Genomic DNA, 57,671 nt, shown 5'->3' with positions numbered 1-57,671 from the left:
CCAGGTCGAGGATTTCGTGCCGATCAAGCTGGCGCTCGACGTGACGGCCAGCGCGCCGATCCTGGTGCCGGGCCAGCCCTTCGAGGTGACGGCGCAGGGCCGCTTCCTCTACGGCCCGCCGGCCGCCGGGCTGGAGGGCACCGCCGAGGTGGCGCTGAAGACCGACCCGATGCCCTATCCGGCCTTCAAGGACTATCGCTTCGGGCGCGTGCAGGACAACCCGACCGAGCGGCTCGACCCGCTGGAGTTCCCGACCACCGACGAGCAGGGCGTCTCGCACATCGCGGTGACGCTGCCGGAGGTGCCGGACACCAGCAAGCCGCTGCGCGCCGACATCCGCGTCACCCTGTCGGAGCCGGGCGGGCGCCCGGTCCACAAGTCGGTCAGCGTGCCGGTGCGGCCCAAGACCCATGCGCTGGGCCTGCGCCCGCGCTTCTCCGACGGCCGCATCGGCGAGGGGGCGGAGGCCGCTTTCGACCTCGTCGCCGTAGCGCCGGACGGCAGCGCCGTCGCCAAGCCCGGCATCAGGTGGGAACTGGTGGAGGAGCGGGTCTCCTTCGTCTGGTTCCGCCGTGACGGACGCTACAGCTACAACGCCACGGTGCGTGACATCCCGCTGGCATCCGGCAGCGTCGATGTCGGCGCCGACAAGCCGGCGCTGGTGGCGCTGGGCAAGCGCGACTTCGGCCGCTACCGGCTGGAGGTGACCGACAAGGCGGCGGGCGTCGCCAGCTCCTACCGCTTCTATTCCGGCTGGGCCAGCGGCGACGAGACCGCCGACATCCCGGACAAGCTGGAGGTCTCCACCGACAAGCAGTCCTACAAGCCCGGTGACACCGCCCGCATCCGCGTGGCACCGCCCTTCGCCGGCGAGCTGCTGGTGACGGTGGCGACCGACCGCATCTTCGACGTGCGCACCATTTCGGTTCCGGCCGAAGGGGCGACGGTGGAAATCCCGGTCGATGCCGCCTGGGGGCCGGGCGCCTATGTCACCGCCACTGCCTATCGTCCCCCAGTCAAGGGGCGGGAGCGCCAACCGGTGCGCGCCATGGGCGTCGCCTGGGTCGGCGTCGATCCGTCGGTGCGCAGCCTGAACGTCACGCTCGACGCGCCGCAGGTGATGCGCCCGCGCAGCCGGCTGGAGGTCGGGGTGAAGGTCGCCGCCGCCGATGGCGGGAAGATCGAGGACACCTATGTCACGCTGGCCGCGGTGGACGAGGGCATCCTGCGCCTGACCGACTTCGCCAGCCCGCAGCCGGAGAAGCATTATTTCGGCAAGCGCCGGCTGGGGCTGGACATCCGCGACGATTACGGCCGGCTGATCGACCCGCTCGACGGCCCCTATGGCGCCATGCGCCAGGGCGGCGATTCCAGCGGCGCCGGTCTGCCGGTTGTGCCCTTCACCGTCGTCTCGCTGTTCCATGGGCCGGTGAAGGTGGGGGCCGACGGCACCGCCCGCATCGGCTTCGACGTGCCCGACTTCAACGGCGAGCTTCGGCTGATGGCGGTGGCCTACAGCCGTGGCCGCGTCGGCTCCGCCGCCGGCCCGGTGACGGTGCGCGACCCGCTGGTGGCCGACGCCATCCTGCCGCGCTTCCTCGCCCCCGGCGACGACAGCCGCGTCACCCTGTCGCTCCACAATGTCGAGGCGGCGGCCGGCACCTATGAGGTCGCCGTGACCGCCCAGGACGCGGTGGCGGTTGAGGGCGGAAACCTCTCCGTCCCGCTGGCGAAAGGCGAGCGCAAGACGCTGATCGTGCCGCTGAAGGGCATTGCCGCCGGCATCGGCCATGTCGCCGTGGCGGTGAAGGGGCCGGAAAATCTGGCGCTGAACCACGAGTACGGCATCACCGTCCGCCCGGCCCGCGCGGTGGAGACCCAGTTCGTCACCCGTCAGATCGCACCGGGCGAGAGCATCCGCTTCGACGGGGCCGATCTCGCGACCTACCTGCCGGGTACGACCAGCTGGTCGGCCAGCTTCACCACGGCACCGCCCTTCGACGTCGGCGGCATCCTGCGGGCACTCGACCGCTATCCCTATGGTTGCCTTGAGCAGACGGTCAGCCGCGCCCTGCCGCTGCTGGTGGTGCGCGACGTGGAACTGGCGCTCGGCAAGGACCGCAAGCCGGACGACGGGCTGGAAGCGCGGGTCCAGCAGGCGATCTCCCGCACGCTGGACAAGCAGCGCTTCGACGGCGCCTTCGGTCTGTGGGGCGCCCAGGACGAGGCCGACGGCTGGCTGACCGCCTATGCCGCCGAGTTCCTGGTCCGCGCCAAGCAGAAGGGCGAGGCGGTTCCCGACAAGCCGCTGACCGACGCCCTGAACTGGCTGCGCCAGCGCGCCATCGCCAGCGCGTCGGAGCCGGCTGATCTGGCGGTGCGCGCCTATGCCCTGCACACGCTGGCGCTGGCCGGGGTGTCGCTGCCGGGACCGGCGCGCTACCTGCACGACACCGCGCTGAAAAAGCTGCCGACGCCGCTCGCCAAGGGGCAGCTGGGGGCGGCGCTGGCCCGTATGGGCGACCAGGAGCGGGCGGCCAGCGCCTTCGACAGTGCGGTCGGTCATCTGGCGCGCGAGGAGTGGCATGTCGATTACGGTTCCACCGTCCGCGATGCCGCGGCGCTGGTGGCGCTGATGACCGAGGTCAACATGGCGGGCAACCGCCTTCCGGCCCTGATCGACCGGCTGCCCGCCTCGGCCACCGCTGCCAACCGCACCAACACGCAGGAAAAGGCATGGTCGGTCCTGGCCGCCGACGCGCTGCTGCGCGGTGCGCCGGCCAAGGTGGAAGTGACGCTGGGCGGTACGCGGCGAGACGGATCGCGGGTCGACTTGACCCCGACGCTGGCCCAGCTGAAGGCCGGCATCCCGGTCGCCAATTCCGGCAAGGCGGCGGTGTGGCAGGCGGTATCGCTGTCCGGCGTGCCGGTGGCGCCGCAGCCGGCGGCGCGCGAAGGGCTGCGCATCAAGCGCAACTTCTTCACCCGCAAGGGCGAGGTGCTGAACCTCGACACCATCAAGCAGAATGACGTGTTCGTCGTCGTGCTGGAGGGCGAGGCCAACACCAAGCTGTTCCACCAGGGCATGGTGACCCACGCGCTGCCCGCCGGCTGGGAGATCGAGAACGCCAAGCTGGGCGGCGGCACGCCGGAGGAGATGACGTGGCTGGGCGAGCTGACCTACACCCGCACGACCGAGGCGCGCGACGACCGCTATGTCGCCGCGGTGGACCTGACGGAGGACCAGCAGAGCTTCAAGCTGGCCTTCATCGTCCGCGCCATCACCCCCGGCACCTATGAACTGCCCGGTGCGACGGTCGAGGACATGTACAAGCCGCGCTTCTTCGCCCGCCAGACCACCGGGCGGATCACGGTCCATCCGGCGGAGTGACGATTGGCGTGGGCTTGGGTGCGTAACGTTTGGATGAGGCGGGCGGGGCTGGCGGCGGCAGTCGTCGCCACCCTGCTGGGAACGGCGCTGCTGCTCGACCGGCTGTTCCCGCCGCCGCTGGACCGGCTGGCCGACCTGTCGGTGACGGTCACCGACCGCAAGGGCCAGCCGCTGCGCGTCTTCACCAACGCCGTCGGCGCATGGCGGCTGCCGGCGACGGTGGAGGATGTCTCCCCCCTCTTCGTCGAGCTTCTGCTGGCCTATGAGGACCGGCGCTTCGAGAGCCATGCCGGCGTCGATCCGCTGGCGGTGCTGCGGGCGGCGGCGCAGAATCTGGGGGCGGGGCGGGTGGTCTCCGGCGCCTCCACCATCACCATGCAGGTCGCCCGTCTTCTGGAGCCACGCCCGCGCACCCTTTCCGCCAAGCTGATCGAGGCGGCGCGGGCGGCGCAGCTGGAATGGCGGTTCAGCAAGCGCGAGATCCTCGGCATGTATCTGACGCTCGCCCCCTATGGCGGCAACATCGAGGGGATTCGCGCGGCCTCCCTCATGCTGTTGGGCAAGTCGCCGGTGGAGTTGGATGCGGCGGAGGCTGCGCTGCTGGTTTCGCTGCCGCAATCGCCCTCGCGGCTGCGGCCGGACCGCTATCCGGAGCGGGCGCAGGCGGCACGCGACAAGGTTCTCGACCGTGTGGCGGAGGTGAGCGCGCTGTCGCCCAAGGCGGTCGCGGAGGCGAAGTCGCTGCCGGTGCCGTCGGCGCGCCTGTCCTTGCCGGCATCCGCCCCGCATCTGGCCGACCGGCTGCGCAGCGCCGATCCCGGCCGGGCGGAGATCGCCACCACCATCGACGGCACCCTGCAACAGGCGGTCGAGGCCCTTGGCCGCCGGGCGGCGGAGACGCTGAATCCGCAGGCCGGGCTGGCGGTGCTGGTGGTGGACAACCGTGACCGCTCGGTGCTGGCCTATCTCGGCAGCCCCAATGCGCTGGACGAGACGCGGCAGGGGCCCATCGACATGGTGCGGGCGGTGCGCTCGCCCGGATCGGCGCTGAAGCCCTTCATCTACGGGCTGGGCTTCGACGACGGCATCATCCACCCGCTCACCCAGATCGCCGACGTGTCCACCCGCTTCGGCGACTGGGCGCCGCGCAACTTCGACCGCAGCTTCACCGGCGACCTGACGGTGATGGAGGCGCTGCAACGCTCGCTGAACGTGCCGGCTGTTCTGGTGCTCGACCGGGTGGGGCCGCTGCGGTTCGCCGACGCATTGCGACGGGCCGGTACAAGGCTGGTGCTGCCCCATGGCACGGCGCTGCCGGGCCTGCCGGTGGCCTTGGGCGGGGCGTCGATCAGCCTGTGGGACATGACGGCGCTCTACAGCGGGCTGGCCCGTGACGGGGTGGTTGCGCCGTTGCGCATGACCAGGGACGACGACGATCGGGCGGAGTACCGGTTGCTGTCGGCCACGGCAGCTCAGCAGGTTCGGGCGATCCTGGAGGGCTCGCCGCCGCCGCCGGGCGTGGTGCAGGCGCAGGAACTGCGCGGCAGCGGGCCGGTGGCACTCAAGACCGGCACCAGCTATGGCTTCCGCGACGCCTGGGCCTTCGGCGTGACCGGGCGCTATACGGTCGGCGTGTGGGTTGGCCGTCCGGACGGTACGCCCAGTCCCGACCACTACGGCCGCAACACCGCGGCACCGCTGCTGTTCGAGGTCTTCGACCGGCTTCCGGCCGACCGTGGACGGCCCGCGGGCCCGGTGCGCAACGAATCGCCGCCGGAGTTGCTGCGCCGCCTGCGGCCCGGCGATGTCGAGATTGCCGGGCCGCGCCAGACCGACCGGCTGCGCCTGACCTTTCCGGTCAGCGACATGGTGCTGGAGGCGCTGGGGCCGGACGGAAAGGGAGAGCCGATGACGCTGACCGCCACCGGCGGGCGGAGGCCGCTGTCCTGGCTGATCGATGGTCGCCGCATCGCCCAATCGCCCATCGCGCGCGAGGTGGTGTGGAGGCCGGACGGTCCTGGGCCGGTTCGCGTCACAGTGCTCGACGCGGACGGCCGCAGCGACAGCGCGACCGTCGAGATCCGCTGAAAAACGAAAGTCTTAGGATGCGCGGCGCAGGCCAAACGGGGCATCGTCGCGCTGGCTCCATACCCGCGTGCGAACCCGCATCTGCTTCTGGCAATCCACCGAGCAATAGAGCGGTGCCGGCCCCCGGGTCGACGGACGGACGAACGGACGGCCGCAGCAGGCGCAGTGCAGCTGGCGGGTCGCGGTGTGCGGGGTGTTGGCCGTGCGGGCGGAGGCGGACATGGTCGCGACGGTGGTGGGTTGTTTCGGGTGAGCGCGAATATAGGCGCGCTGTGTTGCAGTTCCATGCTCGGGAAAACTCTTAGAACCGAATGGGTAGGTGGGCTGTCCGGCGGTCGACGGCGATTGACCGCATCCGCCCGAGGGCCTATCTGAAAAGACTTGGTAACGAGCGGGAGCATTGCGGTGCCGTTCTGCGTCGCCGACTGGCTGCGGAAGCTGACGAGGATCGCGGGAGCAGTGGCCCTGGCGATGTTCTGTCTGCTGCTGTGGCAGGGGGCCGCCGTCGCTGCATGCCCACAGCACGGCTCCGGCGCTTCTTCCGCGGCCATGGCGCAGCACCATGTGCAATCGGTTGCGAAAACCGACGATGCCCGCTCCGCTCCTCACCACCCGGAAGGGTCTGTCCGGCAGGGATCCCGTCCGCATGGTGTGCTGCAGCCCTGCTGCGGCGGCATGGCATGCGCCTTCATGGCCGTGGCGCCACCCGTGGACTGGCTGATGGCTCCGGTGGAACTGGCTAGGTCGATGCCGGGCTGGCCCGCCGGACCGCTGCGCGAGGGGCAGGGGGTACGTCCTGACCTGCCGCCACCGCGGCTGGGATGAGGCGTTCGCGCCGTCCGCGCCCGTTCGGGGCGTGACGGTGTCTTCGGCACTTTCCCCCAATTCGAATTTCCGGTGTCCGCAATGACTCTCGCGCTTTCGCGCCGCCGTCTGCTGTCGACGGCGATGGCCGGCGGCTGTGCCGCCCTGCTGCCCGCCTTTCCCCGCTCCGTCCTGGCCGCCGCGCCGGCCAAGGATCGACCCATCCGCCTGACCATCGAGCGCCGCACGCTCGATGTGAACGGCAAGGCGGCGAGCGTGTTCGGCATCCGTCAGCCCGACGGAACGCATGGACTCGTCCTCGACCCTGGACGGCGCTTTCTGGTCGATCTCGCCAACCGGGCGGGGGAAGAGGCGGTGATCCACTGGCATGGCCAGACGCCGCCCCATGCCCAGGACGGCGTGGCCGACATCAACCGCCCGACCATCCGCGACGGCGGTTCCGCCAGCTACGATTTTGCGCCGCGGACGGGGACGCACTGGATGCACTCCCATCACGGGTTGCAGGAGCAGCTGCTGATGGCCGCTCCGCTGGTGGTCCGAGGCCCCGACGACGTCCGTGCCGACGAGCAGGAGGTGACCGTCCTGCTGCACGACTTCACCTTCCGCGATCCGGCCGAGGTTTTGGCCTCGCTGACAGGATCGGCCGGCGGGACGGGGCATGGCGGCCACGGCCAGATGGGACATGGCTCCCACGGCTCCATGGGGCACGGCGCCATGAACCACGGCGGCATGGCGATGGACTTGAACGATGTCGAGTATGACGCCTATCTCGCCAACGACCGCACGCTTGCCGACCCCGAGGTGGTCCGGGTGGAGCGGGGCGGTCGGGTGCGGCTGCGGGTGATCAACGGCGCCACCTCCACCGCCTTCCATCTCGATCTGGGGCGCCTGACAGGTGAGGTGGTCGCGGCGGACGGCAATCCGGTGCATCCGGTCATCGGCAACCGGTTCGGGATCAGCATGGGGCAGCGGCTCGACATCCGGCTGACCCTGCCCGCGGATGGCGGAGCCTTCCCGATCCTTGCCCTGCGTGAAGGAGCGATGCAGCGGACCGGCATCGTGCTCGCGACGCCCGGCGCCATTGTGCAGCGGGTGGCGGAGCAGGGAGAGGCCGCGACCGAAGCGCTCGACCTGTCGCTGGAGCGGCGGCTCGTCGCCGAACAGTCGCTCGGCACCCGCGCGGCGGATCGGACGGCGCGGGTGCGGCTGACCGGATCGATGACGCCCTATGTCTGGAGCCTGGACGACAGGACCTTCGGCACGCACGCGCCGCTGACGGTGCGTCAGGGCCAACGGGTGGAACTGACCTTCGAGAACCCGTCGATGATGGCGCACCCCATGCACCTGCACGGCCATCATTTCCAGGTGGTGGCGATCGATGGCCGCCCGGTGGTGGGGGCGGTGCGCGACACCGTGCTGGTGCCGACGATGGGCAGCGTGACGGTGGCCTTCGATGCCGACAATCCCGGCCGCTGGCCGCTCCACTGCCACAACCTGCTGCACATGGCGACGGGGATGATGACGGAGGTGGTGGTCGAGGGGGTGGGATGATTCTTGCCGCGTTAGACCCCCACCTATCCTCCCCCGCCCAGCGGGGGAGGGTTGGGGTTGGGGTCTAACGCGGCACGGAAATGCGTCTCCCCCTCAATAATGCGGCGGCGGGCGGTCGTCCTGCGGCGAAGCTATCGCGTATTCCGCCGCCTCCACCCGGTCTCGCATGCGCTTCAACTGTGCGGTCAGACGGTCGATGGTCTGGCCCTGGGCGAAGATGACTTCCGACATCTCCTCGGCCATGCGCTCATGGTGGGCGAGACGGCTTTCGAGATCGGCCAGACGTTCTTCGATAAGACGCTGTTCGAGGGCGGGATCCATGGGGCACCGGTCAGACGGGAAGGAACGGGGAGGGGCCGCAAGATGGACCATTCCCCGCTCCGGGTCGAGGGTGCCTTTCCGCTCACGCCATCGCCGTGGTGCCGGCCAGCCAGCCGGACAGTCCGGTCAGCAGCAGGACGGTCAGGCTCGCCAGCCGCAGGGTCATCGGCGCCATCGCCAGCCCGCCCATCAGCTTGGCATTGCGCAGCAGCAACAGCATCGGGATCAGGATGAAGGGCAGGGTCAGGGCCAGAACCACCTGACTCAGCACCAGCAACTCGTCGACCGCGCCATCGCCGGCGCTGCCCAGAACCGCCAGCGCCGGGATCAGCGAGGCGCCGCGGGTGATCAGGGCACGGGTGACGGGGCGCAGGCGCAGGTTCAGGAAGCCCTCGGTCACCATCTGCCCGGCCATGGTGCCGGTGGTGGTGGAGCTTTGGCCGGCGGCCAGCAGCGCGATGGCGAAGACCAGCGCGGCGGCCCCGCCGATGCTGCTGCCCAGCAGGGCATGGGCATCCTCGATTCCGGGAGTGCTGCCGGTGGTGACGCCCTGGAAGGCGACCGCGGCGACTGCCAGGATGGAGCCGTTGACCAGACCGGCCAGCGCCAGCGCGGTCGACAGGTCGATGGTCAGCCAGCGGGCGGCCTGCCGGCGCTCCTCCTCCGTCTTCACCTCGGCCAGCCGCGAGCGGACCAGACCGGAGTGCAGGAACAGGTTGTGCGGCATGACGGTGGCGCCGATGATGCCCAGCGACAGGTACAGCATCTCCGGATCGCGGGCCAACTCGATGGTCGGAACCAGCCCGGCCAGCAGGGCACCGGGATCGGGGCGGGTGATCACCAATTCCCAGGCGAAGCAGACGACGACCACGCTCATCAGCGCGCCCACGACCAGTTCGGGCGCTCGGCCCCGCGCACCCGGCAGCGCCAGGATGCCGAAGGTCAGCACGGCGGAGATCACCACGCCGGCCATGATCGGGATGCCGAACAGCAGCTTCAGCGCGATGGCGCTGCCCAGCAGTTCGGCCAGATCGGTGGCGATCATCGCCAGTTCCGACACCGCCCACACCCCCATCGCCACCGGGCGGGGAAAGCGGTCGCGGATCAGCCGGGCCAGATCCTTTCCGGTCGCCAGCGTCAGCCGGACAATCAGCCCCTGCAGGAAGATGCCGGCCAGGCTGGCGATCAGCACCGCCGACAGCAGCGCGAAGCCGAAGCTGGACCCTGCCGCGATGTCCGTCGCCCAGTTGCCCGGATCCATATAGCCGACCGCCACCACGAATCCGGGGCCGAGCATGGTCCAGAACCGGCGCCCCGGTGCAGGAATGCGGGTGGGAATACCGGTGTCGATGGTGGGGGATGCGGTCTTCACGCCGGTTGCTCCTGAACGGTCCTCGGCGGCCAGAGACTTGACCGCCGATGCAAGAATGACCGACCGGTTTGATAGTGTCCAATCGATGCTACGCAACATCGCAATAGGGAATATCTATCGATATGGAGGCTCTGCCGGAGCAGGTCCAGTTCAGAACAGCGGGATAGCCACTTCGTTCGCGGTGCGGCAGTGCCATGCGGACGAATTTTGCCGGGAACCGATCGCACCTTTCAGCGTCGGCGGGGACCGAAGCGCTTGCGGGGAGCGCCGCGGAAGCCGGCGGCGGGCGGCGGCTCGCGGCGGCGGGCGCGGGAGGCCAGCGTTTCCGACAGACGTTGGCCGATGGCGTCGCGGGCGCTGCGCACCCGGTCGCGGTCGGGCAAGGAGTCGGGAAACTTGCGCGACGCCCAGAAATAGAGGTCGCAGGTCCGGGAGGCCGCTTCCAGCACATCGGCGGTCAGCCCGTCGAGCCGGGCCGGGATCAGGCGCGCGAGCGGCAGGACCTCCCCCGTCTCCACCGCGTCGAGAATGGCGGCGAAGACCTTGGCGTCTTCCGGCTCCTCCAGATCGGCGGGGGCGAGCAGCAGCTCCAGCTTGGCGGCCAGGGCCAGCCGCCGGGCATCCAGCATCGGCGCGGCGCGGCGCAGGGCGGACAGGTCGGCCAGCCGGAAGGGAGACCCGGCGGTGGCCGCGGTGCCGAAGCACTCCACCAGCAGGCGCGTCTCATCGCTGTCGATGTGGGAGGCCAGTCGGGCAAGCATGGCGCGGGTCGGGCGGACCGGCAGGGGCGCGTCGGCGCCCAGACGGCGGTCGGTCGCCTCCAGCAGGCGTTTCAGCGTAGCGGGCGTGCCGCGGGCGATGACGCCGAAATGCCCCTCCTCGAACTGGCCGAAGCGGCCAGCGCGGCCGGCGATCTGCTTGACCTCCGTCGCGGTCAGCGGGCGGACACTGCTGCCATCGTACTTCTCCAGCGCGGTGAACAGCACGCGGCGGCAGGGCAGATTGAGACCCATGCCGATGGCATCGGTCGCCACCACCACGTCAGCCTCCCCGGACAGGAAGCGCGCCGCCTCGCGCCGCCGCACCGCCGGGGCCAGCGCGCCATAGATGGCGGCGACCGACAGGCCCTGGGCCAGCAGCGTGTCGCGGACGCTGTGCACCTCGCGGCGGGAGAAGGCGATCAGGGCGTCGCCGCGCTCCACCTCCGCCCAGTCCAGCCGGCGGTCGAGCATCGACAGCGGGGTCTTGCGGTCCAGTTCCACCACCTCCAGCGCTTCGCCGAGATGGGCGGCGGCACGCTCCACCAGCGGGCGAACTTCGGGCGCGCCGAGGATGTAGACGGTTTCAGCCGGTACACCCATCAGCGCGGCGGTCCAGGCCCAGCCGCGCGCCGGATCGGCCAGCATCTGGATCTCGTCGATCACCGCCACTTCCACCGGCCGGTCGGGATCCATCACCTCGATGGTGGAGGCGGTGTGGCGGGCGCCGGGGGTGCGGATCTCCTCCTCCCCGGTGATGAGCGTGGTGGGGGTGCCTTCGGCGTTCAGCCGCTCCATCACCTCCAGCGCCAGCAGGCGCAGCGGGGCGAGGTAGACGCCGTCGCGCGCCTCGCGCAGGGCCGTGATGGCGCGGTGGGTCTTGCCGGAGTTGGTCGGGCCGATCACCAGCACCAGCCGGCGGTTCATGCCGCGTGCCACCGGAAACAGCCGCTCGAAGCGGGAGAAGTCGAAATGGCGGTCGACATAGGCCCGGCCGCGCGCCTCCGCCCGGTCGCGGCGCCACTGGTCGTACTCGCGGTCCCAGCGGTCTAGCAACTCGCCGGCATCGGTGCGGTTGCGGGCGGCCTTGCCCAACCGCTCGGCGAGGCTGGCGAAGCCCCAATCGGGATCGTCGCCAGCCCGCTCGGCCAAGTCGCGCAGCCGGGTCGCCACATGGGACAGCGCATCGTCGAGTGAAGCGCGCAATGCGGGGTCATGGTCGAGCCGCGCCGCCAGTTCGGCATCCGACAGGTCCGACAATTCCAGTGCGTCGAAGGTCCTGGACACCTGCAGCCGGATCGCGGGCGACAGGCCGGGCCAGGGCAACTCGTCGCTGCGCACGGCGCGGACGCGGGTCCGCTCCTCGCAGGACAGCAACGCGGTGTGGCTACCGGCAAGCGCCCGCCTTCCTTGCGCCAGCAGCGCGTCGCGGCGATGGGCGCGGTCGATGCGGCCGGTGATCTCCAGCAGGATGGCCTCGCGCCGCTCTGCAGGCACCAGCAGGTCGCGCTTTCCCTTGGGCAGCGGCAGGCCCAGCGGCACCAGTCCGCGCGCCTCGGCATCGGGCATCCGCAGCACGCCGGCGGCCCCCAGAGTCGTCACCTCCGGATGGGCGACGGCGAGGTCGTGGACCAGATGCGGGTCGGCCGCAGTCGTGTTGGCATCGTCTGTCATGGAACCTGTCCGGAAGCGATGTGGTGCAGCACGATGCCGCTGGTGGTCGCCACGTTTAGGGAATCGAAGCTGCCGGCCATCGGGATCCGCACGCTGCGGGCGCGGGCCAGCAGGGCCGGCGGCAGGCCCGGTCCCTCCGAGCCGAACAGCAGGGCGGCGCGGCGCGGTGGCGTCAGGGCGGCCAGCGTCTCGGCACCGGCGGGGCTCAGCGCCACCGCTTCGAACCCAAACCTGTCGAGCAAGGCGAGCGGATCCTCGTCGGTGGCGAGTTTCGCCGTCGGCACCAGCAGCGTCGCCCCCACCGAAACACGGATCGCCTTGCGGTAGAGCGGATCGCAGCAGCCGGAATCGAGAATCACCGCGTCGGCACCGAAGGCGGCGGCATTGCGGAAGATGCCCCCCATATTGTCGTGATTGCCGATACCGAACAGCATCACCACCCGTGCAACCGGGCCGCAGGCCCTCAGCAGGTCGGCCGCGCCGGGCGTCTCGATCCTCTCTCCCACCGCCAGGATGCCGCGGTGCAGGGGAAAGCCGGCGATGCGGTCGAGCACGGGCTGCGTGGCCGTGTAGACGGGCGTGCCGGCGGGCAGGGCGGCCAGCATCGGTTCCAGCGCCTCCGCCCGTTTCTCTGCGATCAGCAGCGAGCGGGCAAGGGTGCGGGTGGACTGGAGGAGGCTGCGCACCACCACCGCCCCTTCGGCGATGAACAACCCGTCACGGCCGACCAGATCGCGCTCCCGCACGTCGCGGTAGGGCTCGATGCGCGGATCCTCGGGATCGGTGATGGGGATGATGGTGGGCAAGGGGACGCTCGGCATCTGGGGTGTGCGCCTAATTAGTGCATATGCGCGCGGCTTTCCAATGCCGTGGCGCCGCCCCATGGGCATACCCCCTTGCCGAACCGGAAGGCTCCGCTCATGTTGCGATGCAGCATAAGCGAGCGGGGACGTGCAGACCATGACCATCATTCGCAAGCTGTGGAACCGCGTTTGCGGCAAGCCCGCAACCGTCCAGCCGGCCAAACCAACGGATCCGCTGGAACTCGCGGGGCCAGGGCCGATGTTCGCCCTGCCGCCGCCGAAGCCGACGCTGGTGCTGGCGTTGCAGGGCGGCGGGGCGCATGGGGCCTTCACCTGGGGCGTGCTCGACCGGTTGCTGGAGGAGGATATCCGGCTGGTCGGCGTCAGCGGCGCCAGTGCCGGGGCGATGAACGCCGCGATGCTGGTGCAGGGCTGGGCGCGGGGCGGCCCGAATGGCGCAAGGGAGGGCGCGCGTGCGGAACTGGCGAATTTCTGGGAGCGGGTGAGCGCCGCCGGACGGCTGGGGCCGATCCGGCCGAGCGTGACCGACCGGCTGCTCGGCCGCTGGAACGTCGACAACGCGCCGGGGTCCCATCTGGTGGAGTGGGCGAAGCGCTGGATCACGCCCTATCAGACGCAGTCGGCGGATTTCCATCCCCTGCGCGGCCTGCTGACCGAGATGGTGGAGCCGGAGCTGATCCGGCGGAGCGGGCTGCGGCTGTTCGTCAGCGCCACCAACGTGCGGAGCGGCGCCCTGCGGCTGTTCGACGAGACGGAGGTCGGCGTCGATCATCTGCTGGCGTCGGCCTGCCTGCCGCACCTGTTCCGCGCGGTGCGGATCGACGGGCAGGATTACTGGGACGGCGGCTATCTCGCCAACCCGCCGCTGTCGCCGCTGGTGGAGGCCTGTCCCGGTGCCGATCTGCTGGTGGTGGCGATCAACCCCTTCACCTGCGCCACCACTCCGGAGGATCCGGCCGGCATCGCCGCCCGCCTGAACCAGATCACCTTCAACGCTGCCCTGCTGCAGGAACTGCGCTGCCTGTCCGCGCGCACCGACGCCCCGCGCCTGCACCTGATCGGCGCCGACGAGCATCTCCAGGATCTGGGTCTCTATTCAAAGCTGATGACCGACTGGAGCTTCCTCAACTGGCTGCGCGACGCCGGGCGGGAGGCGGCGGGGCGATGGGTTGATCAGAATCTGCGCTCTGTCGGCACGGAAAGCTCCGCCCGGTCGCCGGCGCTGGTGTAATTCTGGCGTCGCATGGATATTTGCTGAGCCTTTACCTGCCCGTCATCCCCGCCTTCGCGGGGATGACGGCTGATCGAGGGGGAGCGTATCGCCTGACCCTCACTCCGCCGGATGCTGTTGGGTGTCGGGATCGGTGTGGGCGAACCAGCGCTTCATCCGGCGCGACAGGGCGTCCAGATAGGTCAGCGCCACCGGCACCACCAGCAGCGTCAGGATGGTGGAGGACAAGAGGCCGCCGATCACCGCGTGGGCCATTGGGGCGCGTTGCTGCGCTCCCTCGCCGATGCCGAGCGCCAGCGGGATCATGCCGAAGATCATGGCGGCGGTGGTCATAACGATGGGGCGCAGGCGGATGATGCCGGCCTCCACCAGGGCGTCGTGCAGGCCGGCGCCCCGCTTGCGCGCCTGGTTGGCGAAATCGACCAGCAGGATGGCGTTCTTGGTCACCAGACCCATCAGCATGATGAAGCCGATGGCGCTGAAGATGTTCAGCGTCGATCCCGCCGCCAGAAGCCCCAGGAACACGCCGACCAGCGACAGCGGCAGCGAGGCCATGATGGCGAGCGGTTGCAGAAAGCTGCCGAACTGCGAGGCCAGGATCAGGTAGATCAGGATGACGGCGAGCGCCAATGCCTGCACCGCGTAGCTGCTGGTCTCCGCGATATCCTTGGTGGATCCGCCGAACACGATGCGGTAGCCGGGCGGCAGCTCGATCTTCGCCAATTCCGCCTGCAGCTCCCGCCCGGCATCGCCGGCGGCGCGCCCCTGGACGTTGGCCTGGACATTCACCTCGCGCTGCAGGTCGCGCCGGTTGATCTGCGAGGCGCCGAGCGTCGTCACCACCTCCGCCACCTGGGACAGAGGAATCATGCGCGGCGTGCCGTTGGCGTCCTTCCCGCCGGCAAAATGGATGCGGTCGAGGTCGGCGCGGCCGGCGCGGTCGCCTTCGGGCAGGCGGACCAGCACGTCGTAGCTCTCGCCGTCCGGCGCCTTCCAGCTCGACGCCGTGTCGCCCGCGAACAGCGGGCGCAGGGTGTCGGCCATCTTGGCGGTGCCGATGCCGAGGTCGCTGGCGATGTCGCGCTTCAGCCGGATGGCCAGCGTCGGCTTGGCGGCCTTCAGCGTGCTGTCGACGTCGACGAAGCCGGGGATGGCGCGCATGGCGCCGACGACCTTCTGCGACAGCCGGTCCAGTTCCGCGATGTCGCGGCCCTGCACCGAGACCTGGATCTGCTTCTGCACGCCGCCGACGCCGGGGATGGCGATGCCGATGGTGACGCCGGGAATCGCCAACAGCCGCTCGCGCAGCAGCGGAGCGAGATCGTTCGGGGACCGCTTGCGCTGGTCGATGGGGGTGTAGCGCAGATAGATGCTGCCGCGGTTGTGGCCGATCGACACGCCGGTGTTGACGGTGCTGTAGGTGTAGGCGATCTCCGGAAACTCGCGGATCGCCGCCTCCACCTGCTTGGTCTTGGCGGTGGTGGTGGCGAGCGAGGAGCCGACGGGGGTCTCAACCTCGACGATCTGCTCGCCCAGGTCGGCGGCCGGCACGAATTCCACGCCGATGCGCGGCACCAGCAGGAAGCTGCCGAAGAAGGTCGCCAGTGCCACGACCATCACCAGCCAGCGGTGGCGCAGGCCCCAGCGCAGAACCGCGCCGTAACCGTGCGAGACGGCATTGAACCCGCGCTCGAACCGCTCCGCGAAGCGGCCGAAGATGGATCGGCCATGCTTGCCGTGTGCCGCCGGGTCGTACCACACGCTGGACAGCATCGGATCGAGCGTGAAGGACACGAACAGCGAGATCAGCACCGCCGCCGAGACGGTGATGCCGAATTGCAGGAAGAAGCGGCCGATGATGCCGCCCATGAAGGCGACCGGCAGGAACACCGCGACGATGGTCAGCGTGGTCGCCAGCACCGCCAGCCCGATCTCCGCCGTTCCGTCGAGCGCGGCCTGCCGGTGGCCCTGGCCGCGGGCGAGGTGGCGCATGATGTTCTCGCGCACCACGATGGCGTCGTCGATCAGGATGCCGATGGCGAGCGACAGCGCCATCAGCGTCATCATGTTCAGGGTGAAGCCCATCGCCGCCAGCATGCCGAAGGTGCCCAGCACGGCGACCGGCAGGGTCAGCGCGGTGATGACCGTGCTGCGCCAGGACCCCAGGAAGATCATGACGATCAGGATCGTCAGGATGCCGCCCTCGACCAGGGTCTTCTGCACGTTGCTCAGCGAGTTGGTGATCCCGCGGGAGCTGTCGCGCACCACCGCCAGCGTCACGTCGGGCGGCAGCGAGCCGTTGGTCCGCAGATCCTGGATCGCCGCATGCAGGCCGCGCGCGACCTCTACCGTGTTGGCGCCCTGGACCTTCACCACATCGACCGCCAGCGCCGGGGCGCCGTTCAGCATGGCGGCGGAGTCCTGCTCCTGCTGTCCGTCGATCACCTCGGCGACCTGACCGAGGCGAACGGGGCTCTCGCCGCGACGGGCGACGATCAGATCCAGCAGGTCGCGCGGGTTGCGCACGCGCCCTTCCACCTGGACCACTCGTTCCCGCCCCTGGCCGGTGACGGTGCCGGCGGGCACGTCCTGGTTCTCGCCGGTGACGGTCGCGATCACCTCGTCGACGCCGACAGTCAGGGCTTCCAGTTTTTCCGGCTTCAGGCGCACCAGGATCTGGCGCTTCACACCGCCGGCGATGGTTGCCTTGCCGACGCCACGGACATTCTGCAGCCGCTTCAGGATGATCTGGTCGGTCAGCGTGGTCAGGTCGCGCAAGGAGCGCAGGTCCGACGTCACCGCGATGGACAGGATGGGCTGGTCGTCGGGATTGAAGCGGGTGATCTGCGGATCCTTCACCTCGTCGCGGAAGCTGGCGCGGATGGCCGAGACCTTTTCGCGCACATCCTGCAGCGCCTGGACCGAGGAGGTCTTCAGGTCGAACTCCGCGATCACCACCGACTGACCCTCGTAGGAGCGCGAGGTCAGCGTCTTGATGCCGGCGATGGTGTTGATCGCATCCTCGACCGGGCGGGTGATGTCGGTCTCCACCGTTTCCGGGCTGGCGCCGGGATAGGCGGTGCTGACCACCACCACCGGGAAATCCACGTCGGGAAACAGGTCGACGCCCAAACGGTTGTAGGAGAAGAGGCCGAGCACCATCAACGCCACCATCATCATGGTGGCGAAGACCGGGTTGTCGACGCTGATGCGGGTGATCGGCATGGGGCTGTCCGAGGCTCAGGAGCCGGTGGCCGAGCCGGCGACCGCGACCGAGCGGCCGGCGGTCAGGCCGGGCAGGTTGCCGGTGACGATCCTGTCGCCCGGCGCCAGCCCCTCCACCTGCACCAGATCGCCGCGCGCCCATTGGGCCACCCGCGTGACCGGGCGGCGCACGGTGCGTCCATCGGCGACCGCCAGCACGAAATCCCCCTGTCCGTCGTGGCGGATGGCGACCGGCGGCACGGCGATGGCGCCCGATGCCTCCGCCACCAGAACCTCGCCGCTGGCGAACATGCCGCCGCGCAGGGCGCCGTCCCCGTTGTCGACCGTCACATAGACCGGGATGGCACGCGATCCCGCCCGCGCCATCGGGTTGATGCGGGCGACGCGGCCGGCGAACTCACGCTCGCCAAAGCCCTCGACGCGAAGCCGGGCGGTCTGGCCGACTGCCAGCCTCGCCACCTGTTCCGCCGGGACGGTGGCCTCCACCTCCACCCGCGACAAGTCGACGATGGTGAACATGGCGGCATTCACCGCCAGATTTTCCCCCGGATTGACAGAGCGGGTAGCGACCATCCCGTCGATGGGGCTCGCCACCACCGCGTCGCGCAGGGCCTTGCGCGCCAGCTCCACCTGGGCGGCCAGCGCGTCCACCTGCGCCCGTTGGAAGCCGAAGCTGCTTTCCGCCTGATCCAGGCTGGTGTCGGAGACGATGTTGTTGCGGTTCAGCGTGCGGTTCTTGGCCAGCGTCCTCTCCGCCAGGACCAGCTGGGCGCGGGCGCCTTCAAGATTGGCCTGCTTCTCGTTCAGGCGGGCGGCAAGCTCCACCGTCTCGAAGCGGGCCAGCACCTCCCCCCGGCGCACGGCCTGCCCCTCGCGCACCGGCACCTCGGCCAGCCGGGCCGACACCTCCGCCTTGACCGCCGACTGTTCCATGGGCGAGACGGACCCGCTGAGGCGGACGGTCTCGGTCAGCGCGCGGGGGGCGACGGTCGTCACCTCCAGCGCCGACAGTTCCACCGGGCGCTCGGCGGCCGGCACGGGCGGAACCGCATGGTGCGCATCCGGGCCCTGGGTCCGCCACATGGCCAGCCCGCCGACCGCAACCAGCAGAAGAACGAGCCAACCGAGCCAGCGGAAGCGCCGCGGGCGGGCACGGGCGTCGTCTTGCGGTGGAGGCCGCTCCGGCTCGAACGGCTGAGGGGCCGGGGGGACGGTCCGTTGCGGGGCGGTCATGATGCTTGATCCAGTTCGGCCGGGCCTGCGCAGTCTTCTCTGTCGGTACCGGTTGAGGGCGCGGCCGTCGCCATCCATTAAGGGTGGCGCCGATGTTCCGTCAAGGTTCCCATTGTCGCGGTTTGTGACGGGACTGTCCTGCTCGAAGGGACAGCCAACATAGACATACCGACATTTGCCGAAAATCCTAATTGTCCACTTCAGGACAAGGGATCAATAGGGCTTTTTTGGGGCATCTTCGGGACAGGATTCCGAAAACGGTCGCGTTGTCGCTTGACAGCCGTGGGCTATACATCGAAAAGCGATCCATCTCTTGTCCCGCCCGCGCCAACAGCACGGAAATTCCCTAGTGGTCAAACGGAACCTCGCGACGATCCACGCCGCCGGAGCTATCCTGTGCCTCGCGCTCGGTCTGGCCGGCTGTGCCACCGAAGCGCCGCAGGTGCAGACGGCACCCGCTGTCGAAACTGCCGAACTCCCGGACCCGAACGATCCGCTGGCGCGCTGGGTTCCGATGATCCGCGAGGCCTCCCAGCGCTACGACATGCCGGAGAAGTGGATCCGCGCGGTGATGATGCGGGAGAGCAATGGCCGCGCCACCGCCCGCAATGGCAAGGTTCTGACCAGTTCCGCCGGGGCTCTCGGCCTGATGCAGGTGATGCCCGGCACCTACGAGCTGATGCGGACGCAGTACGGGCTGGGGCCCGATCCATCCGATCCGCGCGACAACATCCTGGCCGGCACCGCCTATCTGCGCGAGATGTACGACCTTTTCGGGGCGCCTGGCTTCCTGGCCGCCTACAATTGCGGACCGGCCTGCTATGCCCAGCATCTGGCCGGCAAGCAGCGGCTGCCGCGCGAGACGAAGCTGTATCTGGCCGCCCTGACCCCGGTGCTGCGCGGCTCCGCTCCACGCGAGCCGTCCTTGGCGGCCGGTGCCGGTGCCATCGAGATCGCGGTGGTGCCGGACGATGCGCCGAAGCCGCGCGGCGGCCAGCCGGTTGCCCCGGTTCAGACTCAACAGCCGGCTCCCGTCATGGTCGCCGCCGCGGAGGCTCCGTCGTCGCGGGCCGTCGAGCCGCGCCGGATGGAACCGCGCCCGGCCGAACAGAGGTCTGTCGAGCCGATGACTGCACCGGTCCCGGCGGCTGCGCCAGTGGTCGTCGCATCGCTGCCGCAGCCGGCCGCAGCACCCGCCCTGCCGGTCAAGGTTGCCAGCGCCGAGAACCGGCCGGCTCCTGTGACACACCGGGTCAACCCGCAATTCACCACCCAGGTCGCCGAAGCGCTGCTGCCCCCGCAGTCGGTCGGCAAGGGGGAACGCGTGGTGATGCGTTTCGTCTCGCAGCGTGTCGATGGCTGCGGCAGCCTCGCCGGCCGCGACCGCGCCTGCGTGACGTTGGCGGACGCACAGTAAAGGGACCGCAAAAGGTGCGAGGGCGGCCGTGCCGCCTCTCCCCCCCCGATCAGGACGGGGCGAATGGCCGATGCCTGTCCGCCTGCACCTTGAGCTTAACTTTTTTCGCTCCCTTGCGGTTGGATTTGATCCGCATCACTTACGGATAGCCTTGTCACTGGCATAACGGTGAGATGGACAGGTCCGAACACACATCCAGCCCATATCCACCCTGCAGTTGCTGTGGGGGAGACATTCTGCTCGGCGAGCCAATGTACTGGACGCCGGAGCGGCCGGGACATGTCTGGCACGATCTCTGCGCCCAGAGAGAGGGGCTGCTTCCCGCCAGCCCCAAGCCCATCCGCGGCAGGCGGCGCGGCACGAAACCGGGCACCCGCTCACCGGCCGCCGAACCGCTGTTCTGAGGTTGGCCTTCGTGACCGGATGTCGGCTCAGGGTCGCATGCGTGCGATGATCCTTGGCAAAATGCCGGTGAGGGCCAGAGAGTCGAATGCCCAGCTCAGATGGGCCTTGCGCAGTTTCTCACGCTGATCCGGATCGCCGGCCAGCCTTGCAAGGATCCGTACCGCGTCCGATTCATCGATGAAGGCAAGGTCCTGCTCGTACGGGCCGAAAAGTCGCGCGGAATCGGTGTGCCGCCAACCGACCAGGAGTCCATTCCGTTTGATGATCTCCAGCGTTCTGGGAAAGACCGCGGTGTCAAAGGCGAGACTGCCGAAATCCAGGCAGGCGGCTGCGGTTCCGTAAGCGTTCCGCAGAGCCGTGGACATGGGGTCTGCATCGACACCAAGACGCTCCCAGCCATTGCCCCGGAGCATGAAGGTCTCCTTGAAGGCAACGCGGATGGCGGTGGAAAATCTGCGGCGGTTCTCGACCGAAAATGCAATGGTGAAGGCCCTGTTGAAGCGGAGTGACCAGCCCGGATCCGCCGACTGCTCGGCCAATCCGCACTGGTCCATCGCCTGAATCCGATTTAACTCCGGCCTTTCCATCATGACGCCGGCAACGGTCGCGGCAGCGGCGGAGATGGCCTGGTCTGTGATTTCTGGTCCGGTCGGGATGTGGTCCGGCCAGCCCTGTCCCAGATAGAGGAAACGGTCCCGGACCAGAGCCTCGCCCTCTGCGGTATCGGCCTCCCCCCTCATGGCCGCATAGGGATGGCGGGCCAGCCCTGTATCGTTCAGAGACATCCAGCGCTTGTAGAGATCGGACGTGCCGTCCGCCGATCGCGCGGTGTAGATCCAGCGATGGACGCCGAGTGGCTCATGAAAAACGCGCGACAAACCCATCCGGTTCGCCTGCTGCGCTGCCGCCGGACACATGCACCACATGAAAACACTCTGCCGATCCATCCACTGATCGGCCTCTTTGACCACCTCCACCGTTTGAGCGCCGATCTCCTCGACCGGGTGGTTCAGGCAGATGTGAATGACCGTGGGCCGCTTGCCGAAGCTCGCGACATACCCCAGCAGCATCTCGATGGTTTCGCGCGGAATTTGGAAGAGGTTTAGTACGAACAGGGCATCGATGGGACGGTCGATGATGTCCTGCGAGATGTCCGGCAGGGCCAGCACCGAGTCATGACCAAGGTCGACCAATGCGGCATGGATGGACCACAGGATTTCGGAGGTGCCGTGACCACACAGGAGGAAACGCACGGGGTCAGCTCCTCATCCGATACAGATCGACCGCCTCGTTCAGATAGACGGGAAGTTGGGTCCGGTCGGATTCTTCCTGCTTCACTGCGGCGAAGCGGTTGCGTGCATCTTCGCGGCTTCCTGACAACAGGGACGGGTCGGCCGCCAGCGCAACCGCCCGCTCAACGAAGGAGTCGTTGGTAGCGACGACGAACCCCGGCCCGGCGATGCTTGCCACGTCGCCGCTGTCGAAGGCCAGGATCGGCAGTCCGGATGCCAGCGCCTGGGCTGCGCTGCCGCCGCCGCCGGTGCGGCGGGGATTGAGAAAGACGTCGCACAGCGAAAGGAGGGCACCGATGCGCTCGACATGGCCGAGGCAGCGGAGGCTTGCGGCATGGCGGGAGGCGGCGAGACGGCCCCGCAGCGTATCGACGGGGCCGGCGAACAGGACCTCGCCATGCGGGACAGCATCCAGCACCCGTTCCAAGATAGCCAGGAAAGCGGCATCCACTTCCGCATCCAGGCGGTTGCCGACGACCACATACAGGAAGGCATCGTCCGCCAGATCGAATTCGGCCCGGTTGGTCGGGCCTTCGTCCTGCCGCAGCGCCATCCCCAACCGGAACGGACGCCAGGAGCGGGCCAGCCGCCCTTCGCCGGGCGGAGCCGTCCGGCCGCCGTAATCCAGGACGATGTCGGCGAGCGAGACCGTCTGGCCGCTGGTCGTCGGAATGCACAGAAGCGGCCGGGCAGAGGCCAGCAGGTCGGCGACGATCACCGATCCGCCGAAGGCGATCACCAGATCGGGGTCGAATTGCTCGACCGCCGAGAAAAAGCCGTTCAGCTTGTCGGCGGTGATGCCGGGCGCGGTGGAGGACAGCAGGCGGACGCTGTCGTTTCCGAATTGGATCGTCTGGTCGCCGGACAGACTCTCTTCCACCGCGGCGGCGAAGGGCGGGATGAAAGGGCTGTAATAGCGGTCCGGCATCATGTTGGTGTTCAGCGCCAGCACCGTCCGCCCCAGATCCCGCTGCAACCGGACCGCCTGGGCCAGCAGGTCGCGGGTCGGCTGGTGCTGGTCGGACAGGAACTGGTTGGTGACGATGACGACACGGCCGGTCGCCGGCTTGTCCGCCTGTCTCGCGACCGGCGACAGACCCAAGCGCAGCGAAATCTGCTTCAGGAACCGCTCGTAGAACGGCAGCACCCGTTCGGTCACGAAGTCCGGGACGGAAGCGAAATCCATCCGCATCAGGAACAGCTGGCGCTGCATGCTCCAATAGATCTGGTTGATGCCGTCCAGCGGCGCCAGATCGAGCACATTGTCCAGCATATCGAGGATGCGCAGGTAACGGCGCAGATCGCCGGTAACGCAGGCCAGCGCCGACTCGCGGAGGATGGGGTCCAGCGCGGCCGTGGCGGCCTCCAGCGCCGCCATCGCCTCGACATCGCCGCCGAGGCCCGCGATACGTGCGGAGTCGCAGGCTTCGGTGATGTCCCTCAGCGCTTCACCGGTTCCGGCCGGTCCATGCAGGCGGGCGATCAGGTCGCCCAGGATCGGCGCGCGGGAACCTGTCATTTCCATCATCTGGCGTTCCTTGGGACATGCGCACCGAAGCCCCGCCCTGCGGGCAATCACGATGTCGGCCGACCTGCGGCACCGCTCGAACGAGATGAAGGTCAGGACATCATGACGGTCAGGATAGCATGACGGCCCGGCGGGTCGATTCGCCGGGCCGGTCTTAACGCGCGTCCCTCCTCACTCCCACTCGATGGTGCCGGGCGGCTTCGAGGTGATGTCGTAGACCACGCGGTTGACGCCGCGGACCTCGTTGACGATGCGGTTGGACACGCGCGCCAGGAAGTCGTGGGGGAAGGGATACCAGTCGGCGGTCATGCCGTCGGTGGAGGTCACGGCGCGCAGCGCCAGCACATGGTCGTAGGTGCGGCCGTCGCCCATCACGCCGACGGTGCGGACCGGCAACAGAACCGCGAAGGCCTGCCAGATCGCATCATAGAGGCCGGCGTTGCGGATTTCCTCCAGATAGACCGTGTCGGCCTTGCGCAGGATCTCCAGCTTCTCCGGGGTGATCTCGCCGGGAACGCGGATGGCGAGGCCCGGTCCGGGGAAGGGGTGGCGGCCGATGAAGGCCGGCGGCAGGCCGAGTTCGCGGCCCAAGGCGCGCACCTCGTCCTTGAACAGCTCGCGCAGCGGCTCCACCAGCTTCAGCTTCATCCGTTCCGGCAGGCCGCCGACATTGTGGTGCGACTTGATGGTGACGGACGGACCGCCGGTGAAGGACACGCTCTCGATCACGTCGGGGTAGAGGGTGCCCTGGGCCAGGAACTCCGCACCGCCGACCTTGGCGCTCTCCTCGTCGAAGACCTCGATGAACAGGCCGCCGATGATCTTGCGCTTCTGCTCCGGATCGGTGACGCCGGCCAGCTTGCCAAGGAACAGATCGGCCGCCTCGCGGTGGACCAGCGGGATGTTGTAATGGTCGCGGAACAGCCGAACGACCTCTTCCGACTCGCCGGCGCGCATCAGGCCGGTGTCGACGAAGATGCAGGTCAGCTGGTCGCCGATGGCCTCATGGATCAGCACCGCCGCGACCGACGAATCGACGCCGCCCGACAGGCCGCAGATCACCTTGCCGGTGCCGACCTGGGCGCGGATCTTCTCGATGGCTTGGCTCTTGAAGGCGGCCATCGTCCAGTCGCCCTTGATGCCGGCGACGCGGTGGACGAAGTTCGCCAGCAGCTGGGCACCGTGCGGGGTATGGACCACCTCCGGGTGGAACTGCACGCCGTACATGCGGCGGCTGTCGTCGGCGATGGCGGCGAAGGGCGCGCCGTCGCTGACCGCCACGGCGCGGAAGCCGTCCGGCAGCGCGGTGACGCGGTCGCCGTGGCTCATCCAAACCTGTTCCTTGGACCCGATCTCCCACAGCCCGTCGAACAGGGCGCAGGGCTCCTTGATCTCGATGAAGGCGCGGCCGAACTCGCGGTGGTCGGAGCCGGAAACGGTGCCGCCCAGCTGGTGGCACATGGTCTGCTGGCCGTAGCAGATGCCGAGCACCGGCACCTTCAGGTCGAACACCGCCTGCGGCGCGCGCGGGCCGTTCGCCTCGGTGACGGAGGCCGGGCTGCCGGACAGGATGATCGCCTTCGGGTCATACTCGCGGATGCGCTCGTCGCTCATGCCGAAGGGATGGATCTCGCAATAGACACCGCTCTCGCGCACGCGGCGGGCGATGAGCTGGGTGACCTGCGACCCGAAATCGAGAATGAGGACGCGTTCGGCGGAAAGGGAAGCGGCGCTGGACATCGACGAATCCTGATGCGGGGGACTCAAGGCCTCTCACTACCGCACCTCCGGCCCCGCCGACAAGCGTGCAAGCGGCGTCAGGTCGCGCCAGCCATAGGCGATCTCGACCAGATCGGTGTTGGCGAAACGGATCGGACGTTCCGCCACCTTGATCCCGCCCAGCCTTTCGTAGAACCAGCGCGACGGGTTGTCTCGCAGGCACCACACCGCGGCGGAGCGGATCCCGGCGGTCAGGAAGCGGTCGGCCATGGCAGCCATCAACCGCCGCCCGATGCCGTAACCCTTTGCATCGTCGAGCAGATACAGAGCATGGAACTCCCCCGCATGGCCCTGTACCGCGACCCGCCGCGTGCCGAAGGAGGCGATGCCGACGATGGTGTCGGGCGCCGCGATCAGGCCGCCGACATCGACAGCGACGAAGGCGCCCTGGCCGGGGCCGCGCATTTCGGCGATGGCTGCCCAGCGTTGCGCGGCGGGCGGTTCGGACAGGTTGATCAGGAATTGCGCCGGGATCAGGCCGGGGTAGGTGGACCGCCAGCTCTGCACATGGACGCGGGCCATGCCGGCGGCGTCCGTCGCGCGTGCCTCGCGGATTGCAACCGTGGTGTCCGTCATCGACCGACCCTCCCGTGCGGCTTCCATGACAACAGTTTGGATCGCCCATGTGGGAAGTCCAGCTGGAAATGGAGGCAGGAATTTGACGCCGGCGATGCAGCCTTGCGGCGGTTGCCGCCCCCGCCCAGTTGTCATCGCGGTGCAACGGGGGTAAACAGCCGGAACCTGTTCCGGCGGATGCCGTGCCCGACTCCATCGGACGCGGTGGCCCGCCAGTCCGTCCCAAGCGCCATGCCGGCGCACCGGGCGGGGCTCCGGAGACCGGACACCGCATGTACTCCTCGCCTACGCTATCCCGTTACATCGGGCGGCAGTTCATCGTCTGGTTCTGCCTGCTGATGATGATCCTGCTCGCCATCGTGCTGCTGCTGGACACTGTGGAGCTGCTGCGCCGCGCCGGCACCAAACCGCATGTGACCTTCGGGCTGGTGGTCCAGATGGCACTGCTGAAGCTGCCGGAGATCGGCCAGCAGATCTTTCCCTTCGTCATCCTGTTCGCGGGCATGTTCACCTTCTGGCGGCTGACCCGCAGCGCCGAACTGGTGGTGGCGCGCGCGGTCGGCGTGTCGGCGTGGCAGTTCCTGATGCCGGTGATGTTCGCCGCCGCCGCCATCGGCGTGGTGAAGGTGACGCTGATCAACCCGGTCGGCGCGGTGTTCGTCGCCAAATACGAACAGTTGCAGGACCGTTACCTGAAGCTCCAGTCGAGCACGCTGAACATCTCCCGCTCCGGCCTGTGGCTGCGCCAGACCAACGAGAAGGAGCAGTTCTTCATCCATTCGGAACTTGTGAACCCGGTGACCTTCGAGCTGTCGAACGTCATCGTCTTCCTGTTCGACGCCGACCAGAATTACCTGGGACGCATCGACGCCCCCAGCGCCGTGCTGAGGGACCGCAAGTGGGAACTGCAGGACGCCACCCTGAACCGGGCCAAGAAGGACCCGGAGCTGCTGGACACCTACACCATCCCGACCGAACTGGACATGGCGACCATCGAGGAGAGCTTCGCCCCGCCCGAGACGATCTCCTTCTGGGAGCTGCCGCGCTTCATCCACACGCTGGAGACCACCGGATTTCCCGCCGTGCGCCACCGGCTGCATTACCAGTCGCTGCTCGCCCAGCCATTCCTGTTCCTGGCGATGGTGCTGTTCGCCGCCGCCTTCTCCCTGCGGCTGCCCCGGCGGGGCGGTACCATGGCGATGGTCACCGGCGGTGTGCTGACCGGTTTCGTGTTGTTCGTGATGACCGACGTGGTGCGCACCTTCGGCATGTCGGAAACGATCCCCATCATCATGGCCGCCTGGAGTCCGGCTGGAATCAGCCTGCTGCTTGGCACTGCGGCGCTGCTGCATCTGGAGGATGGCTGAGACTCGGTGCCGGGGATCCCGTACCGGGCCGGGTCCATTCGCCGCAAAGCGCGGAATTATCCCTGCAGGTCATAATTCCGCCCCGTTGGTTTTGCACTGAAAGGGCGGGGTCGGATTCCGTTTGCATGGGGCACCGGCCCCACCGTAATAACGGGCGACCTGTTTTTGGAGCTTGAGCACCATGTCGAGTTTGCGAGCCGTCCGGACCACCGTCGCCGTGGCGACCGCCTGCGCGCTTCTGGCCCTGCCCGCCGCGGCGCAGTCCAGCAAGGCGGCTGCCGGCGCCGCGGCGCCGAGGACGGGCGACGAAGCCGCCCGTCCGGCCCGCGCGCCGGGGGCGGAAGGCATCGCTGCGGTCGTGAATGACGAGGTGGTCTCGGTCTCGGACGTCAATGCCCGCATCCGCATGGCCCTGCTGAATGCCGGTGCGGCCGGCAACCCGGAGACGATCCAGCGCCTGACGCCGCAGGTCATGCGCCTGCTGATCGACGAGCGGCTGCAGATGCAGGAGGCCAAGCGCCTGGGCGTCACCGTTTCGGCCGCCGAGATCGACGAGGCGATCAAGCGCATCGCCGAACAGAACCGGCTGAACGGCCAGCAGCTCCAGGACATGCTGAAGCGTCAGAATGTGCCGGTCTCCACCCTGAAGGACCAGCTCCGCTCGCTGCTGGCCTGGCAAAAGGTGATGCAGCGGCGCATCCGCCAGGAGGTCGTCGTCGGCGAGGACGAGGTCGACGCGGCGATGGAGCGGCTGAAGGCCAACATCGGCAAGCCCGAATATCTGGTCGCCGAGATCTTCCTTGCGGTTGACAGCCCCGACCAGGACGACGAGGTGCGCCGCAACGCCGATCGTCTGGTGGAGGAGGTCAAGCGGGGCGGCAATTTCGCGGCGCTGGCCCGCCAGTTCTCGCAGTCCGCCGGCGCTGCGTCGGGCGGCGATCTCGGCTGGGTGCGCAGCGGTGAACTGTCGCCGGAAGTCGACAAGGCGCTGTCCGGCATGCGTGGCGGCCAGCTTTCGGCGCCGATCCGCACGGCCACCGGCTATCACATCCTGCTGGTGCGCGGCCAGCGGCCGTTCGGCACCAGCGGCGGCGAGGTGCCGATGCCGGCCGCCCAGCCGGCGGCCCCCCGTCCGCAGCCGCGGCCCGACCTGGCCAAGGCCACGGTCAACATGAAGCAGATCATCATTCCGATCGAATCCAAGGAACAGGCCAAGGCCGTCAAGGACCAGGCGGAAAAGCTGCGGAAGTCGATCAAGAGCTGTGCCGATTTCCAGGCGCGCGCCAAGGAAACCGGCATGCCGGAGTCCGGTGACATGGGCACCATGCGCGTCAAGGACATGGCGCCGGGCCTGCAGAACCTCGCGCTCGGCATCCCGTTGGGACAGGCCAGCCCGGTCCTGATGAGCCAGGCCGCAGCGGTGATCCTGATCGTCTGCAAGCGCGACGTGCCGATGATCCAGCCGCCGCCGGAAGCCCAGCCGGCCCCGCCCCCGCCGCCGGCGCCGACTCCGATCAAGGAGGCCAAGCTGCCCGACCGCGAGGAGGTGGAGCGCGACCTGATCAACGAGCGGGCCGAACTGCTGTCGCGCCGTTACCTGCGCGATCTGCGCCGTTCCGCCTTCATCGAGACGCGCCTGTGATGGCCGCCCTGCCGGGCAGCTCGCCGCTGGCCCTCACCATGGGCGAGCCGGCCGGCATCGGCGGGGACATCACCCTGAAGGCCTGGGCGGCGCGCCATGAGCTGGCGGTGCCGCCCTTTGTTGTCCTGGACGACCCCGACCGGCTGAGCGCATTGGCTGCAACGCTGGGAATGACGGTGCCGGTCAGGGAAGTCGAGTCACCCGGCGAAGCGGTGGGTCTGTTCAATCAGGCCCTGCCGGTGCTGCCGGTGCGGCTCGACAATCCGGTCGTTGCCGGCACCCCCAATCCGGCCAATGGTGCAGCAGTCATTGCCAGCATCGACCGCGCGGTCGCCCTGGTGCAGGCGGGAAAAGCCGCCGCCGTGGTCACCAATCCCATTCAGAAATCGTCGCTCTATGCCGCCGGCTTCCGTCATCCCGGCCACACCGAATATCTGGCGCATCTGGCCGGCCTGAGCGAGGAGCCGATCATGATGCTTGCCGCCGCCGACCTGCGGGTGGTGCCGGTTACCATCCATGTGTCGGTGCGTGATGCGGTCGATCTGCTGACCACGGACGCCATCATCCATGCCGGCCGAGTCACCGCGGCCGCGCTGAAACGCGACTTCGGGATCGAACGGCCCCGGCTGGCTGTCGCCGGCCTCAATCCCCATGCGGGGGAGGGGGGTGCGATGGGGCGCGAGGAGATCGATGTGATCGGCCCCGCCATCGCGATGTTGCGTGCCGACGGCATCGACGTGTCCGGTCCGCGTCCGCCCGACACCATGTTCCACGCCGCGGCCCGTCGCGGCTACGACGCCGCGCTGTGCATGTACCACGATCAGGCGCTGATCCCGGTGAAGACTGTGGATTTCGACAGCGGCGTGAACATCACTCTGGGACTGCCCTTCGTCCGCACCTCGCCCGACCACGGGACGGCCCTGGATATCGCCGGGACCGGGGCGGCGAACGCGACGAGCCTGATCGCGGCGCTGAAGACGGCGGCGGAAATGGCACGGAACCGGCAGAAGCCGGTCACTCTCTGATCCTCCTATCCGGGAAACGAAACGGAGAACAAAAAAGGAGCGCTGTTGCGCTCCTTTTTTTTACAGGCCGTTTCCTGGACCCGTGTCAGCCGCGGTCGTCCGGATCGTACATCGTCGGACCGCTCTGGGTGTCGTGGTGGGAGGGAGCCTGCTCGCGGTGATGATGGGTGCGGGCGATGAAGGGAGCCAACTCCTGCAACTCGATGAAATTGTCGGCCTGACGGCGCAGCTCGTCGGCCACCATCGGCGGTTGGGAGCGCACCGTGCTGACGACGCTGAAGCGGACGCCCTTGCGCTGCACCGCTTCAACCAGCCGGCGGAAATCGCCGTCGCCGGAGAAGAGCAGGATGTGATCGACATGATCGGCCATCTCCATCACGTCGATGGCCAGTTCGATGTCCATGTTGCCCTTGATCTTGCGCCGGCCGGACGCGTCGGTGAATTCCTTGGTCGGCTTGGTCACCATGGTATAGCCGTTGTAGTCGAGCCAGTCGACCAGCGGCCGGATTGGGGAATATTCCTGATCCTCGACGAGCGCCGTATAGTAGAAGGCGCGTACCAGGCGCCCTTCCCCGGCAAAGCCGTCCCGCAACCTCTTGTAATCAATGTCGAACCCCAATGAACGCGCGGCGGCGTAAAGGTTTGCGCCGTCAATAAAAAGGGCGAGACGTTCTTCCTTGTAAAACAACTTGCTGACGTCACGGGGCAAAGTCGAACTGCGCTCCAATGCCGTAATCCTTTCATCGCTGCTTGTGGAAAATTCATGGAACATGCGCAAAAGCTCGCGTTCCAATTTTGAAATCTAGTGTATCATCCGCGAACATACAAGGGGGCAACGCCTGCCGACTTGACGGCCGACTGGCTTCGCAGGATTCGCGCCACCGATCCGCCGTTCCTCTGGCGCAATGCAGCAGCGCTGTCGTTCGCGCTTGCACCTATCGGGCCACATCCATATAGTCTAGAGCCTCCTATGAATCCGGAGTTCGTCTGGCATGGCCCGCGTTACCGTTGAAGATTGCGTCCTGAAGGTTCCGAACCGTTTCGAGCTGGTCATGATGGCTGCCCAGCGCGCCCGCGAGGTTGCGAGCGGCGCCCCGCTGTCGATCGATCGCGACAACGACAAGAACCCGGTCGTGGCGCTCCGCGAGATCGCGGACGAGACGGTGTCGCTGGAGTATCTGAAGAACGCCCTGATCAAGGGCCACCAGAAGCATGTCGAGCCGGACGAGCCGGAAGAAGAGATCGTCGAGCTGATGGCCGGCGAGAACGATTGGGCCGCCCGCGGCAACGCCTCGCTGGGCGATGAAGACGGCATGAGCGAGAGCGACGGCGAAGAGTTGGGCGAGGACGACGACGTCGCCGCCGACATGGACGCCGAGCCGGGCGCCGGTTTCGCCATGACCGAGGATCCCGACGGAGACCTCTGATTCTGGACAACGACCGCAGGACCTGGAGGGGGCGCCGCGTCCCCTCCCCGAAGAGAAAAGCGGGGAGCATCCGGCTCCCTTTCGGTTCGAGCAGAACCACCACGAACACATCTGAGGCGCCGCGCGCGCCGGGTCGGGCCGCATGATCCGGCAGTACGAGCTTGTCGAGCGCGTAAAGGCGTATGATCCCAACGCCGACGAGGATCTCCTCAACCGCGCCTACGTCTATTCCATGAAGGCACATGGATCGCAGACGCGCGCGTCGGGCGATCCCTATTTCCTCCATCCGCTGGAGGTCGCCGGCATCCTGACCCAGATGAAGCTGGACGCCGGCACGATCGCCACGGCGCTGCTTCACGACACGGTCGAGGACACCGTCGCCACGCTCGAGGACATCGAGCGGGTGTTCGGCAAGGAAATCGCCCGGCTGGTCGATGGCGTCACCAAGCTGTCGCGGCTGGAGCTGAACAGCGAGCAGGCCAAGCAGGCGGAGAATTTCCGCAAGCTGGTGCTGGCGATGTCGGAGGACATCCGCGTCCTCTTGGTGAAGCTGGCCGACCGGCTTCACAACATGCGCACGCTGTTCCACCTGAAGAAGCCGGAAAAGCGCAAGCGCATCGCCCGCGAAACCATCGAAATCTACTCGCCCTTGGCCGAACGCATCGGCATGCACAAGATCAAGGACGAGTTGGACGACCTTGCCTTCGCGGAATTGAACCCGGACGCACGCGACAGCATCCTGGCCCAGCTGGCGCGTCTGCGCAGCGAAGGCGAGAACCGCGTCCAGACCATCATCACCGAGCTGCGCGAACTGCTGGCCTCCGAAGGGCTGCCGGACGCGACGGTGTCGGGGCGTGAGAAGTCGGCCTATTCGATCTGGCGCAAGCTGCAGCGCAAGAATGTCAGCTTCGAGCAGCTGTCCGACATCATGGCCTTCCGCATCACGGTCGGCTCTGTCGGCGAATGCTATCAGGCGCTGGGCGTTGTCCACGCGCATTACCCGGTCGTGCCGGGGCGCTTCAAGGACTATATCTCCACGCCGAAGCCCAACGGCTACCGCAGCCTGCACACCGGCGTGATCGGCCCCGGCCGCAACCGGATCGAGGTGCAGATCCGCACCCAGGACATGCACGAGATCGCCGAGCTGGGCGTCGCCGCCCACTGGGCCTACAAGCAGGACCACCAGCCCCGCCCGAATGGCGGCGAGTACCGCTGGCTGCGCGAGCTTCTGGACATTCTGGAGCATGCGCAGAAGCCGGAAGAGTTCCTGGAACACACCAAGCTGGAGCTGTTCCAGGACCAGGTCTTCTGCTTCACGCCGAAGGGCGACCTGATCGCTCTGCCGCGCGGCGCCACGCCGGTCGACTTCGCCTATGCCGTCCACTCGCAGGTCGGCGACCATTGCGTCGGGGCGAAGATCAACGGCCGCATGCTGCCGCTGCGCACCCAGCTGCAGAACGGCGATCAGGTCGACATCGTCACCTCCAAGGCGCAGACTCCGGTTCCGGGCTGGGAACGCTTCGTCGTCACCGGCAAGGCCCGCGCCCGCATCCGCAAGTTCCTGCGCACCCAGCAGCGCGCCCAGTACATGGAGCTGGGCCGCGGCATGCTGATGCGGCAGTTCAAGGCGGAAGGCTACGAGTTCACCGAAAAGGCGCTGGAAGCTGCCACCAAGATTTTCCAGCAGCCGACGGTGGACGATCTGATGGCGGGTGTGGGCTCCGGTCTGCATTCCGTGCGCGAGGTCTTCCACGCCGTATTCCCCGGTCACAAGGCCCAGGCCGCTCCTGCCGTCCGCGAGATGGAGGAGAGTGCGCCCAAGCAGAAGGCGAAGGCACGCAAGGAATCGGCCCTGCCGATCCGCGGCCTGATCCCCGGCATGGCCGTGCATTATGCCCGTTGTTGCCACCCGTTGCCCGGCGACCGCATCGTCGGCATCGTCACCACCGGCAAGGGGGTAACGATCCACACCATCGACTGCGAGACGCTGGAGAGTTTCCACGAATCGCCTGAGCGCTGGATCGACGTGTCGTGGGAGACCGGGCCTGATTCGCCGGAGGAGCATGTCGGCCGCATCAGCGTCGTCATCGCCAATGAACAGGGGTCGCTTGGCACGTTGTTCACGGTGATCGGCAAGAATCAGGGCAACGTCATTCATCAGAAGATCACGAACCGCAGCACCGACCATTTCGAGCTGCTGATCGACATCGACGTGAAGGATGCCAAGCATCTGACCAACATCATGGCCGCCTTGCGCGCCACCCCGGCCATCCATTCGGTGGAGCGGGCACGGGGACGCTGAACACTCCGTCATTCGACGGTAAAATCCTTGTCATCCGCAGGTGAATCGGTCGGTTCGGCGTGACGGAACGCCGGACCACCGCTATATAGACGGAATCGCTCCCGCCTGTTCCGGTGGGCGGCGACGCTTTGGAGTCCGTGCATGTCCCGTTTCCTGCGCCTCGGCGTGAACATCGACCATGTGGCGACCGTCCGCAACGCACGCGGTGGGGCGCACCCCGATCCGGTGCGTGCGGCGAGGCTGGCCATCGAGGCCGGGGCAGACGGGATCACTGCGCACCTGCGCGAGGACCGCCGCCACATCGTGGATCGCGACATCGAACGGCTGATGGCCGAGATCGACCGTCCGCTGAACTTCGAGATGGCTGCGACGGATGAGATGCTTGCCATCGCGCTGCGCCACAAACCGCACGCCGCCTGCCTCGTTCCGGAGAAGCGCACCGAGGTGACGACGGAAGGCGGTCTGGACGTGATCGGCCTGTATGACAATCTGGTGCGGCCGGTTGAGGAACTGAGCGGTGCCGGCATTCGTGTCTCGCTGTTCATCGATCCGGAGCCGGCGCAACTGGACGCTGCAAAGCGGCTGGGTGCACCTGTGGTCGAACTGCACACCGGCGCCTATTGCGACGCCGTCGCGCCGGCGGTGCGTGAGGCGGAGTTGGCCCGCATCGTCCGCGCCGCCGCCCATGCCGAGGCGATCGGGCTGGAATGTCATGCCGGCCATGGCCTGAGCTATGACACCGTCGGCCCGGTGGCGGCGATCCAGACCATCGTGGAACTGAACATCGGCCATTTCCTGATCGGCGAGGCGATCTTCGTCGGTCTGACCAATTCCATCGCGCGCATGCGAAAGGCCATGGACACGGCGCGAACCGCTGCGGCTTCCGCATGATGATGTCCGGAACCATTCTCGGCATCGGCAACGACCTGATCGACATCCGGCGGGTCGAAAAGTCGCTGGAGCGCTTCGGACAGCGCTTCATCGACCGTATCTTCACCGAGGTCGAGCAGGCCAAGTCCGAACGGCGCGCCGGCTCCGCCGCCAGGAACAACGCCCGCGCCTCGACCTACGCCAAGCGGTTCGCCGCCAAGGAGGCCTGTTCCAAGGCTCTCGGCACCGGCTTTCGCGACGGGGTTTTCTGGCGAGACATGGGGGTGGTCAACCTGCCGTCCGGCCAACCGACCATGCGCCTCACCGGCGGTGCGCTGGCACGGCTGGAGGCGATCACGCCGCCGGGCATGCGCGCCCGCATCCATGTGACGCTGACCGACGAATACCCGATGGCCGAGGCCTTCGTCGTCATCAGCGCCGAACCGATCGATTCTGTAATGCCCACCAATACGGCGACCCCAGAATGACCTTTCAGAAAGAAGCGGCGTCCAACGCCAAGAACAAGGACTCCGGGTTCGTCGAAACCGTGAAGACGGTGTTCTTCGCGGTTCTGATCGCTTTCGGCGTGCGGACCTTCGCATTCGAGCCCTTTAATATCCCATCTGGATCGATGATCCCGACTTTGCTGATCGGTGATTATCTGTTCGTGTCGAAGTTCAGCTACGGCTACAGCAAATACACGGTCGGCTTCGGCCTGCCGCTGTTCGAGGGCCGGATCCTGGGCTCTCAGCCGGAGCGGGGCGACGTGGCGGTGTTCAAGCTGCCGCGCGACAACAAGACCGACTACATCAAGCGCGTCGTCGGCTTGCCCGGCGACAGCATCCAGATGATCGGCGGCATCCTGCACATCAACGGCCAGCCGGTGAAGCGCGAGCGGATCGAGGATTACGTGACCACGGATTCGCTGGGCCGCAGCATCCGCACCGCGCAGTTCATCGAAACCCTGCCCAACGGCCGCAGCCACCGCATCATCGAGGAGTCGGACAACGGCCCGCTCGACAACACGCCGGTGTTCAAGGTGCCGCCGGGCAATCTGTTCATGATGGGTGACAACCGCGACAACTCCCTGGACAGCCGCGTGCCGTCGCAGGTTGGCTTCGTTCCCATCGAGAACATGGTCGGCCGCGCCGAATTCCTCTTCTTCTCGCTCGACGAGGGCACGCGCTTCTACGAAATCTGGCGCTGGCCGGTCGATCTGCGCTTCAGCCGCCTGTTCAACGGAGTCCGGTAAGTGTCCACCGTCACCAAGGCGCCCGCCGATATGGGCGCCGGCTCCGAAACCGGGACCGACGGTGCCGTCCAGTCCGCCGATGTGGCGGAACTGGCGCGCGCGCTGGGTCATGAGTTCGCCGACCTGTCGCTTCTGCGCGATGCGGTCACCCATCCCAGCCTGATGGGGCTGGAGCGGGCCGGCCGCAAGTCGCACAAGGGGCCGGGCATCGCCTATGAGCGGCTGGAGTTCCTTGGCGACCGGGTCGTCGGGCTGGTCGTCGCGCAATGGCTGCTGGAGCGCTATCCCAACGAGCGCGAGGGTGCGCTTGCCAAGCGGCATGCCGCGCTGGTGCGCCGGGAATCGCTGGGCCGGGTCGCCGACACCATCGGTCTGGGCGCCTATCTGCGCCTGTCGCCGGCGGAGGCGTCGAGCGGCGGGCGCGAGAACCGGACCATCCTGGGCGACGCCTGCGAGGCGGTGCTGGGCGCAATGTATCTCGACGGCGGGCTGGAGCCGGTGACGCGCTTCGTCCGCCAGGCCCTGGCGGGCGAGATCGACAAGGCGACGCCGCCGCCGCTCGACAGCAAGACCACGCTGCAGGAATGGGCGCAGGGGCGCGGCAAGCCGCTGCCCCGCTATGAACTGATCGAACGCAGCGGACCGGCGCATGAGCCGCTGTTCGTTGTTGCTGTGCATGTGGCAGGCATGGATCCGGTCAACGGGTCCGGCTCCTCCAAGCGCATCGCGGAAAAGAAGGCGGCCAGCGCATTGCTGCGCCAGGTGGGAGTAGAGGTCGATGACTGACGGTCGCGACGACATCGACAAGATGCAGAACGAGACGCCCGGTTCCGAAGCATTGGAGCCGTCGCGTGAGTCCGTGGCCCCGGAGTCCGGGAAGGACGACGAGGCGCTGGGCCGTGAGGACGAGATCGTCGCGGGTGAGGACGCCGAAGAGGGCGACTTCGAAGACGACGAGTATGAGGAGGACGGCTACTATGAGGACGACGAGGACGATGATGAGGATGCCCCGCGTGGGCAGCCCATCTCCGTCCTGCCGCCTCTGCCGACGATGCCGGACCATCCGCGCTGCGGCTTCATCGCCCTGGTCGGTGCGCCGAATGCCGGCAAATCCACGCTGCTGAACGCGATGATCGGCAGCAAGGTGTCGATCGTCAGCCCGAAGGTGCAGACCACCCGCACCCGCGTGCTGGGCATCACCATCCAGGGCGACGCCCAGATGATCTTCGTCGACACCCCCGGCATCTTCAAGCCGAAGCGCCGGCTGGACCGTGCCATGGTGGCGGCGGCCTGGCAGGGGGCGGAGGACGCCGACGTCATCGGCGTGCTGTACGACGTGTCGCGCCGCTCCATCGACGAGGACACCCGCAGCATCGTCGCCCGCCTGAAGGAGCAGGGGCGCGAGGCGATCCTGATCCTGAACAAGATCGATCTGGTGAAGCGCGACGTCCTGCTGGGCATCGCCGATGCCTTCCGGCAGGAGGGGATCTTCTCCGACATCTTCATGGTGTCGGCCTTCACCGAGGACGGCGTCGCCGACCTGAAGCAGTTCCTGGCCGACCGCCTGCCGGAAGGCCCGTGGCATTTCCCGGAGGACCAGATCTCCGACATGCCCATGCGCCTGCTGGCGGCGGAGATCACCCGCGAGAAGCTGTTCCTGCAGCTTCACCAGGAACTTCCCTATTCCGCCACGGTCGAGACCGAGGTGTGGGAGGAGTTCGAGGACGGGTCTGTCAAGATCTCGCAGGTCATCTTCGTGCAGCGCGAAAGCCAGAAGGCCATCGTGCTGGGCAAGGGCGGCCAGCGGATCAAGGCTCTCGGCTCCGCCGCGCGTGGCGAATTGCAGGGAATGCTGGAGCGCCGCGTCCACCTGATCCTGTTCGTGAAGGTGCGCGAGGGCTGGGTCGACGATCCGGAACGCTATTCGGCCTGGGGCCTCGATTTCGGCGCCTCGTAACAAGAAAGGCCCTCTCCCGTCCGGGAGGGGGCCTTTTCCTTTTGATCCGCCGCGGCCGGCAGACCGGCCGGTGGTCTTATGCGGCCAGCAGACGCAGATGGCCGTCGAAATCGTCGAGTGCGCGCATGAGGTCCATCATCGCCTGATCGGCCTGGGCACGGGCGAAGGGCCATGCGTCGTCATCGGCCAGATGCGCGGCCTCGATACGGGCGATGGCGCGGTTGTTCAGGCCGCGGAGACGGTCGAGTGTGCGCTCCCACGTCTCGCGCCGGTCCCTGTCCGCGCGCTCCACCATCGACCGGAGGGTTTCCATACGGTCGGTGGCGCGAAGGACGAGAGCGCGGCTCAGCGTGTCGAAGGCGTGCCGATTGCGGCGGCTCATGAAAAATCCTCCTTTGATCCTCAACCATTCCGGACATCTCGGTCGGATAAAAAACGATGCCGCTGTCCCAACGTTGCGAAAACGCACCGAAAGCGCAGTCGGCTCATCCCGTTCGGGAGATGGCCGCGATGCGGTTGCGGAGTGCGTGTGCAGTTGCGTGATGGCGGCTCGAATCCAAATCCCGCCGGGCTGCCCAATCCATTACGGACGAGGCAAACCCGGTGGCCGAGGAAGTCTTCCCGGTTGGACTGCGTTTCCTCCTGGGCCGGTTTCATCCTGCCCATTGGCTTTTTTCTATACGCCGACATTTTGACGACGTTCTTTTGTTTTGGTGACGCTTTTGTGCCGGATTGGGTGTGCCGGGTCAATCCGCCCAAAAATCATAGACGGGGCGCATTCTGTCGCAGCCGAAAGGAGAGGTTGTAGACCCGGTATCGATCTGGACGTCGGAAGTGGTAGAGCTTGCGATAACGCAGGTTGCCGCGGAGGCGCCTGTTCGACAGCCGTTATTCGGCCGCGATGGCATAGGCGGGAACCGCTTCGGCATTGGCCGGTTCCGGCACCGCCGTGGCGCAGCAGGGGGCCGGTACGGCGGTCGCTGCGACGGTGGCGGCATGCTGGGCCATGGCGGCGCGATGCTCGCTTGCCATGCTGCGCATCATCGGCACGCATTTGCCGCATTGGACTTGGCAATTGTGATGGCGGAACACCGAGGCCGGGTTAGTAGCGCCATTGTCCAGCGCAGCCTTGACCTTCTTGTCGTTCAACGCGTGGCAGATGCAGACGTACATAAGCCCTCGGCGATGGTCGGTGTGAGAAGATTGTCCTGATCCCAGAAGTACCTGAGACTGAGAATCGTTGTCAACGCCCACTTTGCGAACCGGTCGCATATAAGAGGTTTCGAGACGCTTTGTCACAGCCCCCTTCGCGTCACCGCGAAAGGGGGTGGATCGCGTCCTTGCGCTTGCAATCGCAGGCCGGCGGCGGTAGCCCCTGGGGCATGGACGACAGCACCCCCCAAAGCACCTCCGCTCCCCTGCCGCAGACCGCCTCCGGTGAGACCACTCCCGGCGCGGCGGTGACGCCGCTCGGCCAGACGGTCTATCTGGCGGCCGACGGCTTCCTTGACGACCTGGTGGCGGAACTGGGGGAGATCGCGTCCGTCGACGGCCGGCTGGTCTTCGTCGACGGTCCTGCACGGCCCGCGGCCTGGGCGCAGAATATCTGGTTCGATCCGGTGCGCATCGAATTCGCCTCGATCAAGAGCGGCGCGAAGGCGTTGCGCGGCATCCAGCGCAATTGGGCGCTGTGGTCGCAGCGGCACCACCGTCGCGCCGCCCTGATCCAGGAGAACCTACCGCACGTCTCCGCCAAGCCGGTGGTCTTCCCGTCACCGCTGCCGACGGCGCCGCTGGGGTCGTGGACGCTTGTGGACGAGTCGACCATCATCGCCGCCGCAAGGTGTTCCAGCCCGTTCCGCAACGGTGAGGTCACCTTCATCGAGAATCGGACAGCGCCCCCCAACCGCGCCTATCTGAAGCTGTGGGAGGCGCTGACGCTGTTCGGGGAACAGCCGGGGCCGGGCGACCGTTGTCTCGACCTCGGCGCCTGTCCCGGCGGCTGGACCTGGGTGCTGCACGAGTTGGGCGCGTCCGTGGTCAGCGTCGACAAGGCGCCGCTCGATCCCGCCATCGCCGCGCTGCCGCGCGTGGAAATCCGTCAGGAAAGCGCCTTCGGCCTGAAGCCGGCGACCGTCGGCCCGGTCGATTGGCTGTGCTGCGACGTGATCTGCTATCCGACCCGCCTGTTGCGGCTGGTCAAGGAGTGGATGGACAGCGGGCTGGCCAAGCGCTTCGTCTGCACGCTGAAGTTCCAGGCCGAAACCGACCACGAAACCGCCCGCGCCTTTGCTGCGATCCCCGGCGGCCGGGTGCTCCACCTCCACCACAACAAGCACGAGCTGACCTGGATGTGGCCGGCGAAGTAAGCGCCGGCCCTCAAGCCAGTGCCCGCCCCTCGTAAAAGCCGTAACTCACATAATGCTGCTTTGCCCCGGCAATGCTCCCGCCGACGGCGGCATTCACGTCGGGGTTGGCGGCAAGATAGGCGGCGGCGTTGAAGGCGGTGAGGGTGCGGCCTTCGAAGCGTCCGTTGACGATGTAATGAAGTTCCACCGCCTCGCGGTCGTTGCCGAAGGCGGCGATCAGGTCTGGGTTGCTGGCCTGGTACGACAGCGTGTCGAACAGCGTGGAGTTCCGGCCCTCGCGATACCCGTATTCGATGAAATGGCGGGTCGCGGCCCCGACATCGCTGCCGAAGGCGTTCAGCAGGTCGCCATAGCCGGCCAGATAATTGTAGGGATCGAAGCCGCTCAGGCTGCGCCCCTCATAGACGCCGAAGCTGACGATGTGCTGCGTCGCTGCGGCGGTGTCGGTGCGGAAGGCCGCGATCAGGTCGGCGTTGGACGCGATGTAGCGCAACGGGTCGAAACTGCCGGACACGCTCGCCGACAGGGTCGCGCCGGTGTCGGAAAAGCGCAGATACTCGATATTGGTCAGCAGGTCGATCCCGTCGGCGCCGCTGACGATGAACCGGCTGCCGTCCAGCTGCTGTACGCGGTATTGCGACCGGCTGCCGCTGAACACCACGGTATCGGTGCCGCCGCCGCCGTCCAGGACGTTCCCCAGCATGTTGACGGTGATGCTGTCGTCGCCGCTGCCGCCGATCGCCAGTTGGACCGTGGTGCCATAGGCCAGCGCCAGGAAGGTCGTGGCTCCGGCGCTGCTGAAATAGCCCGCCCGCAGATCCAGCGACAGCGAGACCGTCTGTGCGCTGCCGTTCAGTGTGTTGCGGCCGTTCGGATCCCACAATGTGGTGAAGCTGCCGGTGTTCAGGGTGTGGCTGGTATCGCCGGCACCGGCGGACATGTTGGCGCCGTAGAGATACTGGATCGCCGCGATATCGTAGAGGCTCGGTCCGGTCAGGTAGGTTCCCGCCGGCAGGGCGTCGTTGTCGTTGTAGGACATGATGCTGTACGCATAATTGTCCGTGGTCGAGGGCAGGTAGGGGCCCTCGGTTCCCTCGCTGCTGCCGGCATTGTAGTTGCCGGGATGCTTGAGGCCCAACGCATGGCCGATCTCGTGGATGACCGTCATGTAGGCATAGCTACCCGCCGTGGGGCTGATGTTGCCGGCACTGTCGTTGGCCAGGAAGACGTCGCCGCCCTGCGCCGAACTGGACGGGTAATAGGCATAGGCAGCCGATTCGCCGTTCTGGCGGTTGGTGCCGAAGCGCAGCGTGGCGCTGGAAACGTCGGTCGTCTCGACGAAGGTGATGTTGGCTACGGCACTCCAAGCCGCCAATGCCTGACGGACGGCGGCGCGCTGCGCGCTGTTCATCGCCGCGAAGCCGTTGGCATCGGCACCGGCGACCTGACGCGAGCTGGTCGCGAAGGCATAGGTCACGGTGGCAGCAGAGCCGACGGAGCTTCCGTCCAGCACCGTTCCGCCGGCGCCCCAATGCGGCGTTTCGCTCGGAAGGAGGGCGGAGATGTAGTCGGTCAGCATTGACTGGCTCATGGACGCTTGGCTCCCGTGCGGATCGGAAGAGGAGCGGGGCAGGGGCCCGCCTGCCGGTGATACGTGGGACAGGCGCCGGTCAGGCGCGGCGCAGGGCCAGTTCGATCGACGGGCGGAGCATGGAAGCGGCGGCATGGCCGATTTCCACCGCCTCCGCCGCGCGGTCGAACTCCAGGATGCCGATATGGGCCAACCTGGGCGCGATCAGAACGTCCGGCGGCTCGCCGGCCAGACGGGACCGGGTGATGCGGTCCTGCATGATGTCGATGGAGCCCGCCATCACCTCCAGCGCATTCGGCATCGGTTTCTGGGCATGGGCGTCGTCGATTTGATCGGCTATGAAGCGGGTGCGCCGGTTCGGCTTGCGGCCCAGCCAGGTCGAGATCTGGCTGGTCAGATGCGACAGCGCCGGAGAACCGGCATCGCCGCCGGCCACCATCGCCTCGGGCACAGGAGCCTTGGCAGCGGGCTTGCCATTCGCCCGCGCCCCGTTTCCACGCCCATTGGGGCGGCCGAGCGGAGACAGTTCGCTGTTCAGATTCACCGCCACCACCACGTCAGCCCCCAGCGCCCGGCAGAGAGAGACCGGCACCGGGTTGACCAGCGCGCCGTCCACCAGCAGGTGATGATCGCGCCGCACCGCGGGAAAAAGGCCGGGCATGGCAGCCGATGCCATCACCGCCGACATCAGAGGCCCATCGCGCAGCCAGATCTCGCGCCCGGTCGACAGGTCGGTGGCGACCGTGGCGAAGGGCAGCCGCAGCTTCTCGATCAGGATGTCGCTGCGTTCGTTGTCGAAGCGGCTGAAAGCCTTTTCCGCGGCGACCAGACCGCCGCGCCGGAAGGTGAGGTCGATGATGCCCAGCATGCCGAGCCATCCCATTTTCTGCGCCCAGGCCTGAAGCTCGTCCATCTGATCGGTCAGATAGGCGGCACCGACGGCGGCGCCGATGGAGGTGCCGCAGATGACGTCCGGCTCGATCCCGATCTCTTCCAGCGCCCGCAGGACGCCGATATGGGCCCAGCCCCGCGCGGCACCGCTGCCCAGCGCAAGCCCGATCTTCAGGTCGGTTCCCTTCGCCATCCGTTTCCCCTGTCGCCACCGCCAGGCCGGTCCCGGCGGCTTGATCTGGAGCGTACCATCTAGGCATGGCCGACCGTCAACGGCAGCGAGCGGAAGAGGCACGACGACAGCGTCCCGCCCATCGCCACGCTGGAAATGGGAAATGTCGAGAATTTTGCCGAACCTTGATCTGCATCATCGGTTTGGACGGGTCGACTGTGGCATTTCTGTGCCAGTTCGGTTGTATGAGTGCTCCTGAGTGGGGTGTTAACCATGCGTCAACTGGACCCGGTGCAGTTTCGTTGCGTTGCAATGTAGTTCTGGAAACCGGAAGGTCTGTCATGGCCGACGAACTGAAAAGCTTCAGGAAGGATTGGAAACGCTGGTCTTCAGCGGAACGGTTGGTTGCCGTCACCATTCTGGTCCTCATCGCCCTGCTGGGCGCGCCGGTCGCCGCCGGCCTGTTCTGATCACCCGCTCCGCCTCCCGTTCCCGTTGAACGCTGGCGGATTACACTGTGGCGAAGAGGCCACGGCTGCGCTCCGGCAGGGCCGTCTTTACGGGCTCTTAACCCTCGCGCCATAGGCTTGATCGGCTCGGACAGTTCCTGGGACGGTCGGGCGCCACAAGTGGCCGGAGCGTTGCACCTCTGCCCTTCGGCACCGACGGGCGCTCGCTGGAGGGCGCCGACCGGGGAGGATCCGGCATATTCCGCCAAGGCCTAGCCCCTCTCGCTGGACACGCCCGATGACCTTCTCCGCCCATACCGCCGTGACGGAACAGAAGCTTCTGAGACAGCGCCTCGACGCCGCCTTCGCCGAGGCCGCCAAGCCCCTGTCGCGGGACGAGGTGACGGACATCGTCCGGACCATCCTGGGCAGCATGGACGGAGACATCTCCGCCACCGACCTGCGCCTCTACAAGGAGGTCGTGGACCTCGCCAAGTACATCGAGACGGCCAAGCAGGAGATCGCGGCGCTCCAGCCCGCCGAAATCCGCGACGAGCATATCCGGACCGCCACGGACGAGCTGGACGCGGTGATCGGTGCGACGGAGAAGGCAACCTTCGCCATCTTCGACGCTTGCGACGCCATCGGCGCCATCGCCGGGCAGTCGGATGCGGAAACCGCAGCCAAGCTGAACGACCAGATCACGGCGATCTACGAAGCCTGCAACTTCCAGGACATTACCGGCCAGCGCATCAGCAAGGTGGTGCGGACGCTGAAGCACATCGAATCGAAGGTTGACATGATCGTCGCCGCCTTCGGCAGCGAAGTGCGCCAGAACCACGCCCCGCGGCTGGCCAAGCTGGCGGCGGAGGATGCGGAGGCCGCCGTCCATTACGAGCCGATGAGCGCGGAGGAGGCGGACCAACAGCTTCTGCATGGGCCGCAGCTTCCGGGCAACGCCATGGACCAGGACGAGATCGACCGCCTGCTGGCCAGCTTCGACTGACGCCATGCTGGCCGTCAAACCCACCAGCGGGGTCACCAGCGGCCGGACGAGCCAAAGCCGCGGACCGGCTCCGGCCGGCGCCGGCTTGGCGGCGCTGCGGGCGGGGCGCGGGGGCCGGGAGGGGCATGCCAACCCCAACAATGGCAGCATCCTGCTGCTGCTGTCGCTGTTCCTGCTGCTGCTGGTCTTCTTCATCGTGCTCAACGCCCATTCGGTGCAGACCGTGCAAAAGGTGAAGGCGGTCGCCGCCTCGCTGGAGCGCACCTTCCCGAGTTTCGTCATCGATCCGCGCCTGCGCGACGGGTCGGAGACGGTGGCCTCGCGGGCTGGGACTGTCTTCGCGGTTCAGCGGCTCGACGGTGTCGGCACGCTGTTCGCCACCGAAATCGCGGTCGCGAAGGTGGAGGTGGTCGCTCCCGGCCGGCTGCTGGAGGTGCGCCTGCCGGCCGACGACCTGTTCGTCGCCGGCACCATGATGCTGCGGCCGGACCGCCAGGGACTGATCGACCGGATCGCCGACGCACTGCGCCAGTCGCGCCAGGGCGAGCGGGTGGAACTGGATGCGCTGCTCGGCATCGGCCCGACCGGCACGCCCAGCCAGCCGCCGGGACCGGTCGCCCGCGCCGGCGCCTTGGCCCGCGCGCTGATCGCCGACGGCGCACCGGCCCGCAACGTCACTGTCGGCATCGAGCGCGGTGAGCCGGGCGGGGTGCGACTGCTGTTCAGCCTGCGCTGGGACGAGGGCGGGGCGGTCGGCCGTCGGCCGGAGGTGCGGAAATGATCCGTGTCCCGAACATCACCGGCAGGTCGGCTGGTGAGGATCAAGGCGGACATCGCAAGACGCTGTGGCTGATCAGCTTCACCGACCTGATCTCCTTGATGCTCGCCTTCTTCGTTCTGATGTATTCGATGAGCGAGCCGGAGGCCGAGCGCTGGACCCGTCTGGCAAAGGGCGTGGCGGAGTCGATTCCCGCCGCACGCTCGACCGCCGCCTCACCGTCCGACCGGCCGGCCGACCCGTCGGCAGCTTTCAACGCTCAGGCGGTGGAGCAGCGGGCGGCCATCGACCTGCATTATCTGGCCGCCCTGCTCGGCAGCCAACTGCGGTCGAACGCCGAGTTGACGGTGGTCGATGTCCGGCGAGAGGACGACCGCGTCGTCATCCGTCTGCCGGGAGAGCGGATGTTCGACCCGACCGGCGCCGCCTTCACCGAGGAAGGGCGGCGGGTGCTGTTTCTGCTGGGCGCCGTCATCGGCCGCATCGGCAACCGGATCGAGCTGGTCGGTCATGCCGAGCGCGAGGATCCGGCCGGCGGTGTGGCCTGGGAGCGGGCACTGACCAGGGCGGTCGCCGTTTCCGCCGCGCTGCGGGAGACCGGCTACCGCCGCGATCTTGTCGCTCGGGCTGTTATGATGCCGGTCGAAGGGGCTGGCGGCGGACGCCTGCCGGTGGATATCGTGGTGCGAGAGGAAGGAGCGGATTGAGGTGACGGACCGGTCGGCATATCGGAGAAAGCGCTGGCTGCGCGGCTGTGCCGCCGCGGTGGCGCTGCTGGCCGTGCCGGTCCTGCTGTCCCCTCTGCCGGCGGCGGCCGCCACCGTGCCGGTGCGCGGCGGCACCCACAAGGAATTCGGACGGCTGGTCTTCGATTGGCCGGGCAAGGTGGATTTCACAGCGTCGGTGGACGGCGGCCGGCTGGTCGTCACCTTCACCGAGCCCATCGACGCGCAACTGGACCGTCTGGTTCGGGCGCTGCCCGATTATCTGGCCGGCGGCCGGTTGGAGCCGGACGGCAAGACGGTCTCCTTCGACCTGAAGCGTCCGGTTTCGCTGAAGAGCTTCCGCAACGGCAACGCGGTCGCCATCGACCTGTCCCCCGCTGAAGCACAACCCGCTGCTGTGCAATCCACTGCTGTGCAATCCACTGCGGCGGCATCGGCAGGGACGGAACCGGCAAAGGCGGAGGCTGCCAAGCCGGTGCCGTCCGCCGGCCGGGTCCGGGTGCGGGGCGTGGACCAGCCGGACCAGAGCCGGTTGACCTTCGACTGGCCGTCGCCCGTCGGCTATTCGGTCAAGCGCGATGGGGCGGCTGTGACCGTCTTCTTCGACAAGGGCGGCAGCGCCGACCTGTCGGCGGTGGCGAAGGCAAAGCTGCGCAACATCCGGAACGTGGAATCCTATCGCCAGCCGGACGGATCGCTGGCCGTCACCCTGGCCGTGCCGCAGGATTCCGAGGTGACCGACAGCGCGTCGGGCAAAGCCGTGACTCTGTCGGTCGGCAATCCAGGATCGCGGGCCGGCATGCCGAAGATCGAAGCCACGCCGCCGGCCGCCGGATCGCAGGGGGCGATGCCGGCGCAGGGCGGCCAGGGGAGCAGTCAGGCGCCGGCCGCCGACGGGCCGGTCGTTGCGTCGACCACGACCAGCCGCTCGGCCACCGCCGCCAATGCGGCAACTGCGACACCCTCCGCCCCACCGGTCGCCGCACCGTCCGCCGCACCGTCGACCAATCCCCAACCTGCACCTCCGGCGGTCGCGAAATCGGCCCCTGCGGCGCCCGTCGATGCGAAGGGTCAAGCGGCGGCTGGGCTCACCGGGCCGGTTCTGACCTTCGAGACCGGCGGACCGTCGTCCATCGCGGTCTATCCGCGGGCCGGCCAGCTTTATGTCGTGTTCGACCGGCCCATGCCCATCGGCGCCGGCAAGCTCAGCGGTCCCGGTTCCGAACTGATGGGAGCGGTGGAGCCGGTCCCGGCGACCGGCGGCAGCGTGTTCCGAACCAAGATCGGTCCGATGGTCTGGCCGACGGTGGAGCGCCAGGGAACCGTATGGCGCATCCTGTCCTCCGGCCGTCCGGCCAACATGGGAAGCGCCGGTGATCTGCGGGTGGAGCCGGACCCCGATTTCCTGCTGGGGGCCCGGCTGCTGGTTCGTGCCCCCGATGCCGCCAACGTCGTCCAGTTCGCCGACCCCGACGTCGGCGACCGCATCCAGGTGGTGCCGCTGCCCAGCCCCGGACGTGGTCTGCCCGAACCGCATCGTTACCCGGATCTGGAGGTGATGCCCTCCTACCAGGGGGTGGTGGTGCGGCCGATTTCCGACAATGTGACGGTCCGCGCAATCAAGGAAGGGGTGGAGCTGACCACCGCCGGCGGCCTGCACCTGTCACCTGCCGCCGATGCCGGCAATCCGGCCGTGACACAGGCGCCCGGCACCATGCCCGCACCGGCACAGCAATCGGCCCCGCAGCCGGTGCCGGCGCAGCTCGCCGCCGCTCCGCAGCCCGTTCCGCCGAGCGGCGGTGCCTCGTCCATGGAGCCGCCGAAGGCACAGCAGGCTCAGGCGCAAGGTCGCCGCCTGTTCAACCTGCCAGCCTGGAAGCACGGTGATCTCGACAATTTCACCCAGGCACGGCAGGACCTGCAACTCGCCGTCGTCAACGCTCCGGAGTCGGAGCGGGCGAAGGCGCAGCTCGACCTCGCCCGATTCTATTTCGCCAATGGTTTCGGTCAGGAGACGCTGGGCCTGCTCGATGTGCTGCAGCAGAACCAGCCGGACCTGGAGGGGTGGCCGGAGTTCCGCGCACTGCGCGGGGCTGCCCGCGTGCTGGCCGGCGACCTGGAGGGGGGAGAGGCCGACCTGTCGATTCCGTCGTTGGCGAACAACCCGGAAGCCAACCTGTGGCGCGCCGCCATCGCCGCCGACCGGCGCGACTGGCCGAAGGCGATGGCCGGTTTCAAGGCGTCTGGCCAGATCCTGAACAGCTATCCGGAGCCGATGATCGGCAAGCTCGGCCTGCGGGCGGCGGAGGCGGCGCTTGAGACGCGCGACACCGCCACCGCAAAGCGGCTGTTCGACCGTGTGATCGAACACAGCGGCCCCGAGCAGGAGGAGAACCCGCAGACCCAGTATCTGCGCGGCCTGCTCTACGCCCAGACCGGCGAGACCGATCTGGCCCGCGAGCAGCTGACCGCCGCCTTCAACAGCTATGACCGGTTCTATCGCGCCAAGGCCGGTCTCGCGCTGACCAACCTGGAGCTTTCCGAAGGCAAGATGTCGCCGACCGCGGCGGCGGAGCAGCTGGCCGGCCTGACCTTCACCTGGCGCGGTGACGACCTGGAGATGCAGATCCGCTCCCGCATGGGCGAGGTGCTGATCGCCGGCGGCGAATATGCCAAGGGCTTCAACACCATGAAGGAGACGGCCGCCCTGGTCGCCGACACGCCGCGGGCGGAAGCGATCACCAAGGAGATGTCGCGAATCTTCGCCGACCTGTTCAAGGATGGGGCGCAGCGTTTGCCGACGCTCGATGCGTTGCAGCTCTACGACCAGTTCCGCGAGCTGACTCCGGTGGGCGAGGCCGGCGACGAGATCATCCGGCAGCTGGCGGAGCGCCTGATCTCCATCGACCTGCTGAACCGTGCCGCCGACCTGCTGCAGCACCAGGTGGAATTCCGCCTGTCCGGCCTGGACAAGGCGCGGATCGGCACGCGGCTCGCCTCCGTCCGTCTGCTCGACAACAAGCCGGAAGAGGCGCTGAAGGCGCTGGAGCTGTCCAACATCGCCGGCCTGCCCGCCGATCTTGCGGCGGAACGGCGGTTGATGCAGGCGAAGGCGCTGGCCGAACTGAACCGCGGCGACGAGGCGATGCAGCTGCTCGCGCAGGACGACAGCACCAATGCCAATCTTCTGCGGGTCGACATCGCTTGGAAGAGCCAGAAATGGGATGCCGCGGCGCTGGCGCTGAACAAGGTGATCGGACCGCCGCCGGCGTCCGGCAAGCCGCTGGATCCCAACATGTCGCAGTTGGTGCTGAACCGGGCGGTGGCGCTGGCGTTGGCCGGCGACGGGAACGGGTTGAACCTGCTGAAGAAGGATTTCGAAGGGTCGATGAAGGGCGGGCCGAATGAGGACGCCTTCCGCATCCTGACCCGCCCCGAGCAGGCGATGGGCCTGATCGATGTGGGAACGATCCGTTCCCGCGTGGCGGAAGTGGATATGTTCAAGAAGTTCCTGAAGGAATACCGCGGCGGAAAACAGCCGGCGGACAAACCGACGTCGTGACGACGGTGAGGTGGCGGGACGCACCCTGCGGGGGGAACGGACCCGTCCCGCCGCCCCTTCCGCGCCCTTACTTCGGCAGCAGAACCTTGTCGATGACGTGGACCACGCCGTTCGACTGCTGGACGTCGGCGATGGTGACGCGGGCCATGGTGCCAGACGCGTCGGCGACCATCACGGCGTCGCCGGACTGGGTGAAGGTCAGCGGCATGCCTTCCACCGTCTTCAGCATCGCCTTGCCGTTGCCCTTCTTGATGTCGGCCACGAGATCCTTGGCGTCGATCTTGCCCGGTACGACGTGATAGGTCAGCACCTTGGTCAACTGGCCCTTGTTCTCCGGCTTCAGCAGCGTGTCGACGGTGCCGGCGGGCAGGGCGGCGAAGGCCGCGTTTGTGGGGGCGAAGACGGTGAAGGGGCCCTTGCCGCTCAGCGTGTCGACCAGCCCGGCGGCCTTCACGGCGGCGACCAGCGTGGTGTGGTCCTTCGACTGGGACGCGTTTTCAACGATGGTCTTGTTGGGGTACATCGGGGCACCGCCAACCATCTTTTCCATGGCGGCATTGGCGCAACCGGCAAAAAGAAGGGTGGCGATCGCCACGGTGGCAACCTTCTTCATAGCATTCCCTCTTATCGGTGAAGGTCCGCTTCCCGCGGACACACCACCGTTACGGGGGAGGCTTCCGGTCGGATCACAGCTATTCTCCGATCGGGCAGCGATTTTCTTTTCTCGAAGGAGGTAGGCCTTTCGGATTGCTGTTCCCCTTGCCCGTGCTGAGGACAGAGGGGAACAGCGGATTTGCCGGCCCTACAACTGCACCTGCGTTCCCAACTCCACCACGCGGTTGGGCGGCAGCTTGAAGAAGTCGGTGGCGCTGACCGATGTGCGGGACATCACCACGAACAGCTTCTCCCGCCACAGCGCCATCTGCGAGTTCATTTGCGGAATCAGCGTCTCCCGGCCGAGGAAGAAGGAGGTCGCCATCACGTCGAACTCCAGCCCGAACGCCTTGCACAGCCGCAGCGCCTTCGGGATGTTCGGCTCCTGCGAGAAGCCGTAGCGCACGGTGATGCGGTAGAAGCCTTCGGCCAGGCCTTCCACCACCACGCGGTCCTTGGCGGGGACGCGGGGCACATCCTCCACCACCACGGTGACGAAGACGACGCGCTCATGCAGGACCTGATTGTGCTTCAGGTTGTGCAGCAGCGCGATGGGTACGGTGTTGGAACTGGAGGTCATGAAGACCGCCGTGCCCTTCACCCGAAGGATGTCGGAGGACTTCGCCTGCCGCCTGATGAAGGCGTCGAGCGGCAGCGATTCCTCGGCCAGCCGCATGGTCAGAACGGCCCGGCCGCGGCGCCAGGTGGCCATCAGGCCGAGCGTGAGGACGGCGATCACCAGGGGCACCCAGCCGCCATGGGGAATCTTCACCGCGTTGGCGGCGAAGAAGGAGATCTCGATGGTCAGGAACACCGCCCCGACGGCGAGGCAGAGCGGCAGGCTCCAGTTCCAGCGGCGGCGCGCGACCACCAGGAACAGGGTGGTGGTGATGATCATGTCGCCGGTCACCGCGATGCCGTAGGCGGCCGCGAGACGGCTGGAGGACTGGAACAGCACCACCAACCCCAGCACCGCGGCCAGCAGGCCCCAATTGGCGCGGGGAATGTAGATCTGCCCCTCCTCCTCGTTGGAGGTGTGGCGAATGTCCAGGCGTGGGCAGAGGCCCAACTGCACCGCCTGCCGGGTCAGGGAGAAGACGCCGGAGATCACCGCCTGGCTGGCGATGACGGTGGCGGCCGTCGACAGGCCGATCAGGGGATAGAGCCCCCATTCCGGCGCCAGCAGATAGAAGGGGCTGCGCACCGCCGACGGATCGGTCAGCAGAAGCGCGCACTGGCCCAGATAGTTGAGCAGGAGCGCCGGCAGCACCACGGCCAGCCATGCCACCTGGATCGGGCGGCGGCCGAAATGGCCCATGTCGGCATAGAGAGCCTCGCCGCCGGTCACCGCCAGCACGACGGCGCCCAACACCAGGAAGCCGGCCACGCCGTGGTTGGCGAAGAAGGAAATGGCGTAGAGCGGGTTGAAGGCGACCAGGACGCCCGGCTGCTGAATCACCTCGACCAGCCCCAGGATGCCGAGCGTGGAGAACCATGCCAGCATGATCGGGCCGAACAGTGCACCGACGCGCGACGTGCCATGGCTCTGGATGGCGAACAGGGCGATCAGGATGGCGACGGTCAGCGGCACCACGACCGACTCCAGCGCCGGCTCCGCCACCTCCAGGCCTTCGACCGCGGACAGCACGGACATTGCCGGGGTGATCATGCCGTCACCGTAGAACAGCGCAGCCCCGAACAGTCCCAGCGCGGTCAGCAGCGTGAGCCGGCCCGACGCATCCGGCCGTGTCTTCGACGCCAGAGCCAGCAGGGACAGGATTCCTCCTTCGCCCTTGTTGTCGGCCCGCATGACGAAGCCCACATACTTGACGGTGACGACCATCACCAGGGCCCAGAACACCAGCGACATGATGCCGAGGATGTTGTCGGGGGTCAGTGCCAGCCCATGCTCGCCGCCGAAGCATTCGCGAAGCGTATAGAGCGGGCTGGTGCCGATGTCGCCGAAAACGACCCCGAGCGCACCCAGGGTCAGCGTCGCGAGCTTGCCGGTGTCTGGCGGCGCGGCCTTCAAAGCGGTGTCAGTCATGCAGTGGTTGCGGTCCGAGGTTGGTCCGTCGTTGCGATGGCGCCCGGTGCGACCGCGACGGCCCGAACTGTCGCCCCCCGGTTCGGCGGTCACGACAGGTCGATGCCATCAGGCGGTCCGGCCCCCTTGCCGATCCCCCGCCTGCGCTCATCGGCTTCCTCATACGCGTTTACAACGGCGGACGCCAGCGTGTGCTTGCGTGGTGCCGCCCATGCGCGGGGGATGCGACGAAGTGCGCAGGGTGTCTCAATCCCCGCGTGTGGCCGTCACCCGCGCCCGTTCCTCAGATCGTGCCGAAACTGCGCGCCAGCGATCCGGCGATCAGATACCACCCGTCGACCAGCACGAAGAAGATGATCTTGAAGGGGATGGCGACCATGGTCGGCGGCAGCATCATCATGCCCATCGACATCAGGATCGACGACACCACCATGTCGATGATCAGGAAGGGCAGGAACAGCAGGAACCCGATCTCGAATCCGCGCTTGATCTCCGAGATCATGAAGGCGGGGACCAGGACGTGCAGCGGCATGTCGGACGGCTCCGGCACCGACTGGATGCGCGCCATGTCCATGAACAGCCGCAGATCCTTCTCGCTGGTGTGATTCAGCATGAACTCGCGCAGCGGCGCCACCGTGCGGCGGAACGCCTCCATCTCGTCGATTTCCTGATTGATCAGCGGCTGGATGCCCTGGGTGTAGCTGCGCTCGAACACCGGGGCCATGACGAAGAAGGTCAGGAACAGCGCCAGCGACATCATCACCGTGGTCGGCGGCACCTGTTGCACGCCCAGCGCGTTGCGCAGGAAGGACAGCACGATGACGATGCGGGTGAAGGCCGTCATCATGATCAGGATCGACGGCGCCAGGGACAGCACCGTGATCAGTGCCACCATCTGGACGATGCGGCCGGTTGCCGTGCCGCCGGCGTCGCCAAGGTCGAAGGTCAGGCTCTGCGCCAGCGCCGGCCCGGCGCAGAGGCCGGTGAACACACCGATGGCCAGCGCCAGAAGCAGTCCGGCGGACAGCGGCTTCCAGCAGCCCGCGAGACCGTGGGGGAGGACCGCCCTCATTGCGGCTGACTCCCCGTCGCGACCGGAGCGGCTGGTGAGGTGACGGGGGCTGTGTCGGCCGACATGGCCAGTGCGCTGTCGAAGCCGCCGGCTGGCGCGCTGTCGACCAGCAGGTCGCCGTTGGCGCTCAGCAGGATCAGATGCTCGCGGTCATCGCGGCGGACCAGGACCAGCCGCCGCTTGGCGTCGATCGGCAGCGCCTCCACCACGCTCAGCCGGCGCTGGCGTGCCCGGCCGCGCACGGTGCCGCCGGCCATGCCGAGGCGGCGCATCACCCAGGCGACGACCATGATCAGCGCCACCACGAAGAAAAGCGCCATCAGGAAACGGATATACTGGTCGAGATCCATGGAAGCGGCGGGCTTTCTCTAATCAGGGCAGGTCGTCTGTGCGGCCGGAACCGGTGCGCCCATAGGCGGCGGCGGCGCGCTGTCGGGCGGTGTGCGGATCGTCGCGTCCCGCCAATGCGGCGGCGAGGGACTGCTCGCGCTTGGTCTGCTGGTCGGTCAGGGACGCCGCCAGCGTGTCCAGAGCCGCGACGAGGTCGCCGAGCGGGCCGAGCAAGGTCTGTGCTTCGCTGCGCGCCATCCCCTCCGCCGCGGCGCAGAGCTTGGCGACGCTTTCCTCCAACCCGGCAAGGTCGATCAACACCCCGGCCTCCGCCTCCAGCCGCGCCGCTTCCAGCACAGTGCCGAGGCTTGCCGCCCGCTCGGCGAGTTCGGACACGGATCCGGCACCTTGAGGGGGGCGGGGCGGAGATGGCGGACGGGTCACGGCGTGTCCTCCATTGTCTGGGCAGGCAAGGGCGTCGCAGGCTCTTCCGCTTGCGGTTCCGGTGGCAGGGTGCCGTTCGCGCGGTAGACATAGGCTAGGATTTCCGCGACGGCGGCGATTGCTTCCACCGGAATGTCGCTGTCGACGTCGATCGCCGACAGGATCTCGACCAGATCGGCATCCTCGCGCACCTTGACGCCGTTGGCGAAGGCCACCTCCAGGATCTGCTCCGCCACCGTTCCCTTGCCGGTGGCGACGATCCGCGGCAGAGTCTCCGTGCCGAGTTCATATTTCAGGGCGACGGCGACCGGACGCCGCGCAGGCATGCGCCCGGACGGACCCGGTGGGGTACCGGCCGGCTTCGATGCGGGGGAGCGGGACTGCGCGGACAAAAGGCGGCCTTTTCCAGAGGTCCTTCCTGGCCCGCATCCTGGACCGGTAGGCTTAACGAACTGTAAAGGCGGTTCGCCGGTGCGACCGGCAACTGCCGGGATTCATCCTTCGTTAACGCAAACGGGCGACCATCGGGAGTGCCGCCTTCCGATGGCTAGTCTGCCGGAGGTTCGGCGTCGGTCTGTGTGACCGGAGGCATCAAGGACGGGATCAAGGCCATGGACCTCGGAAATCTCGGCATCTTCAAGCTGATGTCGCGCAAGATGGACTGGCTGACCCAGCGTCAGGAAGTCATTTCGCAGAACATCGCCAACGCCAACACGCCCGAGTACAAGAGCCGCGACCTGAAGTCCTTCAGCTTCCGCGACGCGCTGAGCGACAACCGGCGCCTGACTCCGGTGGCGACGGATCCGTCCCATCTGGCGGGAACCCGCGGTCCCGGCGGCCTTGCCAAGGAACAGAAGGTGAGCGACCCGTACGAAACGGCGCCGGACGGCAACAACGTCGTCCTGGAAGAGCAGATGATGCGGATGGGCCAGAACGCGATGGACTACCAGACCATCACCAACCTGTACAAAAAACAGGTCACGATGATCAAGTCGGCGATCCGCTCCGGCGGCTGACGTGCTTTTTTTGTGGTCGTTCAGTGTTTGCGGACGTTCGAGGAGGCGGTTGCTATGGATCTCTACAAGTCGATGGCGGTATCCGCCTCGGGCCTGAAGGCGCAAGGGACGCGCCTGAAGGTCATTGCTGAGAATCTGGCCAACGCCAACACCACGGCGGAAACGCCGGGCGATCTGCCCTATCGCCGCAAGACGGTGATCTTCAAGAACGAGCTGGACCGGGCGATGGATGTGGACAAGGTCCGCGTCGCCAAGGTCGGCGTCGACAAGGGCGACTTCCAGCGCCGCTACGACCCGTCCCACCCGTCGGCCGACGCCGACGGCTACGTCCTGCTGCCGAATGTCAATTCGGTGGTCGAGGCGATGGACATGCGCGAAGCTCAGCGCAGCTACGAGGCGAACCTGTCGGCCATCGACACCGCGCGTCAGATGCTGACCCGCACCATCGACATTCTGCGCACCTGATTTCCTCCGCCCAATCGCTCCATCTCCCTGACCGACCGGAACCGCCGCCATGATCAATCCGCTGAACGCCGCCGCGGCCTACGCCACCACCGCCGCCAAGACGACCGGACCCGGCCTGGCCGCGCGCGACGGTGCCTCCTTCGGCGACGTGCTGGAACAGGCGGCCAAGGAGAGCATCGGCACCTTGAAGAAGAGCGAGGACATGTCGGCACTCGCCTCCGTCGGCAAGGCCGACCTCAACGAGGTGGTCCAGGCCGTGACCAACGCCGAGGTGACGCTGCAGACCGTCACTGCGGTTCGCGACAAGGTTCTGAACGCCTATCAGGAAATCCTGCGCATGCCGATGTGACGGCCTTCCGTCCTTCGCAACCGCATCGAAGCACATGTCGTCATGAGCGAGACCGAAGTCATCGAGCTGTGCCGAACCTCGATCGTCACTCTGGTGATCGTGTGCGGGCCGATTCTCGTCATCATGATGCTTCTGGGCACCGTGATTTCGATCTTCCAGGCCGTCACCCAGATCAGCGAGCAGACCCTGGCCATGGTGCCGAAGGTGATGCTGGTCTTCGGGTTGAGCATCCTGCTGATGCCTTTCATGCTGGGCAAGCTGACCGAGTTCTTCGAGCATGAGGTCGCCGACCGCATCGTCGCCATCGGCGTCGGCGCCCACGACAATGGCGGCGCCCCCTTCACGCCCGGTACGGGCATAACGCCGGCCCCGGCGCCGACCGCGGCCGCGGCGGGCGGATGAACGTTCTCCAGCAGCTTCTGGGCGAGCAGATCTTCGTCTGGATGTTGGTCTTCCTGCGGGTCGGCACCGCCTTCAGCGTGATGCCGACCATCGGCGACGCCTTCATCACTCCCCGCACGCGCCTGCTGTTCGCACTGGCGGTCAGCGTGCTGGTGGCGCCGGTGATCCGGCCGCAGCTGCCGCCGATGCCCGGCAATCCCTTTCAGCTTCTGGTGCTGGCGGCGGGCGAGATGACGATCGGCATCTTCCTCGGCACCATCGCGCGGCTGCTGGTTGGCGCGCTGGAGGTTGCCGGAACCATCATCAGCCTGCAGAGCGGCCTGGCCAATGCCCAGATCTTCAACCCCGCGCTGGCCTCTGCGGGCTCGCTGCCCGGCGCGTTGATGGGCTGGTTGGGACTGCTGCTGCTGTTCGTGACCGACCTGCATCATCTGCTGATCATGGCGGTGGTCGACAGCTATGCCACCTTCACGCCGGGAGCGGCGATACCGGTGGACGACATGGCGAATGTGATCGGACAGCTGGTGTCGAAGACCTTCCTGCTGGGGGTGCAGATGTCGGCCCCCTTCCTGATCACCGGCATCCTGTTTGCGCTGGCTCTTGGCCTGCTGAACAAGCTGGCGCCGCAGGTGCAGGTGTTCCAGCTCTTCACATCGGTCCAGGTGTTGATGGGGCTGTTCCTGTTCGCGCTGACCCTGGGCGCCATGATGATGTTCTGGCTGTCGCGGTTCGAAACGAGCTTCGTCGAACTGCTGAAGCCGTTGTAGAAGGAGGACGCCGATGTCGGAAGATGCGGACGAGTCCTCCAAAACAGAGGACCCGACATCCAAGAAGCTCGACGAGGCCCACAAACAGGGCCAGTTCGCGATGACCCGCGAGGCCGCGAACTGGTTGATGGTCGCGGCGATGCTCGTTGTGCTGGTCGCCATCCTGCCCGGCACCATGAAGGGGATGGTCTTCCGCCTGAACTATTACTTCGAGAATCTGGATCAGATCACGTTCGACCGCGCCGGGGTCGGTGCGCTGCTGTTCCGTGTGATGGCCGATGCCATGTGGGCCCTCTGGCTGCCGATCCTGCTGTTCGTGGTGGCAGGTGTGCTGGCGACGATCGGGCAGATCGGTTTCAATGTCTCCTGGCAGATGATCGAACCGAAATTCTCCAAGCTGAATCCGCTGCCCGGCCTGATGAACATGTTCAAGGCCAATCAGGGGGTGGAGCTGCTGAAGAGCATCGCCAAGCTGGCGGTGGTCGGCGGTGTTGCCTACATGGCGCTGAAGCCGATGTTCGCGGTTATCGAAACCTATATCGGCATCGATATGATCGCGATGCTGCTGCAGATCGACAGTCTGGCACACCGGCTGCTGATCTGGGTCCTTGTGGTCCTGACCTTCATCGCCGCCGGGGACTTCCTGTGGCAGAAGACCCAGTTCGACAAGAAGATGAAGATGACGAAGCAGGAGGTGAAGGACGAGCACAAGCAGCAGGAAGGCGATCCCGTGGTCAAGGGCCGCATCCGCCAGCTCCGCTTCGAGCGCGCGCGCAAGCGCATGATGGCGGCGGTGCCCAACGCCGACGTGGTGGTCACCAACCCGACCCACTTCGCTGTGGCGCTGAAATACGATCCCGCCCAGATGGGCGCACCTCTGGTGCTGGCGAAGGGTGTGGATCAGGTCGCCTTCAAGATTCGCGAGATTGCCGAATCGAACAATGTTCCGGTCATAGAAAACCCGCCTCTCGCCCGTGCGCTCTATGCCGCATGCGATATCGACGAGGAAGTTCCATCCGAGCATTATCGGGCGGTCGCCGAAGTCATTACCTATGTCTTCAAGCTGAAAGGGCGGTCGCTGCGCAACTGATGCGCGCCTGGAACGGTTGACGGCACCGGGCGGGACGATTGACCTTCGTGCGCCGTGACATTGGAGGCTTGGGGTTCTGGTGCCTGGAGATCTGGTGGACGATTCGACTTCCCTTTCCGACACCGCACGCAATGCAGCCAGCCGCGCGGCACCGTTCGGT

Annotated in this window: 50 protein-coding genes (2 of these 50 running past the window's edge); 29 read left to right on the top strand and 21 right to left on the bottom strand. The window is 67.4% G+C overall.

Annotated features, from left to right (window positions below):
- The 4 genes from A6A40_RS06550 to A6A40_RS06535 form a co-directional block, all read left to right on the top strand.
- On the top strand, positions 1–3,391 hold the 3' portion of the coding sequence (locus tag A6A40_RS06550; protein WP_063634680.1) for an alpha-2-macroglobulin family protein. The gene continues 1,826 nt to the left of window position 1, outside the view; 3,391 of the gene's 5,217 nt are visible here — the last part of the coding sequence; the start codon falls outside the window, past its left edge; it ends in the stop codon at positions 3,389–3,391.
- A 33-nt stretch (positions 3,392–3,424) separates the two neighbouring features.
- Positions 3,425–5,479: a penicillin-binding protein 1C gene (pbpC, locus tag A6A40_RS06545; protein WP_063634679.1), complete on the top strand. Its 2,055-nt coding sequence runs from the start codon at positions 3,425–3,427 to the stop codon at positions 5,477–5,479.
- 690 nt (positions 5,480–6,169) lie between these two features.
- Positions 6,170–6,304, top strand: coding sequence for a hypothetical protein (locus A6A40_RS32110; protein WP_257792284.1), 135 nt, complete (start codon positions 6,170–6,172; stop codon positions 6,302–6,304).
- Between the two features lie 81 nt (positions 6,305–6,385).
- The gene (locus tag A6A40_RS06535) at positions 6,386–7,855 is read left to right on the top strand and encodes a multicopper oxidase family protein (protein ID WP_063634678.1); all 1,470 of its coding nucleotides are present in this window, start codon (positions 6,386–6,388) and stop codon (positions 7,853–7,855) included.
- 93 nt (positions 7,856–7,948) lie between these two features.
- Here A6A40_RS06535 and A6A40_RS06530 read toward each other — a convergent pair whose 3' ends face one another.
- From A6A40_RS06530 to A6A40_RS06515, 4 genes are all read right to left on the bottom strand, one after another.
- Positions 7,949–8,176: a SlyX family protein gene (locus A6A40_RS06530; protein WP_063634677.1), complete on the bottom strand. Its 228-nt coding sequence runs from the start codon at positions 8,174–8,176 to the stop codon at positions 7,949–7,951.
- Between the two features lie 82 nt (positions 8,177–8,258).
- A complete protein-coding gene (locus A6A40_RS06525) occupies positions 8,259–9,548 on the bottom strand; it encodes an Nramp family divalent metal transporter (protein WP_063634676.1) in 1,290 nt (429 codons plus the stop codon).
- 230 nt (positions 9,549–9,778) lie between these two features.
- Positions 9,779–11,980 carry a helicase-related protein gene (locus A6A40_RS06520; RefSeq protein WP_063634675.1) on the bottom strand — a complete coding sequence of 734 codons (2,202 nt, stop codon included), beginning with the start codon at positions 11,978–11,980 and terminating at the stop codon, positions 9,779–9,781.
- Positions 11,977–12,786, bottom strand: a complete 810-nt coding sequence (locus A6A40_RS06515) for a TrmH family RNA methyltransferase (RefSeq protein WP_236783756.1) — start codon at positions 12,784–12,786, stop codon at positions 11,977–11,979. Before A6A40_RS06515 ends, A6A40_RS06520 begins: the two co-directional genes overlap by 4 nt.
- Before the next feature lie 154 nt (positions 12,787–12,940).
- Here A6A40_RS06515 and A6A40_RS06510 point away from each other — a divergent pair, with 154 nt between their 5' ends.
- Positions 12,941–14,035 carry a patatin-like phospholipase family protein gene (locus tag A6A40_RS06510; RefSeq protein WP_199275891.1) on the top strand — a complete coding sequence of 365 codons (1,095 nt, stop codon included), beginning with the start codon at positions 12,941–12,943 and terminating at the stop codon, positions 14,033–14,035.
- Positions 14,036–14,134: 99 nt separating this feature from the next.
- Here the strand turns inward: A6A40_RS06510 and A6A40_RS06505 are convergent, their stop codons facing one another.
- Both A6A40_RS06505 and A6A40_RS06500 read right to left on the bottom strand, forming a co-directional pair.
- Positions 14,135–17,260: an efflux RND transporter permease subunit gene (locus A6A40_RS06505; RefSeq protein WP_063634673.1), complete on the bottom strand. Its 3,126-nt coding sequence runs from the start codon at positions 17,258–17,260 to the stop codon at positions 14,135–14,137.
- A gap of 15 nt (positions 17,261–17,275) precedes the next feature.
- Positions 17,276–18,493, bottom strand: a complete 1,218-nt coding sequence (locus tag A6A40_RS06500; RefSeq protein WP_063634672.1) for an efflux RND transporter periplasmic adaptor subunit — start codon at positions 18,491–18,493, stop codon at positions 17,276–17,278.
- 349 nt (positions 18,494–18,842) lie between these two features.
- On the opposite strand from A6A40_RS06500, the gene A6A40_RS06495 reads away from it, so the two are divergent.
- Entirely contained in the window at positions 18,843–19,910 is a 1,068-nt protein-coding gene (locus A6A40_RS06495; protein WP_063634671.1) for a lytic transglycosylase domain-containing protein, read from the top strand.
- A 431-nt stretch (positions 19,911–20,341) separates the two neighbouring features.
- Here the strand turns inward: A6A40_RS06495 and A6A40_RS06490 are convergent, their stop codons facing one another.
- The 4 genes from A6A40_RS06490 to A6A40_RS06475 form a co-directional block, all read right to left on the bottom strand.
- Positions 20,342–21,568 carry a hypothetical protein gene (locus tag A6A40_RS06490; protein ID WP_063634670.1) on the bottom strand — a complete coding sequence of 409 codons (1,227 nt, stop codon included), beginning with the start codon at positions 21,566–21,568 and terminating at the stop codon, positions 20,342–20,344.
- 4 nt (positions 21,569–21,572) lie between these two features.
- Positions 21,573–23,135, bottom strand: coding sequence for a glycosyltransferase (locus tag A6A40_RS06485; protein WP_236783755.1), 1,563 nt, complete (start codon positions 23,133–23,135; stop codon positions 21,573–21,575).
- A 171-nt stretch (positions 23,136–23,306) separates the two neighbouring features.
- Positions 23,307–24,875, bottom strand: coding sequence for a glutamine-hydrolyzing GMP synthase (gene guaA, locus A6A40_RS06480; protein WP_063634669.1), 1,569 nt, complete (start codon positions 24,873–24,875; stop codon positions 23,307–23,309).
- 36 nt (positions 24,876–24,911) lie between these two features.
- Entirely contained in the window at positions 24,912–25,490 is a 579-nt protein-coding gene (locus A6A40_RS06475) for a GNAT family N-acetyltransferase (RefSeq protein ID WP_063634668.1), read from the bottom strand.
- 272 nt (positions 25,491–25,762) lie between these two features.
- Here A6A40_RS06475 and lptG point away from each other — a divergent pair, with 272 nt between their 5' ends.
- The 3 genes from lptG to pdxA all read left to right on the top strand — a co-directional run bounded on the left by lptG (position 25,763) and on the right by pdxA (position 29,524).
- Positions 25,763–26,857 carry an LPS export ABC transporter permease LptG gene (lptG, locus tag A6A40_RS06470; protein WP_063634667.1) on the top strand — a complete coding sequence of 365 codons (1,095 nt, stop codon included), beginning with the start codon at positions 25,763–25,765 and terminating at the stop codon, positions 26,855–26,857.
- Between the two features lie 181 nt (positions 26,858–27,038).
- The gene (locus A6A40_RS06465) at positions 27,039–28,499 is read left to right on the top strand and encodes a peptidylprolyl isomerase (RefSeq protein WP_063634666.1); all 1,461 of its coding nucleotides are present in this window, start codon (positions 27,039–27,041) and stop codon (positions 28,497–28,499) included.
- Positions 28,499–29,524, top strand: coding sequence for a 4-hydroxythreonine-4-phosphate dehydrogenase PdxA (gene pdxA, locus A6A40_RS06460; RefSeq protein ID WP_063634665.1), 1,026 nt, complete (start codon positions 28,499–28,501; stop codon positions 29,522–29,524). Before A6A40_RS06465 ends, pdxA begins: the two co-directional genes overlap by 1 nt.
- Before the next feature lie 85 nt (positions 29,525–29,609).
- Here pdxA and A6A40_RS06455 read toward each other — a convergent pair whose 3' ends face one another.
- Positions 29,610–30,212, bottom strand: a complete 603-nt coding sequence (locus A6A40_RS06455) for a LabA-like NYN domain-containing protein (RefSeq protein ID WP_063636157.1) — start codon at positions 30,210–30,212, stop codon at positions 29,610–29,612.
- Between the two features lie 304 nt (positions 30,213–30,516).
- On the opposite strand from A6A40_RS06455, the gene rpoZ reads away from it, so the two are divergent.
- The 7 genes from rpoZ to era all read left to right on the top strand — a co-directional run bounded on the left by rpoZ (position 30,517) and on the right by era (position 37,332).
- Positions 30,517–30,951, top strand: a complete 435-nt coding sequence (rpoZ, locus tag A6A40_RS06450; RefSeq protein WP_063634664.1) for a DNA-directed RNA polymerase subunit omega — start codon at positions 30,517–30,519, stop codon at positions 30,949–30,951.
- Positions 30,952–31,093: 142 nt separating this feature from the next.
- Positions 31,094–33,253, top strand: a complete 2,160-nt coding sequence (locus A6A40_RS06445) for a RelA/SpoT family protein (protein ID WP_063634663.1) — start codon at positions 31,094–31,096, stop codon at positions 33,251–33,253.
- A gap of 141 nt (positions 33,254–33,394) precedes the next feature.
- Complete coding sequence (locus tag A6A40_RS06440; RefSeq protein WP_063634662.1) at positions 33,395–34,144, top strand: pyridoxine 5'-phosphate synthase; 750 nt, start codon at positions 33,395–33,397, stop codon at positions 34,142–34,144.
- Positions 34,141–34,611, top strand: coding sequence for a holo-ACP synthase (gene acpS / locus A6A40_RS06435; RefSeq protein ID WP_063634661.1), 471 nt, complete (start codon positions 34,141–34,143; stop codon positions 34,609–34,611). Before A6A40_RS06440 ends, acpS begins: the two co-directional genes overlap by 4 nt.
- Entirely contained in the window at positions 34,608–35,375 is a 768-nt protein-coding gene (lepB, locus tag A6A40_RS06430; protein ID WP_063634660.1) for a signal peptidase I, read from the top strand. The genes acpS and lepB overlap by 4 nt, the downstream gene beginning before the upstream one ends.
- Complete coding sequence (gene rnc / locus A6A40_RS06425; protein ID WP_063634659.1) at positions 35,376–36,161, top strand: ribonuclease III; 786 nt, start codon at positions 35,376–35,378, stop codon at positions 36,159–36,161.
- A gap of 265 nt (positions 36,162–36,426) precedes the next feature.
- Positions 36,427–37,332, top strand: coding sequence for a GTPase Era (gene era / locus A6A40_RS06420; protein WP_063636156.1), 906 nt, complete (start codon positions 36,427–36,429; stop codon positions 37,330–37,332).
- Positions 37,333–37,408: 76 nt separating this feature from the next.
- Here era and A6A40_RS06415 read toward each other — a convergent pair whose 3' ends face one another.
- Positions 37,409–37,714 (bottom strand): hypothetical protein, encoded by a 306-nt coding sequence (locus tag A6A40_RS06415; RefSeq protein WP_063634658.1) that lies wholly within the window; start codon positions 37,712–37,714, stop codon positions 37,409–37,411.
- Between the two features lie 506 nt (positions 37,715–38,220).
- A complete protein-coding gene (locus tag A6A40_RS06410; RefSeq protein WP_063634657.1) occupies positions 38,221–38,505 on the bottom strand; it encodes a (2Fe-2S)-binding protein in 285 nt (94 codons plus the stop codon).
- A gap of 167 nt (positions 38,506–38,672) precedes the next feature.
- On the opposite strand from A6A40_RS06410, the gene A6A40_RS06405 reads away from it, so the two are divergent.
- Positions 38,673–39,701, top strand: a complete 1,029-nt coding sequence (locus A6A40_RS06405; protein WP_236783754.1) for an SAM-dependent methyltransferase — start codon at positions 38,673–38,675, stop codon at positions 39,699–39,701.
- Between the two features lie 10 nt (positions 39,702–39,711).
- Here the strand turns inward: A6A40_RS06405 and A6A40_RS06400 are convergent, their stop codons facing one another.
- The gene (locus A6A40_RS06400; RefSeq protein WP_063634656.1) at positions 39,712–41,292 is read right to left on the bottom strand and encodes a M10 family metallopeptidase C-terminal domain-containing protein; all 1,581 of its coding nucleotides are present in this window, start codon (positions 41,290–41,292) and stop codon (positions 39,712–39,714) included.
- Between the two features lie 79 nt (positions 41,293–41,371).
- Positions 41,372–42,376: a patatin-like phospholipase family protein gene (locus A6A40_RS32260; protein ID WP_063634655.1), complete on the bottom strand. Its 1,005-nt coding sequence runs from the start codon at positions 42,374–42,376 to the stop codon at positions 41,372–41,374.
- A 320-nt stretch (positions 42,377–42,696) separates the two neighbouring features.
- On the opposite strand from A6A40_RS32260, the gene A6A40_RS32105 reads away from it, so the two are divergent.
- From A6A40_RS32105 to A6A40_RS06375, 5 genes are all read left to right on the top strand, one after another.
- Positions 42,697–42,825: a hypothetical protein gene (locus tag A6A40_RS32105; protein WP_257792283.1), complete on the top strand. Its 129-nt coding sequence runs from the start codon at positions 42,697–42,699 to the stop codon at positions 42,823–42,825.
- Positions 42,826–43,102: 277 nt separating this feature from the next.
- Positions 43,103–43,810: a protein phosphatase CheZ gene (locus tag A6A40_RS06390; protein WP_063634654.1), complete on the top strand. Its 708-nt coding sequence runs from the start codon at positions 43,103–43,105 to the stop codon at positions 43,808–43,810.
- Positions 43,811–43,814: 4 nt separating this feature from the next.
- On the top strand, positions 43,815–44,591 hold the full coding sequence (locus A6A40_RS06385; protein WP_063634653.1) for a flagellar motor protein MotB: 777 nt from the start codon (positions 43,815–43,817) through the stop codon (positions 44,589–44,591).
- Positions 44,588–45,295: an OmpA/MotB family protein gene (locus A6A40_RS06380; RefSeq protein WP_063634652.1), complete on the top strand. Its 708-nt coding sequence runs from the start codon at positions 44,588–44,590 to the stop codon at positions 45,293–45,295. Before A6A40_RS06385 ends, A6A40_RS06380 begins: the two co-directional genes overlap by 4 nt.
- 1 nt (position 45,296) lies before the next feature.
- Positions 45,297–48,875 (top strand): hypothetical protein, encoded by a 3,579-nt coding sequence (locus A6A40_RS06375; RefSeq protein WP_063634651.1) that lies wholly within the window; start codon positions 45,297–45,299, stop codon positions 48,873–48,875.
- 67 nt (positions 48,876–48,942) lie between these two features.
- Here A6A40_RS06375 and A6A40_RS06370 read toward each other — a convergent pair whose 3' ends face one another.
- The 6 genes from A6A40_RS06370 to A6A40_RS06345 all read right to left on the bottom strand — a co-directional run bounded on the left by A6A40_RS06370 (position 48,943) and on the right by A6A40_RS06345 (position 53,748).
- Positions 48,943–49,488 carry a fasciclin domain-containing protein gene (locus A6A40_RS06370; RefSeq protein WP_063634650.1) on the bottom strand — a complete coding sequence of 182 codons (546 nt, stop codon included), beginning with the start codon at positions 49,486–49,488 and terminating at the stop codon, positions 48,943–48,945.
- Positions 49,489–49,677: 189 nt separating this feature from the next.
- On the bottom strand, positions 49,678–51,576 hold the full coding sequence (locus A6A40_RS06365; protein WP_063634649.1) for a potassium transporter Kup: 1,899 nt from the start codon (positions 51,574–51,576) through the stop codon (positions 49,678–49,680).
- A 283-nt stretch (positions 51,577–51,859) separates the two neighbouring features.
- Positions 51,860–52,648 (bottom strand): flagellar type III secretion system pore protein FliP, encoded by a 789-nt coding sequence (gene fliP, locus A6A40_RS06360; RefSeq protein WP_063634648.1) that lies wholly within the window; start codon positions 52,646–52,648, stop codon positions 51,860–51,862.
- Entirely contained in the window at positions 52,645–52,998 is a 354-nt protein-coding gene (locus A6A40_RS06355) for a FliO/MopB family protein (protein WP_063634647.1), read from the bottom strand. Before A6A40_RS06355 ends, fliP begins: the two co-directional genes overlap by 4 nt.
- A 22-nt stretch (positions 52,999–53,020) precedes the next feature.
- The gene (locus tag A6A40_RS06350; RefSeq protein ID WP_063634646.1) at positions 53,021–53,374 is read right to left on the bottom strand and encodes a hypothetical protein; all 354 of its coding nucleotides are present in this window, start codon (positions 53,372–53,374) and stop codon (positions 53,021–53,023) included.
- Positions 53,375–53,418: 44 nt separating this feature from the next.
- The gene (locus A6A40_RS06345; RefSeq protein WP_063634645.1) at positions 53,419–53,748 is read right to left on the bottom strand and encodes an EscU/YscU/HrcU family type III secretion system export apparatus switch protein; all 330 of its coding nucleotides are present in this window, start codon (positions 53,746–53,748) and stop codon (positions 53,419–53,421) included.
- A gap of 285 nt (positions 53,749–54,033) precedes the next feature.
- Between A6A40_RS06345 and flgB the strand changes: the two genes are divergently transcribed.
- From flgB to A6A40_RS06310, 7 genes are all read left to right on the top strand, one after another.
- Complete coding sequence (flgB, locus tag A6A40_RS06340; RefSeq protein ID WP_063636154.1) at positions 54,034–54,438, top strand: flagellar basal body rod protein FlgB; 405 nt, start codon at positions 54,034–54,036, stop codon at positions 54,436–54,438.
- Positions 54,439–54,492: 54 nt separating this feature from the next.
- Complete coding sequence (gene flgC / locus A6A40_RS06335; RefSeq protein WP_014247802.1) at positions 54,493–54,903, top strand: flagellar basal body rod protein FlgC; 411 nt, start codon at positions 54,493–54,495, stop codon at positions 54,901–54,903.
- A gap of 49 nt (positions 54,904–54,952) precedes the next feature.
- Positions 54,953–55,252, top strand: coding sequence for a flagellar hook-basal body complex protein FliE (gene fliE, locus A6A40_RS06330; RefSeq protein WP_014247801.1), 300 nt, complete (start codon positions 54,953–54,955; stop codon positions 55,250–55,252).
- A gap of 42 nt (positions 55,253–55,294) precedes the next feature.
- Positions 55,295–55,654, top strand: coding sequence for a flagellar biosynthetic protein FliQ (locus A6A40_RS06325; protein ID WP_014247800.1), 360 nt, complete (start codon positions 55,295–55,297; stop codon positions 55,652–55,654).
- Positions 55,651–56,421 (top strand): flagellar biosynthetic protein FliR, encoded by a 771-nt coding sequence (fliR, locus tag A6A40_RS06320; protein ID WP_063634644.1) that lies wholly within the window; start codon positions 55,651–55,653, stop codon positions 56,419–56,421. Before A6A40_RS06325 ends, fliR begins: the two co-directional genes overlap by 4 nt.
- A 13-nt stretch (positions 56,422–56,434) precedes the next feature.
- Complete coding sequence (flhB, locus tag A6A40_RS06315; RefSeq protein ID WP_063634643.1) at positions 56,435–57,511, top strand: flagellar biosynthesis protein FlhB; 1,077 nt, start codon at positions 56,435–56,437, stop codon at positions 57,509–57,511.
- Between the two features lie 94 nt (positions 57,512–57,605).
- Positions 57,606–57,671, top strand: partial view of an ATP-binding protein gene (locus A6A40_RS06310; RefSeq protein WP_063634642.1) — the 5' end (the start) only. The gene runs 2,469 nt beyond the window's last position; 66 of the gene's 2,535 nt are visible here — the first part of the coding sequence; its start codon is at positions 57,606–57,608; the stop codon falls past the right edge of the window.

This window comes from Azospirillum humicireducens, assembly GCF_001639105.2.
In the GTDB taxonomy this organism is placed as follows: Bacteria; Pseudomonadota; Alphaproteobacteria; order Azospirillales; family Azospirillaceae; genus Azospirillum; species Azospirillum humicireducens.
This window is presented reverse-complemented; position numbering and strand designations above follow the sequence as displayed.

Bases quoted from the DNA above. Each gene is read 5' to 3' on its own strand.
- pbpC (WP_063634679.1), top strand. From the start codon at position 3,425: ATGAGGCGGGCGGGGCTGGCGGCGGCAGTCGTCGCCACCCTGCTGGGA.
- A6A40_RS32110 (WP_257792284.1), top strand. From the start codon at position 6,170: ATGGCCGTGGCGCCACCCGTGGACTGGCTGATGGCTCCGGTGGAACTG.
- A6A40_RS06535 (WP_063634678.1), top strand. From the start codon at position 6,386: ATGACTCTCGCGCTTTCGCGCCGCCGTCTGCTGTCGACGGCGATGGCC.
- A6A40_RS06530 (WP_063634677.1), bottom strand. From the start codon at position 8,176: ATGGATCCCGCCCTCGAACAGCGTCTTATCGAAGAACGTCTGGCCGAT.
- A6A40_RS06520 (WP_063634675.1), bottom strand. From the start codon at position 11,980: ATGACAGACGATGCCAACACGACTGCGGCCGACCCGCATCTGGTCCAC.
- A6A40_RS06510 (WP_199275891.1), top strand. From the start codon at position 12,941: ATGACCATCATTCGCAAGCTGTGGAACCGCGTTTGCGGCAAGCCCGCA.
- A6A40_RS06505 (WP_063634673.1), bottom strand. From the start codon at position 17,260: ATGCCGATCACCCGCATCAGCGTCGACAACCCGGTCTTCGCCACCATG.
- A6A40_RS06500 (WP_063634672.1), bottom strand. From the start codon at position 18,493: ATGACCGCCCCGCAACGGACCGTCCCCCCGGCCCCTCAGCCGTTCGAG.
- A6A40_RS06485 (WP_236783755.1), bottom strand. From the start codon at position 23,135: ATGATGGAAATGACAGGTTCCCGCGCGCCGATCCTGGGCGACCTGATC.
- guaA (WP_063634669.1), bottom strand. From the start codon at position 24,875: ATGTCCAGCGCCGCTTCCCTTTCCGCCGAACGCGTCCTCATTCTCGAT.
- A6A40_RS06475 (WP_063634668.1), bottom strand. From the start codon at position 25,490: ATGACGGACACCACGGTTGCAATCCGCGAGGCACGCGCGACGGACGCC.
- lptG (WP_063634667.1), top strand. From the start codon at position 25,763: ATGTACTCCTCGCCTACGCTATCCCGTTACATCGGGCGGCAGTTCATC.
- A6A40_RS06465 (WP_063634666.1), top strand. From the start codon at position 27,039: ATGTCGAGTTTGCGAGCCGTCCGGACCACCGTCGCCGTGGCGACCGCC.
- pdxA (WP_063634665.1), top strand. From the start codon at position 28,499: ATGGCCGCCCTGCCGGGCAGCTCGCCGCTGGCCCTCACCATGGGCGAG.
- rpoZ (WP_063634664.1), top strand. From the start codon at position 30,517: ATGGCCCGCGTTACCGTTGAAGATTGCGTCCTGAAGGTTCCGAACCGT.
- A6A40_RS06445 (WP_063634663.1), top strand. From the start codon at position 31,094: ATGATCCGGCAGTACGAGCTTGTCGAGCGCGTAAAGGCGTATGATCCC.
- A6A40_RS06440 (WP_063634662.1), top strand. From the start codon at position 33,395: ATGTCCCGTTTCCTGCGCCTCGGCGTGAACATCGACCATGTGGCGACC.
- acpS (WP_063634661.1), top strand. From the start codon at position 34,141: ATGATGATGTCCGGAACCATTCTCGGCATCGGCAACGACCTGATCGAC.
- lepB (WP_063634660.1), top strand. From the start codon at position 34,608: ATGACCTTTCAGAAAGAAGCGGCGTCCAACGCCAAGAACAAGGACTCC.
- era (WP_063636156.1), top strand. From the start codon at position 36,427: ATGCCGGACCATCCGCGCTGCGGCTTCATCGCCCTGGTCGGTGCGCCG.
- A6A40_RS06415 (WP_063634658.1), bottom strand. From the start codon at position 37,714: ATGAGCCGCCGCAATCGGCACGCCTTCGACACGCTGAGCCGCGCTCTC.
- A6A40_RS06410 (WP_063634657.1), bottom strand. From the start codon at position 38,505: ATGTACGTCTGCATCTGCCACGCGTTGAACGACAAGAAGGTCAAGGCT.
- A6A40_RS06400 (WP_063634656.1), bottom strand. From the start codon at position 41,292: ATGAGCCAGTCAATGCTGACCGACTACATCTCCGCCCTCCTTCCGAGC.
- A6A40_RS32260 (WP_063634655.1), bottom strand. From the start codon at position 42,376: ATGGCGAAGGGAACCGACCTGAAGATCGGGCTTGCGCTGGGCAGCGGT.
- A6A40_RS32105 (WP_257792283.1), top strand. From the start codon at position 42,697: ATGGCCGACGAACTGAAAAGCTTCAGGAAGGATTGGAAACGCTGGTCT.
- A6A40_RS06390 (WP_063634654.1), top strand. From the start codon at position 43,103: ATGACCTTCTCCGCCCATACCGCCGTGACGGAACAGAAGCTTCTGAGA.
- A6A40_RS06385 (WP_063634653.1), top strand. From the start codon at position 43,815: ATGCTGGCCGTCAAACCCACCAGCGGGGTCACCAGCGGCCGGACGAGC.
- A6A40_RS06380 (WP_063634652.1), top strand. From the start codon at position 44,588: ATGATCCGTGTCCCGAACATCACCGGCAGGTCGGCTGGTGAGGATCAA.
- A6A40_RS06370 (WP_063634650.1), bottom strand. From the start codon at position 49,488: ATGAAGAAGGTTGCCACCGTGGCGATCGCCACCCTTCTTTTTGCCGGT.
- A6A40_RS06365 (WP_063634649.1), bottom strand. From the start codon at position 51,576: ATGACTGACACCGCTTTGAAGGCCGCGCCGCCAGACACCGGCAAGCTC.
- fliP (WP_063634648.1), bottom strand. From the start codon at position 52,648: ATGAGGGCGGTCCTCCCCCACGGTCTCGCGGGCTGCTGGAAGCCGCTG.
- A6A40_RS06355 (WP_063634647.1), bottom strand. From the start codon at position 52,998: ATGGATCTCGACCAGTATATCCGTTTCCTGATGGCGCTTTTCTTCGTG.
- A6A40_RS06345 (WP_063634645.1), bottom strand. From the start codon at position 53,748: ATGCCTGCGCGGCGTCCGGTCGCCGTCGCCCTGAAATATGAACTCGGC.
- flgB (WP_063636154.1), top strand. From the start codon at position 54,034: ATGGACCTCGGAAATCTCGGCATCTTCAAGCTGATGTCGCGCAAGATG.
- flgC (WP_014247802.1), top strand. From the start codon at position 54,493: ATGGATCTCTACAAGTCGATGGCGGTATCCGCCTCGGGCCTGAAGGCG.
- fliE (WP_014247801.1), top strand. From the start codon at position 54,953: ATGATCAATCCGCTGAACGCCGCCGCGGCCTACGCCACCACCGCCGCC.
- A6A40_RS06325 (WP_014247800.1), top strand. From the start codon at position 55,295: ATGAGCGAGACCGAAGTCATCGAGCTGTGCCGAACCTCGATCGTCACT.
- fliR (WP_063634644.1), top strand. From the start codon at position 55,651: ATGAACGTTCTCCAGCAGCTTCTGGGCGAGCAGATCTTCGTCTGGATG.
- flhB (WP_063634643.1), top strand. From the start codon at position 56,435: ATGTCGGAAGATGCGGACGAGTCCTCCAAAACAGAGGACCCGACATCC.